The sequence below is a fragment of the Massilia sp. UBA6681 genome (assembly GCF_002454935.1).
Taxonomy (GTDB): Bacteria; Pseudomonadota; Gammaproteobacteria; order Burkholderiales; family Burkholderiaceae_D; genus Telluria; species Telluria varians.
This window is the reverse complement of sequence record NZ_DKJX01000052.1, coordinates 1-57,671: the sequence shown is the minus strand read 5'-3', so window position 1 is coordinate 57,671 and position 57,671 is coordinate 1. Positions and strand designations below refer to the sequence as shown.

General features: G+C 65.1%; 49 protein-coding genes and 1 tRNA gene (1 of these 50 running past the window's edge). 29 read left to right on the top strand and 21 right to left on the bottom strand.

Annotated elements, in window-relative coordinates; translation table 11 throughout:
* A protein-coding gene (locus tag B2R83_RS08070; protein ID WP_292039935.1) for a SapC family protein crosses the window boundary here: on the bottom strand, positions 1–276 show its start. It extends 438 nt beyond the left edge of the window; the window shows 276 of its 714 coding nt (coding positions 1–276); its start codon is at positions 274–276; the stop codon falls past the left edge of the window.
* Between the two features lie 113 nt (positions 277–389).
* Positions 390–3,416: a TonB-dependent receptor gene (locus tag B2R83_RS08065; RefSeq protein WP_292039933.1), complete on the bottom strand. Its 3,027-nt coding sequence runs from the start codon at positions 3,414–3,416 to the stop codon at positions 390–392.
* A 505-nt stretch (positions 3,417–3,921) separates the two neighbouring features.
* Here B2R83_RS08065 and B2R83_RS08060 point away from each other — a divergent pair.
* Positions 3,922–5,208, top strand: coding sequence for an ROK family transcriptional regulator (locus B2R83_RS08060; protein ID WP_292039931.1), 1,287 nt, complete (start codon positions 3,922–3,924; stop codon positions 5,206–5,208).
* Positions 5,209–5,230: 22 nt separating this feature from the next.
* Here B2R83_RS08060 and B2R83_RS08055 read toward each other — a convergent pair whose 3' ends face one another.
* Positions 5,231–5,944 (bottom strand): pseudouridine synthase, encoded by a 714-nt coding sequence (locus tag B2R83_RS08055; RefSeq protein WP_036214697.1) that lies wholly within the window; start codon positions 5,942–5,944, stop codon positions 5,231–5,233.
* Positions 5,945–6,186: 242 nt separating this feature from the next.
* Between B2R83_RS08055 and B2R83_RS08050 the strand changes: the two genes are divergently transcribed.
* Positions 6,187–6,510, top strand: a complete 324-nt coding sequence (locus B2R83_RS08050) for a hypothetical protein (protein WP_292039928.1) — start codon at positions 6,187–6,189, stop codon at positions 6,508–6,510.
* A 219-nt stretch (positions 6,511–6,729) separates the two neighbouring features.
* Here the strand turns inward: B2R83_RS08050 and B2R83_RS08045 are convergent, their stop codons facing one another.
* From B2R83_RS08045 to B2R83_RS08030, 4 genes are all read right to left on the bottom strand, one after another.
* On the bottom strand, positions 6,730–7,743 hold the full coding sequence (locus B2R83_RS08045; RefSeq protein WP_292039926.1) for a S49 family peptidase: 1,014 nt from the start codon (positions 7,741–7,743) through the stop codon (positions 6,730–6,732).
* A gap of 52 nt (positions 7,744–7,795) precedes the next feature.
* On the bottom strand, positions 7,796–8,170 hold the full coding sequence (locus B2R83_RS08040) for a Rieske (2Fe-2S) protein (protein ID WP_292039924.1): 375 nt from the start codon (positions 8,168–8,170) through the stop codon (positions 7,796–7,798).
* Positions 8,171–8,172: 2 nt separating this feature from the next.
* Positions 8,173–8,832, bottom strand: a complete 660-nt coding sequence (locus B2R83_RS08035) for an HAD-IIIA family hydrolase (RefSeq protein ID WP_281909926.1) — start codon at positions 8,830–8,832, stop codon at positions 8,173–8,175.
* Between the two features lie 73 nt (positions 8,833–8,905).
* Positions 8,906–9,895 carry an RluA family pseudouridine synthase gene (locus B2R83_RS08030; protein WP_292039919.1) on the bottom strand — a complete coding sequence of 330 codons (990 nt, stop codon included), beginning with the start codon at positions 9,893–9,895 and terminating at the stop codon, positions 8,906–8,908.
* A gap of 674 nt (positions 9,896–10,569) precedes the next feature.
* Between B2R83_RS08030 and B2R83_RS08025 the strand changes: the two genes are divergently transcribed.
* From B2R83_RS08025 to glp, 4 genes are all read left to right on the top strand, one after another.
* A complete protein-coding gene (locus B2R83_RS08025; protein ID WP_292039917.1) occupies positions 10,570–13,605 on the top strand; it encodes an Rne/Rng family ribonuclease in 3,036 nt (1,011 codons plus the stop codon).
* Positions 13,606–13,844: 239 nt separating this feature from the next.
* Positions 13,845–15,164 (top strand): chromate efflux transporter, encoded by a 1,320-nt coding sequence (gene chrA / locus B2R83_RS08020; RefSeq protein WP_292039915.1) that lies wholly within the window; start codon positions 13,845–13,847, stop codon positions 15,162–15,164.
* Positions 15,157–16,266: a GTP 3',8-cyclase MoaA gene (gene moaA, locus B2R83_RS08015; protein WP_292039913.1), complete on the top strand. Its 1,110-nt coding sequence runs from the start codon at positions 15,157–15,159 to the stop codon at positions 16,264–16,266. The genes chrA and moaA overlap by 8 nt, the downstream gene beginning before the upstream one ends.
* Before the next feature lie 12 nt (positions 16,267–16,278).
* Positions 16,279–18,150 carry a gephyrin-like molybdotransferase Glp gene (gene glp, locus B2R83_RS08010; protein ID WP_292039911.1) on the top strand — a complete coding sequence of 624 codons (1,872 nt, stop codon included), beginning with the start codon at positions 16,279–16,281 and terminating at the stop codon, positions 18,148–18,150.
* Between the two features lie 8 nt (positions 18,151–18,158).
* Here the strand turns inward: glp and B2R83_RS08005 are convergent, their stop codons facing one another.
* From B2R83_RS08005 to B2R83_RS07990, 4 genes are read right to left on the bottom strand one after another with little or no spacing between them, the layout of a single operon-like run.
* On the bottom strand, positions 18,159–19,478 hold the full coding sequence (locus tag B2R83_RS08005) for a DNA recombination protein RmuC (protein WP_292039908.1): 1,320 nt from the start codon (positions 19,476–19,478) through the stop codon (positions 18,159–18,161).
* Positions 19,479–19,481: 3 nt separating this feature from the next.
* Positions 19,482–19,886 carry a group II truncated hemoglobin gene (locus B2R83_RS08000; RefSeq protein ID WP_292039906.1) on the bottom strand — a complete coding sequence of 135 codons (405 nt, stop codon included), beginning with the start codon at positions 19,884–19,886 and terminating at the stop codon, positions 19,482–19,484.
* Between the two features lie 58 nt (positions 19,887–19,944).
* Positions 19,945–22,476 carry an ABC transporter permease gene (locus tag B2R83_RS07995; protein ID WP_292039904.1) on the bottom strand — a complete coding sequence of 844 codons (2,532 nt, stop codon included), beginning with the start codon at positions 22,474–22,476 and terminating at the stop codon, positions 19,945–19,947.
* A 9-nt stretch (positions 22,477–22,485) separates the two neighbouring features.
* Positions 22,486–23,511 carry an adenosine deaminase gene (locus B2R83_RS07990; RefSeq protein WP_292039902.1) on the bottom strand — a complete coding sequence of 342 codons (1,026 nt, stop codon included), beginning with the start codon at positions 23,509–23,511 and terminating at the stop codon, positions 22,486–22,488.
* A gap of 586 nt (positions 23,512–24,097) precedes the next feature.
* Here B2R83_RS07990 and B2R83_RS07985 point away from each other — a divergent pair.
* The 17 genes from B2R83_RS07985 (at position 24,098) to B2R83_RS07905 (ending at position 44,699) form a co-directional block, all read left to right on the top strand.
* Positions 24,098–26,020, top strand: a complete 1,923-nt coding sequence (locus B2R83_RS07985) for a PrkA family serine protein kinase (protein ID WP_292039900.1) — start codon at positions 24,098–24,100, stop codon at positions 26,018–26,020.
* 282 nt (positions 26,021–26,302) lie between these two features.
* Positions 26,303–27,574 carry a YeaH/YhbH family protein gene (locus tag B2R83_RS07980; RefSeq protein WP_036214664.1) on the top strand — a complete coding sequence of 424 codons (1,272 nt, stop codon included), beginning with the start codon at positions 26,303–26,305 and terminating at the stop codon, positions 27,572–27,574.
* 10 nt (positions 27,575–27,584) lie between these two features.
* Entirely contained in the window at positions 27,585–29,108 is a 1,524-nt protein-coding gene (locus B2R83_RS07975; RefSeq protein WP_292039898.1) for a SpoVR family protein, read from the top strand.
* A gap of 1,033 nt (positions 29,109–30,141) precedes the next feature.
* On the top strand, positions 30,142–30,807 hold the full coding sequence (locus tag B2R83_RS07970) for an energy transducer TonB (protein ID WP_027865244.1): 666 nt from the start codon (positions 30,142–30,144) through the stop codon (positions 30,805–30,807).
* An 86-nt stretch (positions 30,808–30,893) separates the two neighbouring features.
* Entirely contained in the window at positions 30,894–31,823 is a 930-nt protein-coding gene (locus B2R83_RS07965; protein ID WP_169728106.1) for a MotA/TolQ/ExbB proton channel family protein, read from the top strand.
* A gap of 2 nt (positions 31,824–31,825) precedes the next feature.
* Positions 31,826–32,254 carry an ExbD/TolR family protein gene (locus B2R83_RS07960; RefSeq protein ID WP_027865242.1) on the top strand — a complete coding sequence of 143 codons (429 nt, stop codon included), beginning with the start codon at positions 31,826–31,828 and terminating at the stop codon, positions 32,252–32,254.
* A gap of 79 nt (positions 32,255–32,333) precedes the next feature.
* Positions 32,334–32,768 carry an ExbD/TolR family protein gene (locus B2R83_RS07955; protein ID WP_027865241.1) on the top strand — a complete coding sequence of 145 codons (435 nt, stop codon included), beginning with the start codon at positions 32,334–32,336 and terminating at the stop codon, positions 32,766–32,768.
* A gap of 68 nt (positions 32,769–32,836) precedes the next feature.
* Positions 32,837–34,063: a tetratricopeptide repeat protein gene (locus B2R83_RS07950; RefSeq protein WP_292039892.1), complete on the top strand. Its 1,227-nt coding sequence runs from the start codon at positions 32,837–32,839 to the stop codon at positions 34,061–34,063.
* A gap of 177 nt (positions 34,064–34,240) precedes the next feature.
* Positions 34,241–35,212, top strand: a complete 972-nt coding sequence (locus B2R83_RS07945) for a bifunctional riboflavin kinase/FAD synthetase (RefSeq protein WP_292039891.1) — start codon at positions 34,241–34,243, stop codon at positions 35,210–35,212.
* A 93-nt stretch (positions 35,213–35,305) separates the two neighbouring features.
* The gene (ileS, locus tag B2R83_RS07940; RefSeq protein ID WP_292039890.1) at positions 35,306–38,194 is read left to right on the top strand and encodes an isoleucine--tRNA ligase; all 2,889 of its coding nucleotides are present in this window, start codon (positions 35,306–35,308) and stop codon (positions 38,192–38,194) included.
* A 69-nt stretch (positions 38,195–38,263) separates the two neighbouring features.
* Complete coding sequence (gene lspA, locus B2R83_RS07935) at positions 38,264–38,791, top strand: signal peptidase II (protein ID WP_036214649.1); 528 nt, start codon at positions 38,264–38,266, stop codon at positions 38,789–38,791.
* 43 nt (positions 38,792–38,834) lie between these two features.
* On the top strand, positions 38,835–40,055 hold the full coding sequence (coaBC, locus tag B2R83_RS07930; protein WP_036214780.1) for a bifunctional phosphopantothenoylcysteine decarboxylase/phosphopantothenate--cysteine ligase CoaBC: 1,221 nt from the start codon (positions 38,835–38,837) through the stop codon (positions 40,053–40,055).
* Between the two features lie 17 nt (positions 40,056–40,072).
* Complete coding sequence (gene dut, locus B2R83_RS07925) at positions 40,073–40,522, top strand: dUTP diphosphatase (protein ID WP_036214647.1); 450 nt, start codon at positions 40,073–40,075, stop codon at positions 40,520–40,522.
* 25 nt (positions 40,523–40,547) lie between these two features.
* A complete protein-coding gene (locus B2R83_RS07920; protein ID WP_292039888.1) occupies positions 40,548–41,630 on the top strand; it encodes a M48 family metallopeptidase in 1,083 nt (360 codons plus the stop codon).
* 142 nt (positions 41,631–41,772) lie between these two features.
* Positions 41,773–42,807 carry an XdhC family protein gene (locus B2R83_RS07915; RefSeq protein ID WP_036214642.1) on the top strand — a complete coding sequence of 345 codons (1,035 nt, stop codon included), beginning with the start codon at positions 41,773–41,775 and terminating at the stop codon, positions 42,805–42,807.
* 88 nt (positions 42,808–42,895) lie between these two features.
* On the top strand, positions 42,896–43,801 hold the full coding sequence (locus B2R83_RS07910) for a DMT family transporter (protein WP_036214777.1): 906 nt from the start codon (positions 42,896–42,898) through the stop codon (positions 43,799–43,801).
* Positions 43,802–43,811: 10 nt separating this feature from the next.
* On the top strand, positions 43,812–44,699 hold the full coding sequence (locus B2R83_RS07905) for a DNA-3-methyladenine glycosylase family protein (RefSeq protein WP_036214639.1): 888 nt from the start codon (positions 43,812–43,814) through the stop codon (positions 44,697–44,699).
* A 2-nt stretch (positions 44,700–44,701) separates the two neighbouring features.
* Here the strand turns inward: B2R83_RS07905 and B2R83_RS07900 are convergent, their stop codons facing one another.
* Entirely contained in the window at positions 44,702–45,115 is a 414-nt protein-coding gene (locus tag B2R83_RS07900; RefSeq protein ID WP_027865230.1) for a T6SS immunity protein Tdi1 domain-containing protein, read from the bottom strand.
* A 187-nt stretch (positions 45,116–45,302) separates the two neighbouring features.
* Positions 45,303–45,379: transfer RNA gene (locus B2R83_RS07895), tRNA-Met, on the bottom strand.
* Between the two features lie 173 nt (positions 45,380–45,552).
* Between B2R83_RS07895 and B2R83_RS07890 the strand changes: the two genes are divergently transcribed.
* From B2R83_RS07890 to B2R83_RS07870, 5 genes are all read left to right on the top strand, one after another.
* A complete protein-coding gene (locus tag B2R83_RS07890) occupies positions 45,553–46,134 on the top strand; it encodes an NUDIX hydrolase (protein WP_036214638.1) in 582 nt (193 codons plus the stop codon).
* Positions 46,135–46,148: 14 nt separating this feature from the next.
* Positions 46,149–46,877 (top strand): leucyl/phenylalanyl-tRNA--protein transferase, encoded by a 729-nt coding sequence (aat, locus tag B2R83_RS07885; protein WP_027865228.1) that lies wholly within the window; start codon positions 46,149–46,151, stop codon positions 46,875–46,877.
* Between the two features lie 84 nt (positions 46,878–46,961).
* The gene (locus B2R83_RS07880) at positions 46,962–47,690 is read left to right on the top strand and encodes an arginyltransferase (RefSeq protein WP_292039879.1); all 729 of its coding nucleotides are present in this window, start codon (positions 46,962–46,964) and stop codon (positions 47,688–47,690) included.
* A gap of 59 nt (positions 47,691–47,749) precedes the next feature.
* Positions 47,750–48,787 carry a quinone-dependent dihydroorotate dehydrogenase gene (locus B2R83_RS07875; protein ID WP_292039877.1) on the top strand — a complete coding sequence of 346 codons (1,038 nt, stop codon included), beginning with the start codon at positions 47,750–47,752 and terminating at the stop codon, positions 48,785–48,787.
* Positions 48,788–48,798: 11 nt separating this feature from the next.
* Positions 48,799–49,845, top strand: a complete 1,047-nt coding sequence (locus B2R83_RS07870; RefSeq protein ID WP_036214630.1) for an aldo/keto reductase — start codon at positions 48,799–48,801, stop codon at positions 49,843–49,845.
* Positions 49,846–49,855: 10 nt separating this feature from the next.
* Here the strand turns inward: B2R83_RS07870 and B2R83_RS07865 are convergent, their stop codons facing one another.
* The 7 genes from B2R83_RS07865 to B2R83_RS07835 form a co-directional block, all read right to left on the bottom strand.
* The gene (locus tag B2R83_RS07865; RefSeq protein ID WP_036214629.1) at positions 49,856–50,785 is read right to left on the bottom strand and encodes a CysB family HTH-type transcriptional regulator; all 930 of its coding nucleotides are present in this window, start codon (positions 50,783–50,785) and stop codon (positions 49,856–49,858) included.
* The gene (locus B2R83_RS07860; protein ID WP_036214627.1) at positions 50,782–51,855 is read right to left on the bottom strand and encodes a sulfate/molybdate ABC transporter ATP-binding protein; all 1,074 of its coding nucleotides are present in this window, start codon (positions 51,853–51,855) and stop codon (positions 50,782–50,784) included. The genes B2R83_RS07865 and B2R83_RS07860 overlap by 4 nt, the downstream gene beginning before the upstream one ends.
* Positions 51,856–51,857: 2 nt before the next feature.
* Positions 51,858–52,781 carry a sulfate ABC transporter permease subunit CysW gene (gene cysW, locus B2R83_RS07855; RefSeq protein WP_036214625.1) on the bottom strand — a complete coding sequence of 308 codons (924 nt, stop codon included), beginning with the start codon at positions 52,779–52,781 and terminating at the stop codon, positions 51,858–51,860.
* Complete coding sequence (cysT, locus tag B2R83_RS07850) at positions 52,778–53,629, bottom strand: sulfate ABC transporter permease subunit CysT (protein ID WP_036214623.1); 852 nt, start codon at positions 53,627–53,629, stop codon at positions 52,778–52,780. The genes cysW and cysT overlap by 4 nt, the downstream gene beginning before the upstream one ends.
* Before the next feature lie 103 nt (positions 53,630–53,732).
* Entirely contained in the window at positions 53,733–54,506 is a 774-nt protein-coding gene (locus B2R83_RS07845) for a sulfite exporter TauE/SafE family protein (protein ID WP_036214621.1), read from the bottom strand.
* A gap of 128 nt (positions 54,507–54,634) precedes the next feature.
* A complete protein-coding gene (locus B2R83_RS07840) occupies positions 54,635–55,273 on the bottom strand; it encodes a peroxiredoxin (protein WP_027865219.1) in 639 nt (212 codons plus the stop codon).
* A gap of 113 nt (positions 55,274–55,386) precedes the next feature.
* Positions 55,387–55,773 carry a diacylglycerol kinase gene (locus B2R83_RS07835; protein WP_027865218.1) on the bottom strand — a complete coding sequence of 129 codons (387 nt, stop codon included), beginning with the start codon at positions 55,771–55,773 and terminating at the stop codon, positions 55,387–55,389.
* Positions 55,774–55,909: 136 nt separating this feature from the next.
* Between B2R83_RS07835 and B2R83_RS07830 the strand changes: the two genes are divergently transcribed.
* The gene (locus B2R83_RS07830) at positions 55,910–56,719 is read left to right on the top strand and encodes an IclR family transcriptional regulator (protein ID WP_051996912.1); all 810 of its coding nucleotides are present in this window, start codon (positions 55,910–55,912) and stop codon (positions 56,717–56,719) included.
* On the opposite strand, the gene B2R83_RS07825 is transcribed toward B2R83_RS07830, so the two are convergent.
* The coding region (locus B2R83_RS07825; RefSeq protein WP_292039867.1) for a serine hydrolase at positions 56,720–57,671 on the bottom strand (952 nt) is incomplete at its 5' end.

Genomic DNA, 57,671 nt, shown 5'->3' with positions numbered 1-57,671 from the left:
CCGGCGTTCGATGTTCAGCGGGACGTAGTGGGCATCCCAGCCTTGCGGGCCGAGGAACAGGTTCTCGCCGCTTTCGAAGCCGAACAGCGCCAGCGCCTCGTAGCCGGCGGGGTCTCCGGTGGCGCGAAAGACGATCGGGTAATGGGCCTGGACCTGGCGGAACTCCTGCGGGAAGGTCAGGCTGAACATCACGTCGTCGCCCCAGGCGGCGCTGCGTTCGGGAATGACGCGCAGGTCCTTGTGTTCCAGGCTGTGCAGCAAAACGGATTGGCTCATAGTCTCCTCCGCCCTAAGTTTCGCATGGACAAAGCCATGCGTGTCAAAAAAACAGGCCGCACGAAGACGGCCTGTCGGAAAGGCGGCAGCGGGTGCCGCCCGGCACCAAGAACTTAGAACTTGTAGCGGGCGCCCACCATGTAGCGGCGGCCGCCGGTCGATACCTGCAGCACCTGCATCTCGGAGCGGCCATGGACACGCTGGGTCGCGTCGTTGACGTTGATCGCCTCGAGGGACAGGCTCAGGTTCTTGCTGAGGTTGTAGCCGATCGAGAGGTCCAGCTGGCCGTAGGGCTCGACATAGCTCGGATTGGGCTTGCCGTTGTCGGCGGTCGAGGACAGGAAGCGGTCGCGCCAGTTGTAGGCTGCGCGCACCGACCAGTTCGTGTCTTCGTAGATGCCGACGATGTTGGCCGAGTCCGACAGGCCGACCAGCGCGAACTGGTTGCCCACGCCCAGGTCGTCATAGGTCAGGCCCGACTTCACGTAGGTGTAGTTGGCCTGGAAGCCGAAACCGTTGGCGAACATGTGCTGCCAGTTGACCTCCGCGCCCTTCAGGGTGTCGCCCTGCGAGTTGACCAGGGTGGACACCTGGTAAGGCAGCGCCGGATTGCCCGCGACCCCGGTGATCGTGCCCTGGGCCACGCCGGCCGAGTTGTCGCCGGTGTAGGTCACGCCCGGCTGGCCGGCGTAATTGCGCAGGATGTAGTTGCGGATGCAGATCCGGTTCGAGACCGAGCAGCCGGAGGCCACCGCCGCATTCCAGTAGGCCCCGCCCACCGGCGTGGTCGCGCTCGGCGAACCCTCGGTGATCACGGTCGAACCCGTGTAGTCGGTCAGCTTCTTGTGGAACAGGCCCAGCGAGAGCATGCTCTGCTTGTTGTAGTACCACTCGGCCGACAGGTCCAGGTTCTTGGACTTGACCGGCTCCAGCGCCGGGTTGCCGCGGCTGACCGTCACGCCGGTGACGCTGGCGGTAGTGCCGTAGGTGCTGCCGCCGGCGATCTGGTCGTAGCGCGGACGGCCGATCGACACGCCATAGCTGGCGCGCACTTTCATGTCGGAGCGCGGCTCGATGTCCCAGTCAATGCTCGGCAGGAAGTTGTTGTACTTGCCTTCCAGCGTCTCGAAGGTCTGCGATCCGAAGTCGACCGGCAGCTCGTTTTCCGAGATCCAGCGGATGCCGGTCGGCACCTTGGTCAGGCCGGTCGACGAGACCCGGGTCTGCTCGTAGCGGAAACCGATCCCGGTGTGCATCGGCATCGCGGTGTCCCAGTCGGTGTTGAACTGCAAGTAGAGCGACTTGGTCTTCTCGATCGTGGTGCGGTCGTAGGCCGGGTTGGCCAGGCTCGGGGTGTAGCCGGCGCGGTCGCCGGTGATCGCAATGGCGGCGTTGCGCACGCCTTCGAAATCGAAGGGGTGGATCTGGGTGAACAGGGCCGGATTGTCCGCGCCGCCGAGCTTGCTGAAGTAGTTGCGCAGGTTATCCGCGTGCCACAAGCTCTGGTCATAAGCATTCGACGTGACCGGCACGGTGCCGCCCCAGGTATCGCGCTGCACCTGCTGGAAGATCGACTCGTTCTTGTTCTTGGTGAAGGCCACGCCGAAGTTCAGGCCCGAGCTTTCGAACAGTTTCAGCTTGCCGCCCAGCTGGGCCTGGTCGAGCGTCATTTCGTTGCGGCCATCCTGGAACCACGAGCCCGCGACCTGGTGCGGCCTGCCGACGAAGTCGGCGCCCTGGATCGACAGCACCGGCATCTCGCTGGTGAAATCGGCGCGCGTGATGCCGCGGCTGAAGCTGGCGGTGGCCAGGTCGTTGTTGAAGCCGTAGGGGCTGTCCGACTTCGCTTCGGCCACCGAGTGGTGGGCGTCGAAGCTCAGGGTCAGGTCCGGGGTGGCGCGCCACTGGGTGTTGAAGCCGAGCGAGTTCAGGGTCGACTTGCGGGCAGAGTCGCCGCCGTTCATCGAGATGTCCTGCGGGCTGGTGTAGCGCTCTTCGTAGTACAGCGGCGAGGACAGCGGACCGCCGCTGAACTGGGCGCCCTGGATGTCCATGTTGTGGCCGAACCAGGCCGACAGCTCGCTGTAGCGGTGCTGCAGCTTGTTCTCCGCGAAGGTGTAGTCCAGGGTGGTGGTCAGTTCCTTGACCGGACGGAACTGGAAGGTCAGCTGGCCGTTGGTGCGCTGGCGCTGGTAGCCGTTCATCTTGTACGACATGTTCTGTGGCGACAGGTACAGGTCGTTACCGCTTGGCGGGTTCTTGATGTTGACGAAGTTCGGGTTGTTCGGCTGCGGGATCGCGCCGTCGCTCGTATCGCCCATCTTGAACGGACCCAGCCAGCCGTTGATGACGGCGGCCGTGTTGATGCCCATGTTGCGTTCCTGGTAGCTGGCGCTGGCGGACAGGCCGAACATGCCGTCGTTCCAGGTATTGCTGTACAGGCCGGAGATTTCCGGGGTGGCCGAGCGCCTGGCCTTGTTCTGGTCGGGCAGGTTGTTATTCGACTCGTCGTACATCACCTTGGCGCCGAAGCTGGCCTGCTTGCCGAGGTCGAGCGGACGGCCGGTCATGACGTTCAGGGTGGCGCCGATGCCGCCCGGGGTGACGTCGGCGCGCACGCTCTTGTACACCTGGATCTGCGACACGGCTTCCGCCGCCAGGTTGCTGAAGTCGAAGGCGCGGCCGGACTGGTCGCCCAGGTTCGCGGTCGGCATCTGGCGGCCGTTGAGCAGCACCAGGTTCAGGTCCGGGCCGACGCCGCGCACGGTGACCAGGGCGCCTTCGCCGCGGTTGCGGTCGATCGACACGCCGCTGATGCGCTGCAGCGCTTCAGCGAGGTTGGTGTCGGGGAACTTGCCGATGTCGTCGGCCGCGATGCCATCGACGAAGCCGTCCGAATTGCGCTTCAGGTTCAGCGTCGACTGCATGCTGGCGCGGATGCCTGTCACGACCACGGTGTTGGCGGCGCTGGGGGCCGCGGTGTTGGCCGGGTCGGCCGCGTTGGCGACCGCGGCGGTGTTCGCTTCCTGCGCATGGGCCTGAGCGACCAGGGTGGCGCAGGCGCTCGCCACGGCGAGGGTGATCAAACGACGCTTGGTACCCGGGTAGCGCGAATTACCCTTTTTTGATGTGTGCAGCACTGTGTCTCCTCTCTTCTACAAATATGGCCGCGCCCGGGTGGGAACGTGCCGCTGGTGGTGTCCTCGAAAACACCTGATTGGAACTTTGTAGTGGGGCCGTGTCCGTTTGTGCCGCGTGCGATTGCTGCATCGCCTTGGCTTATAAATTGCCGCTCGGACTTTTTGTATTGACGAAAGAGTAAAGGCGATGTTTGAATTAGTCAATTCGTCGAACAAACGAACTTCGCGTTAAAACACCATGAGTCAATACAAAAAAATTCATTGTGGATACGATCTAACGCTCGCCGGGCTAGGTAATCGGCGCTGCCGACCGTGTGCTCGAGACGCCTTATGAAATCGATTTCACAGCAAAATCAAGGACTTCGCGTTTTTCCGGATCAGTGATATTTCTGCAAGGAGGTGGTTATACTTGCCATGCTCCGTCCGGCTGTGCATACGCGTAAAAATTTTTTTGTGTGACCGCTGGTGTTGCATAATCTTCACACTCACTTACCTTTATTGATCCATGCCCGTCACCGGTGACCACCAATTACTCAAGCAACTCAACCGGATGGCCCTGGTGCGGCAGGTCAGCACCCAGCCCGGACTGTCGCGTGCCTCGCTGGCCGAGGTGCTGGGGCTGACCAAGTCGACGATCAGCATGCTGGTGCGCGACCTGGTGGACGAAGGCTGGCTGACCGAGCGCGAGCTGATCGCCACCGGCGAAGTGGGCCGGCGCGCGACGCCGCTGCACCTCGACCCGGGCCGCCTGGCCCTGCTCGGCGCGGAGATCGGCGTGGACGAAGCGCGCGTGCTCGCCACCAACCTCCTCGGCGAAGTGCTCGATACGCGCGTGGTCAGCTACGACGACAGCGCCGACCCGGCGTCCTGCATCAAGCTGGTGGCTGGCGGGCTGGTACGGCTGGCGCGCCGGCTCGGGCGCTCGACCGGGACAAGCGGCGCACGCCAGGTGCTGGGCATCGGCGTCGGCCTGCATGGGGGGGTGGACGAGACGCTCGGCATGCTGCGCTATGCGCCCCACCTGGGCTGGCGCAACGTCGACGTGGACAGTCAGCTGCGCGCGCATTTCGCCGGCACGCCGCTGGACGGGCTGCCGCTGTACATGCAGAACGAGGCGAACGTCGCGGCGCTGGCCGAGTTCGAATTCACCGGGCAGTCGGGCACCGACCCGCTGGTCTACCTGTCGATCGGCTATGGCGTGGGCGCCGGCGTGATCGTCGGCGACAACCTGCTCACCGGCCTGAACGGTTTCGCGGGCGAAGTCGGGCACGCGATCCTGCAGGCCAACGGACCGCGCTGCTCGTGCGGGCGCCGCGGCTGCGCGGACGCGCTGATCGGGCTGGGCTCATTGCTGGGCGCCGAGAAGCCGAGCCGTGCGGCGCTCGAGCGGCTGTTCGAGAAGGTGGCGCAGGGACAGCAGCAGACCTGCGCGGCGGTCACCGCGGCCGGGGAACAGCTCGGGGTACTGCTGAACAACCTGTGGGCCGCGTTCGACCCGATGGCGATCGTCATCGGCGGGCCGGCGCTCAGCCTGGGCGACACCCTGATCGCGCCGGCACGCCGGGTGCTGGCCGGCTACGCCGATGCCGCGCTCTTGAATGCGCCGGAGATCCGCACTTCGCGCTTCGGCGCGGATGCGGTCGCGGTCGGCGCCGCGGCGCTGGCGCGCCACCGGCTCACCCGGCCGCTCGACCTGCAGAGCATGGCGCGGCGGGTGGAAAAGGCGGGGCGCCAGGTGCGGCCGGCAGGGCTGGAGTCCGTAGGGTGGGCGGCTCGTAACTCGGGCATCTAGCCCGAGTTACGAGCCGCCCACCCTACGGCACCAGCAGCGCCAGCTGTTCCGGCTCCAGGTAGCACCACTCCCCTTCCTTCAGCCCGAGCGATTCCAGCGTCAGCCCGCCGATTTGCGAACGGTGCAGCGCGCTGCAATGGTTGCCGGCGGCCGCCAGCATGCGCTTGACCTGGTGGTACTTGCCCTGCTCCAGCACGATCTCGAGCAGGTGCTCGCCGCGCTGCACGCAGGAGACCGCCTTGAGCGGCGCCGGCTCGTCGTGCAGCTGCACCCCGGCCAGCATCTGCTCGACCAGCGCCTCGGTGACCGGCTCGGCGGTGGTGGCCTGGTAAACCTTGGGCACGTGGCGCTTGGGCGAGGACTGGGCGTGGATGAAGGGGCCGTCGTCCGACATCAGGAGCAGTCCGGTGGTGTCGTGGTCGAGGCGGCCGACCGGCTGCACCTCGCGCCACCCGAATTGCTCGGGCAGCAGGGTCAATACGCCGGGGTGGTGGCTCGGCTTGCGCGAGCACTCGTAGTTGGCCGGCTTGTACAGCGCAAGATAAAGGTGTTCGCGGTAGCGCCATTCCTCGTCGAACACCGTCAGCACCAGGTCGGTCGTATCGAACGTGGCCTTGTAATTGTCTTCGACCGCGCCGTTGACCAGCACGTCGCCGTCCTCGATCAGCGCGCGGCAGTATTTGCGGGTGCCGAATCCCTGCGATTGCAGGATCCGGTCCAGGGATAGTTTGCTCATGGGGCGCCACTTTAACAGAAGGGGCTGTCCCGACAAAGCGCTGCCCGCGCCCGTTTCCCTGGCGCTGATTACCCATTTGAGGTAAGTAATATTCCGACAGGCCTTCGGATGCTTCCGCACATTTGATGCGCGTCAAGCCTAGGAAGATTCTGATTGATAGACTTCAACGCGTTAGGAATCCACCTAATGACACGAGGATATCTCTAGGCATACGTCCTCGCCCAGACTGATAGGACAAGACCGTGCATACCGACGCGCAACCGACCGATGGAGTTCTTCCGCAAGCAGCCGATCCTGCCGAGCGCCGCCAGATGGCCAGATTCCATGCAGCCCTGTTCCCCACCCGGCTGGCGCTGTCGCGCTGGCAGCATGGTGGCCACATTCCCCACCTGCACCATGGTGCTCCGGCGCTGCGTGCCGCCTGGTATGCCGCTGCCCGCCGCGATTTCCAGGCCTGGCTCGATCGCGGCGGCTTCAGCCAGTACGAGGAAGTCTCCCGTGCGCTGCCTGCCGGCTGCCAGCCGATGCGCGATGGCGATACCCAGCAGATCGGTACCTACATGTAGTTCCTGCCCGGTAAGTGAAAACGACGGCCGAGGCCGTCGTTTTCACTTCCTGAGAAGGATCACTACTGTGAGGAATTGAATTCTCTCGAAGCTGCACCTGGTGTGCAGTTGGGGGGCGGCTCTCGATCCGGGTGGCGAAGACGTTTGCTGTCGTGCCAGTCCGCCCTCGAGTCGCACCACCTCAATATAGAACATGTTCCGCAGGATGCAAGCAAAATATCAACGAAGCTGCGGAACAGCTCCCTTGTAGGCGGCCTTCACCGCGCCATTGCCCACCGCCGCGCCGAATTTCTTCAGCACGCGCTCCGGCAAGCCCTCGTGGGCGGTGTAGTCGACGATGTCCTCGGCCTTGACGATGTCGCGCGCCACGGTGTCGACGGTGCCGTAGCCGTCGGCCAGGCCCATCGCCACTGCGCGTTCCCCGGTCCAGTACAGACCGGAGAAGGTTTCCGGGGTTTCCTTCAGGCGCTTGCCGCGGCCGGCGCGCACCACCGAGATGAACTGCTGGTGGATTTCGTTCAGCATCGCCTGGGCGTGCGCCTTGTGCTTGTCGGACTGCGGGCTGAACGGGTCGAGGAAGCCCTTGTTCTCGCCGGCGGTGAGCAGGCGCCGCTCGACGCCCAGCTTTTCCATGGTGCCGACAAAGCCGAAGCTGTCCATCAGCACGCCCACCGAGCCGACGATCGAGGCCTTGTTCACATAGATGCGGTCGGCCGCCGAGGCGATGTAGTAGCCGCCCGAGGCGCAGATCTCGTCCACCACCACGTACAGGGGCTTGTCCGGGTAGCCGCGCTTGAGGCGCTGGATCTCGTCGACGATGATGCCGGCCTGCACCGGGCTGCCGCCCGGGCTGTCGATGCGCAGCACCACCGCGGCCGAACCGGCGTCGGAAAAGGCCTTGTTCAGCGAGGGGATTACGGTGTCGGCCGCGCCGCTGCCTTCGGCTTCAATCTCGCCGTTGATTTCGATCAAGGCCGTGTGGCGGCCCAGGTTTTCGTCGCCGCCGAAGCCGATGCTGGAATCGTAATAGGTCGCCAGCGCCAGGATCGCGACCAGCAGGAAGCTCAGCTTGAAGAAGATGCCCCAGCGGCGCGCGGCGCGGCGCTCCTGCACGGTGGCAAACACCAGTTTTTCGAGGGTCGCGCGTTCCCAGTTGCCGATGCTGGGATCGGCGGCAAGCCGCTTGTCGGCCTGGCTGGAGGGATCGTGGTCGTGACTCGCTTGCTCGCTCATTCGCTCAACATTCCGGTTTCGATATTGTTACACTGCGGAGCGTCCGCGCCATTCAAGGCGCGGGCGCGCATACCATCTCGTCGGGCTGCCACCAGATGCCGCCATCCCGTTCGCTCACGGCGATCGGCCGCAGCCGGCCGCCGCGGCACGGTCCGCCGGCGCACTTGCCGGTGTCCGGCTGGTACACCGCCCCGTGGGTCGCGCACATCAGGTACAGCCCGCTCGACTCGAAAAAATCGCCCTCCGACCAGTCGAGTTCGATGGGTACGTGCGCACAACGATTCAGGTAAGCAAATGGTTTACCTGCATAACGTACCACAAAGCCGGTCGTCGGATGCCCAAAGGCAATAACCGGGAAGCGCACACCCTTGCCGCCGTCGAGCAGCGCGGATGCTTCGCATACGAACAGGCTGTTATCGTCGGTCATCGTTACGCGTTTTCCAGCAGCCAGGTGTGCAGCTCAGGGATCGAGCGGGCCGAGAAGATCGGCTTGCAGGCCTGCAGCTGGTGCACCGGATGAGCGCCGAATTCGACCGCGATACCGGCGGCGCCGGCATTGTTCGCCATCATCAGGTCGTGGGTGGTGTCGCCGATCATCACGGTGCGGCGTAGAATCTGGCCCAGTTCGCGCGTCAGTTCCTGCAGCATGGCCGGGTGCGGCTTGGAGAAGGTCTCGTCGGCGCAGCGGGTGGCGTCGAACATGGCCAGCAGGCCGGCCGCGTTCATGGCGCGGTTCAGGCCCACGCGGCTCTTGCCCGTGGCCACCGCCAGGAAGTAGCCCTGCTGCGCAAGATCGGTCAACATCTCGCGAACGCCCTTGAACAGCACCAGTTCGTGGTCCTTGGTCAGGAAGTGGTAGCGGTAGCGCTCCACCATGCGCGGGTACAGCACCGGGTCGATGTCGGGCAGCACCGCCTGCATGGCTTCGGACAGGCCGAGGCCGATCACGTGCGAGGCCGAAGCGTCGCTCGGCACCGGCAGCCCGAGGTCGCGGGCCGCCGACTGGATACAGCGGACGATCGCCGCCGTGCTGTCCATCAGCGTGCCGTCCCAGTCGAAAACGATCAGGTCAAATTGCTTTCTTGGCATTGTTGTCGGCGCTCTACCGCCGGGTCCTATGGTTTTGTAGGGTGGGCGGAAGACCCGCCCACCCTACATTTATTTATATTAGTGGTTGCCCCAAGCTTACCAAGAATCGGTCGCACTCGGCCGGCAGCGGCGCGCGCAAGGTCAGCGGCTGGCCGGTGTCGGGGTGGGTGAAGGTGATCTGGTAAGCGTGCAGGAACATGCGCTTGAGCGCCCCGCGCTCGGCAGTTGCCTTCTGAAGCTGCTTGTTCAATGCAAAATCGCCGTATTTCTCGTCACCGAGGATCGGAAAGCCGCTCGAGGCCAGGTGCACGCGGATCTGGTGCGTGCGGCCGGTCTTGAGCTCGGCTTCGAGCAGGGCGAAGTCCTTCCACTTGCGCTTCAGGTTGAACACCGTGTGCGCTTCCTGGCCGCCGGCCTGCACCACCACGCGGCGCTCGCCGTCCGACGTCGTGAATTTATGTAAAGGGAGCTTTACATGCTGGCGCTTGTTGGTCCAGTCGCCAAGCACCGCGGTGAGGTAGCGCTTGTCGGTCACGCCGTCGCGCATCTGGTCGTGCAGGTTGGTCAGGGCCGACCTTTTTTTAGCGATGAGCAGCAGGCCCGAGGTCTCGCGGTCGAGCCGGTGCACCAGTTCCAGGAACTTGGCCTGCGGCCGCGCCGCGCGCAGCTGCTCGATGACGCCGTAGGACACGCCCGAGCCGCCGTGCACGGCGACGCCGGCCGGCTTGTCGATGACGAGCAGGTGCGTGTCCTCGAACACGATCGGGAATTCGACGCCGGGCGTGGCCTGCTGGCTGGCCTTCTCGGCGATGCGGATCGGCGGAATGCGCACCAGATCGCCTTCGACGAGGCGGTACAACTGGTCGATGCGGCCCTTGTTGACCCGGACTTCCCCCGAACGGAGGATGCGGTAGATGTGGCTTTTCGGGACGCCTTTGCAGACGCGCAACAGATAGTTATCGATGCGCTGGCCGGCCTCTTCCTCGGTGATTGTCACGAACTGCGCCTGGATTGTTGGCTGTGATGAAGGGGGAACAACATCGTTCTGTACCACTGTTCGCATTGTCTTCCCAGAAATTCTCTCTAAGTCCTTCATTTTGAATATATAATCGACAGGCGGCGGTCAAACCTCTGCTGGTGTAAGAATTAAAACGATATTTTACACAGGGGCGCGCTCCACCGGCCCCGCCATGAGCAAATTCGGTGGAAAAAAACGTGTACGCACATTCAGGCGCGAATCAGGGTTGCACCTGCAGTTGCAATCGGGTTGGGTGGCTGGATGCAGGATGGACTGTTTGGATTTGTATGGATAAGTACCGGCAAGCCGCGCCGTTCGCGGCTCGCCGGTTGATGGTGTCGATAACGCTTGTCGTTGTGGCCCGACCCGATGTCAGCCTCACCTGAAGGCTGAGCGTTACGGAAGGCTGATTGATCGCCTCGGTATCGAAGTCTTGGTTGTTCGCTGGCTACGGTTTGGCTCGTTGTTGCACACCGCCCCGCTGTCTCCGCCGTGCCCACCCCAACGTGGTGGCAGGCGGACCAGCTGCTGGTTGCGGCGTGCGTAGACAATGACGTTCGACTCCACTGCGCCCCGTGCGGCAGCGATGCATTGCGTCGCCCTGCCCCGTTCCGGGTATTCCCCCCTCCAGCATTCCTTCTCCGCGTACATTCCCTGTACTTTCGCCGCGCCTAACCAGCGCGGCATGACACGGCCTTCGGGTCGCGGAGTTAATAAAAATGAAACGCATGTTGTTTAATGCTACGCAGCAAGAGGAGCTGCGCGTAGCGATTGTCGATGGCCAGAAGCTGATCGACATCGATATCGAGACCGCCGGTCGCGAGCAACGCAAGTCCAATATCTACAAGGGTGTCATCACCCGCATCGAACCCTCCCTCGAAGCCTGCTTCGTTTCCTACGGCGAAGACCGCCACGGTTTCCTCCCCTTCAAAGAAGTTGCCCGTTCTTATTTCCGCGATGGCGTCGACGTGCGTAACTGCACGATCAAGGAAGCCCTCAAGGAAGGCCAGGAAATCATGGTCCAGGTCGAGAAAGAGGAACGCGGCAACAAGGGTGCCGCACTGACCTCCTTCATCTCGCTGGCCGGCCGCTACCTGGTCCTGATGCCGAACAACCCGCGCGGCGGCGGCGTGTCGCGCCGCGTCGAAGGTGAAGAGCGCCAGGAACTGCGCGAAACCATGGACAAGCTCGACCTGCCGCAGGGCATGTCGGTCATCGCCCGCACCGCCGGCATCGGCCGCACGGTCGAAGAACTGCAGTGGGACCTGAACTACCTGATGCAGCTGTGGCGCGCGATCGAAGGCGCCGGCAAGTCGGCCGCCGGTCCGTTCCTGATCTACCAGGAAAGCTCGCTGGTGATCCGCGCGATCCGCGACTACTTCCAGCCGGACATCGGCGAAGTCCTGATCGACACCGACGAGATTTTTGACCAGGCGCAGCAATTCATGTCGCACGTGATGCCGGACATGGCGCACCGCGTGAAGCGCTACAGCGACGACGTGCCGCTGTTCTCGCGCTTCCAGATCGAACACCAGATCGAGACCGCCTACGCGCGCACCGTGCCGCTGCCATCGGGCGGCGCGATCGTCATCGACCACACCGAAGCCCTGGTCTCCATCGACGTCAACTCGGCACGCGCCACGCGCGGCTCCGACATCGAAACGACCGCCTTCAACACCAACTGCGAAGCGGCCGACGAAGTGGCCCGCCAGCTGCGCCTGCGCGACCTGGGCGGCCTGATCGTGATCGACTTCATCGACATGGAAGTGGCCAAGAACCAGCGCGAGGTGGAAACTCGCCTGAAGGAAGCCCTGCACCATGACCGTGCACGCGTCCAGATGGGCAAGATCTCGCGCTTCGGCCTGATGGAGCTCTCGCGCCAGCGCCTGCGTCCTTCCCTGTCGGAAGGCTCGCACGTGACCTGCCCGCGCTGCTCGGGCACCGGCCACATCCGCGATACCGAATCCTCGGCCCTGCAAGTCCTGCGCATCATCCAGGAAGAGGCCATGAAGGAGAACTCGGCCGCGATCCACGTGCAGGTGCCGGTCGACGTCGCCGCCTTCCTGCTGAACGAAAAGCGCGGCGAAGTGCTCAAGATCGAGAACCGCCACCGCATCACCGTGATCCTGATCCCGAACAAGCATCTGGACACCCCGCACTACAAGCTCGAGCGCATCAAGCACGACGACCCGCGCCTGGAAGACGCCGCCGCCAGCTACACCATGGCGGAATCGGCCGAGACCGACATGGGCTTCGCCAAGCGCCAGAAGGAAGAAGCCAAGCCGCGCCAGGAAGCCGTGGTCAAGACCATCACCCCGGCCCAGCCGGCCCCGATGGTGGACCGCAGCGAAGCGGCCAAGCCGGCCAAGGCCGCTGCCCCGGCAGCCCCGGTCGCGGCTCCGGCGCCAGCCGCGCCGGCACCAAGCGAACTGGGCTTCTTTGCCCGCATCAAGAAATTCTTCATGGGCGAGCCGATCCCGCCGGCGCCGGCACCGGCACCCGTGGTGGCTGAAAAGCCGGCCGCGCCGGCCGCAGCAGCCGAGCGCGGCGAGCGCGCCGGCCGCAATGGCCAGCGCACCCGCAACGGTCGCGGCGCCAAGGGTGGCCGTGACCGCGACGAGCGCGACCTGACTGCCAAGACCGAGGAAGGCGTCAAGCCGGTGGAAGCCGACGCCAAGCCGGCCCGCCAGCCGCGCGAGAAGCGTGAGCCGCGTGAAGCACGTGCACCGCGCGAGCCGCGTGAGCAGCTCGACACCGCAGCGGCCGCGCCGCGCGCCGAGCGCGAGCCGGGCGAACGCAAGGAACGCGCACCGCGCCAGCCGCGTGGCGAGCGCACCGAGCGCGCCGTCCAGCAGCCGGTCGAAGCCAAGGCGGAAGAGCTGAAGCTGCAGGCCGTCCCGGCCCCGAGCGACGAAAGCGAACTGTCGACCACCACCCCGCACGGCGACGTGCTGGACCACGCGGTGAAAGTGGCGGCATCGGGCGCCAACGGCGAGGAACTGGACGCCGAAGGCGGCGACGAGCCGCGCCGCCGCCGCCGCCGCGGTGGCCGCAACCGCAACCGCCGCGACCGTGACCAGGTCGAAGGTATGGAATCGGCAGAAGGCATCGACGGCGCCCCGGCCTTCACGCCGGTCGCCGACGAGGAAGCCGCCAAGGTTGCGGCCGAGGCCAAATCTGCGCCGAAGGCGAAGGCTGCCGGCGAGCAGGGTCCGTGGCCCTTCCCGACCGCTGCATCGGTGGCTGCCAAGGCGAAGGCCGAAGCGGACGCCGTGGCCGCCGCGGCTGCACCGGCTCCGGTTGCCGCGCCGGCACCGGTTGCCGAAGCTGCTCCGGCCGTGGCTGCGGCAGTGGAACGTGGTCCGTGGGTCTTCCCGACCGCGGCTTCGATGGCCGCCCTGAAGGCCCCGGCCGCCCCGGCTGCAGAGCCGGCACCGGCGCCTGTGGCTGAAGCACCGGCTGCGCCGGTCGCTCCGGTTGCCCCGGTGGCTGCCGAGCCTGTGCAGACAGCCCCAGCCCCAGCGCCAGTCGCCGCTGCTCCGGCTCCGGCTCCTGCACCGAGCGCCGCGCCGATCGACATGAACGACCTGCTGTCCAAGGCTGGCCTGCAGCTCGCATCGACCGATCCGGAAAAGCTGCGCGCCGCCCAGGAAGCCGCCGCCCAGGCCAATCCCCCGCAACGCGTCGGCCGCGCCCGCAAGCCGGTCCAGGCGCCGGTGGACGAGCCGCTGATCCAGGTGGATACGCGCCAGTAAGCGCTAGCTTGCTGTCGTAGCGAAAAGGGAAGCCCACTGGGCTTCCCTTTTTTGTTTTGCGCATTGAAACATCGGAGTCAAACATCGGGGTCAGGTCTGACATTCGGACACGAACTCAAGCGTAAGTTGTTTGTATTGCCGAGCCCGTGTCCAAATGTCAGACCTGACCCTGCACCTACCGGATGAGCCGCCCACCCTACGACAGCATCGCCGTCATATTGCTGGGTTACGATAGCAAGATGCAATCGCCCGCCCCCATCACCTTCCGCGAAGCCCTGCTCTACTGGCTCAAGCTCGGCTTGATCAGCTTCGGCGGCCCCGCCGGCCAGATCGCCCTGATGCACGGCGAACTGGTCGAGCGACGCCGCTGGATTTCGGAGCAGCGCTTCCTGCACGCCCTGAACTACTGCATGCTGCTGCCCGGCCCCGAGGCGACCCAGCTGGCGGTCTACATCGGCTGGCTCCTGCACCGCACCTGGGGCGGCATCCTGGCCGGGCTGCTGTTCATCCTGCCCTCGCTGGTCCTCCTGACCGGCCTGTCCTGGATCTACCTCACCTGGGGCCACCTGCCGGTCATCGCCGGCATCATGGCCGGCATCAAGCCGGCCGTGGTGGCGATCGTCATCGCCGCCGCCTGGCGCATCGGCACGCGCACCCTGCGCAACGGCATGCTCGCCGCCATCGCCGCGCTGGCCTTCGTCGCCATCGCCCTGCTCGACATTCCCTTCCCGCTGATCGTGCTGGGCGCAGCAACGGCCGGCCTCATAGGCGGCCGTCTCTGGCCCCAGCGCTTCCAGCCCGGCGGCGGACACCCGGCCGACCGCAAGCACTACGGCCCCGCCCTGATCGACGACGATACCCCCAGCCCGGCGCACGCCCGCTTCTCGCTACGCGCCCTGGCCAAGGCCCTGCTCATCGGCATCGGCCTGGCGCTCGCCGCCTGGCTCGTGCTCGCCGCCGTGTATGGCGTGGATGGGACGCTGGCGCGCATGGGCTGGTTCTTCACCAAGGCCGCCCTGATGACCTTCGGCGGCGCCTATGCCGTGCTGCCCTACGTGGTGCAGGGCGCGGTCGAGAAGTACGGCTGGCTCAGCGCCACCCAGATGATCGACGGGCTGGCGCTGGGCGAGACCACGCCCGGGCCCCTGATCATGATCGTGGCCTTCGTCGGCTTCGTCGGCGGCTGGACCCATGCGCTGTTCGGCCCGGACGCGCTGGCCCTGGGCGGCATCGCCGGCGCACTGGTAGCAAGCCTGTTCACCTTCCTGCCCTCGTTCGTCTTCATCCTGGCAGGCGGACCGCTGGTCGAGTCGGGGCGCGGCAACGTGCGGCTGACGGCGCCGCTGACCGCAATCTCCGCCGCCGTGGTCGGGGTGGTCGCCAGCCTGGCCGTGTTCTTCGGCCAGCACGTGTTCCTTGCCGGCGGCCAGGTCCGGCCGGGGGCGATCGCCATCGGCGCCGCCGCCAGCATCGCCCTGCTGCGCTACAAGGTGGGGCCGATCAAGCTGATCGCCGCCTGTGCGCTGGCGGGGCTCGTGCTATCGTATTGGCATGCCTGACAAAATCATTCCGATTACCGACCTGCGTTCGCCCGCGATGGCGGTCCCGGGCGCGCCGGAAGCGCCAAGCGGCCTGCTCCTGGACGCCCTGGGCCGGCCGCTGCACGACCTGCGCATCTCGGTGACCGACCGCTGCAACTTCCGCTGCGTCTACTGCATGCCGAAAGAGGTCTTCGACAAGGACTACGCCTACCTGCCGCACGGCGAGCTGCTCTCCTTCGAAGAAATCACGCGCGTGGCGCGCCTGTTCATCGCCCACGGCGTCGAGAAGATCCGCCTGACCGGCGGCGAGCCGCTGCTGCGCAAGAACCTCGAAGGCCTGGTAGGCATGCTGCGTTCCCTGGGCACGCCCAGCGGGCGCCCGCTCGACCTCACGCTCACTACCAACGGCTCGCTGCTGGCGCGCAAGGCCCGGGCCCTGAAGGATGCCGGCCTGGACCGCGTCACGGTCTCGCTCGACGCGCTGGACGACACGGTGTTCCGGCGCATGAACGACGTCGACTTCGCAGTCAGCGACGTGCTGCACGGCCTGGACGCGGCGCACGCCGCCGGGCTGGGGCCGATCAAGGTCAACATGGTGGTCAAGCGCGGCACCAACGAGGACCAGATCCTGCCGATGGCGCGCCACTTCAAGGGTTCGCCCTTCATCCTGCGCTTCATCGAATACATGGACGTGGGCGCCTCGAACGGCTGGAACATGGACGAAGTCATCCCTTCCGCCGAGGTGGTGCGCCGGATCGGGCTTGAATTACCGCTCGCTCCGCTTGCCGCCAACTACAGCGGCGAGACCGCTGCCCGCTGGCGCTACCTGGACGGCAGCGGCGAAGTCGGCGTCATCTCCAGCGTCACGCAAGCCTTCTGCCACGACTGCACCCGCCTGCGCCTGTCCACCGAGGGCAAGCTCTACACCTGCCTGTTCGCCACCCGCGGCCACGACCTGCGCTCCCTGCTGCGCGGCGAACGCAGCGACGCGGACATCGCGGGTGCGATCGCCCAGCTGTGGCGCGGGCGCGCCGACCGCTATTCGGAAACGCGCACCGTGGAGTCGTCGGGGCTGGCGCGCGGCGGCAAGAAGGTCGAGATGTCGTACATCGGCGGTTAATTTCGGGCTCACATGGACAAGAAACTCATCACGGGACTCATCCTGGCGGGCGGCCGTGGCTCGCGCATGGGCAATGTGGACAAGGGCCTGCAGCCCTTCCGCGGCAAACCGATGGCGCAGCACGCGATCGAGCGCCTGCTGCCGCAGGTCGGCTCGGTCATGGTCAACGCCAACCGCAACATCGATAGCTGGCTGGAGCTGGCCGCGCCGGTGTGGGCAGACGAAACGCCCGGCTTCGCGGGACCGCTGGCGGGCCTGGAAGCCGGCCTGCGCCACTGCGTCACGCCCTGGCTGCTGGCGGCGCCCTGCGATTCGCCCTTCCTGCCGCTGAACCTGGCCGAGCGATTGGCCGCCGCGGTCGAAGAAAACGATGCGGACCTCGCCTTTGCCGTCACCCAGGAACCGGGCATGCGGCCCCAACCCCATCCGGTGTTCTGCCTGGTGAGGGCGAGCCGGCTGCCGGTGCTGTCGCAATACCTGCTCGAGGGCGGACGCCGCATGGACGGCTGGTACAAGGACCTGAAGGCGGTCGAGGTGCTGTTCGAGGATGCCGACGCTTTCCGCAACATCAACACGCTGGAAGAACTGCAAGGCTTCGACGACACCTTGCCCCTGAGCCTGGCGAAGGTGACCAGCTGCCTGTCCGGCTACGATCCCGACGCCCTGCCCGTGCGCGACGCCCAGCGCATCATCCGCGAGTTCGTGCAGCCGGTGCGCGCGGTGGAAAAAGTCGCGCTGCGCGCCGCGCTCGGCCGCGTGCTCGCCGAGGACGTGATCTCGCCGATCAACGTGCCGGCCCACGACAATTCGGCCATGGACGGTTTCGCGCTGCGCGGCGAGGACCTGCGCGCCGACGCGCCGGTGACGCTGCGGGTGATCGGCACGACCTACGCCGGCAATGCTTCCGGCCTGGTTCCCGCCGCGGGCGAGTGCGTACGCATCATGACGGGCGGTGTCATGCCGGAAGGCTGCGACAGCGTCGTGCCGCAGGAATTCGTCACCCAGGAAGGCAAGACCGTCACCCTGCCTGCCGGCGTGATCCGCGCGGGAGACAACCGCCGCTTCGCCGGCGAAGACCTGAAGGCCGGCAGCGCAGCCTTGAAAGCGGGCCGCGTGGTGCGCCCCGCCGATCTCGGCATGATCGCCTCGCTCGGCATCGCCGAAGTCGCGGTGCAACGCCGCCTGCGCGTGGCCTTCTTCTCGACCGGCGACGAACTGCGCTCGGTCGGCGAGCCGCTGGGTGAAGGCTGCGTCTACGACAGCAACCGCTACACCATCTACGGCATGCTGCAGCGCCTGGGCTGCGACATCATCGACATGGGCGTGGTGCGCGACGACCCGCTGGCGCTGGAAGAGGCGCTGCGCAGCGCCTGCGAGAACGCGGACGCCATCATCACCTCGGGCGGCGTGTCGGTCGGCGCGGCCGACTACACCAAGCAGATCATGGCCAGGCTCGGCGACGTGACCTTCTGGAAGATCGGCATGCGTCCCGGACGCCCGCTGGCCTTCGGACGCGTCCATTCGAACGGCCGCAGCGCCTTCCTGTTCGGGCTGCCGGGCAATCCGGTGGCGGTGATGGTGTCCTTCTATTTCTTCGCGCGCGAGGCCCTGTTGCGCATGATGGGCGCCGAAGCTCCGCTGCCGCTGCTGCGCGCGCGTTCAAGCGGCGCAATCCGCAAGAAGCCCGGCCGCACCGAATACCAGCGCGGCATTCTGGCGCCCGGCGCGGATGGCCAGCCGGAAGTGCGCATCACCGGCTCGCAGGGCTCGGGCATCCTGCGCTCGATGTCCGAGGCGAACTGCATGGTGGTGCTGCACGACGAGCAGGGCAATGTCGCGGCGGGCGACATGGTGGACATCATCCCGTTCGAAGGTTTGATGTAAACGCCGGATCAATCCTCGGCGTCGACGCGTTCGCCGCCGAGCATCAGCTGCGCCGCCTCGCTCGGCAGCGCTTCCACCGACTTCAGCTTGCGCGCCATCTGGCGGCTGCGCACCTCGGCGCTTTCGATGTTCTTGGCGGCCTTCTCCAGCGTCGCCTTGGTGGTGGCCAGCACGTCGCCGAACTTGGTGAATTCGGTCTTCACCGCACCCAGCACCTGCCACACCTCGGACGAGCGCTTCTCCAGCGCCAGCGTACGGAAACCCATCTGCAGGCTGTTGAGCAGCGCGCTCAGGGTCGACGGGCCGGCGATCGTCACGCGCAAGCTGCGCTGCAGGTCGTCGGCCAGGCCGGGACGGCGCATCACCTCGGCGTACAGGCCTTCGGTCGGCAGGAACAGGATCGCGAAATCGGTGGTCGCCGGCGGCGACACGTACTTTTCGCAGATCGTCTTCGCCTCCACCCGCACCGCGCGTTCCAGCTCGGCGCCGGCGCGCGCCACGCCCTCGGCATCGGCCAGCTCGGCCGCTTCCAGCAGGCGTTCGTACTGCTCCTTCGGGAACTTGGCGTCGATCGGCAGCCACAAGGGCGGGCCGCCATCGACCACGCCAGGCAGCTTGATCGCGAACTCGACCCGTGCGCCGCTGCCCGCGATGGTCTCGACGTTCTTGGCATACTGGTCGACGGTGAGGACCTGCTCGAGCAGCATCTCGAGCTGCACTTCGCCCCAGGTGCCGCGGGTCTTGACGTTGGTGAGCACTCGCTTGAGGTCGCCCACGCCGATCGCCAGCTGCTGCATCTCGCCCAGGCCCTGGTGCACCTTTTCCAGGCGCTCGCTGACCTGTTTGAAGCTCTCCGTCAGGCGCGTCTCCAGGGTCGCGTGCAGCTTTTCGTCGACGGTCTGGCGCATCTCCTCGAGGCGCTTGGCGTTATCGTTCTGCAGGTCGCGGATCTTGGTTTCCAGCGTGCCGCGCACTTCCAGCATGCGCTGGGCGTTCGATTCGGTGAGGTTCGACAGGGTCAGCTGCAGGGTATCGGCGAAGCGCTTCAGGGCGCGCGCCTGCTCTTCGCGGCCGGCGCTCGATTGCAGCTGCATCTGCTGGCGCATGCCGTCGAACTGCTGCACGCTAGCGGCATGGTACTGGCCCATGTGCCCCGCCACCTCCTGGCGCGTGGCCTGGGCGGTGGATTGCATCTCGAGCCGCAGCTCGCGCTCCAGGCGTTCGATGTGGCGGCCGTCGCCGTTGGCGCGTGCGCGCAACAGCAGCACCAGCTGCAGGGCGATGATCACGAGCGCAGCAAGGAGGATCAGGAGTTCGGCGATACCCATGCGTCAGTCGGCCTTGTTCCGCATCCAGTCGGCGGTGTTGTAGAAGGACTGCATCAGGCGCATGCGCAGGTCTTCGTCGTAGCCCAGGTCTTCCATCGCCCAGGCCATGGCGCGCAGCCACTGGTCGCGCTCCTTGGTGCCGATGGCGAACCCCAGGTGTCGCGCGCGCAGGCGCGGGTGGCCGTAGCGTTCGACGAAGAGATCGGGACCGCCCATCCAGCCGGACAGGAACATGAACAGCTTTTCGCGCGAGCTGTCGTTGGGTTGCGGGTGCATGGCGTGGATGCCGGCGAATTCGGGTTCCAGCTGCATCAGGTCGTAGAAGCGGTCGACCAGTTCGCGCAGGCGCTCGGCGCCACCCATCACCTCGTAGAGGGTTTGTGTGTCAAGGGTATTCGGTTCGGACATGCCGCCATGATAGCGCGCCGGGATGGCCACTGGCCACCCCGGCAATGCGTTGTTGCAATCAGGCTTCGCGCAAGGTCTGCAATGGGGGCTGACGCAGCACGCTGCGCAGCCCCAGCCAGCCGCCGACCAGCGCGCAGACGGCGCCCACGACCACGCCGGCCAGCCACACCTGCGGCTCGAACTTCCAGGGGAACTTGAACACGTACTCGGCCAGCACCCAGCCCATGTCCGCCGCGCCGGTCGCCGCCAGCACGCCGGACAGGCCGCCGACCAGCACGAACTCGATCCGCTGCGCCGTCGCCAGTTGGCCGCGGGTGGCGCCGAGCGCGCGCAGCAGGCCCGCTTCGCGGGTGCGTTCCGACTGCGATCCCATCAGGGCCGCGTACAGCACCAGCACGCCGGAGGCGAGCGTGAACATGAACAGGAACTCGACCGCCACCACCACCTGGTCGAGCACTTCCTGCAGCTGGCGGATGATGCCGGAGACGTCGATCACGGTCAGGTTCGGATAGGCGCGGGTCAGGCTGTTGGTGAGGTTTCCCGCGCTGCCGGGCAGATGGAAGGCCGTCATGAAGCTCTTCGGCGCATTCGCCATCGCCTGCGGATTGATGATGACGAAGAAGTTGGCGCGCATCGAGCCCCACTCGAGCTTGCGCAGGCTGGTCACCTTCGCCTCCACCGGCATCCCGGCCATGTCGAAGCGCATGACGTCGCCCAGCTTCAGGCCCAGCCGGGTGGCCAGGCTCTGCTCCACCGAGGCCTCGGCCACGCCCGGGCCATCCTTGTACCAGCTGCCGGCGACGATCTCGTTGGTCTCGGGCAGGCTTGCTACCGTCGACAGGTTGAACTCGCGCTCAGCCAGGCGGCGCGCTTCGCCGTTCTGGAAGCTGTCGCGGGTGAGCAGGTCGCCGTTGATGTGGGTCAGGCGGCCGCGGATCATCGGGTACAGGAACACGTTCTGTACTCCGGCCCCGCGCAGCTGCTGCTCGACGCCCTGCGCCTGCTCGGGCTGGATGTTGATGATGAAACGGTTCGGCGCATCCGGCGGCGTGGCCGTGCGCCAGGCAGACATCAGGTCGCCGCGCACCACGGTAAGCAGCAGCAGCGCCATCAGGCCGAGCGACAGCGACACCACCTGCACCACGGTGGCGCCGGGGCGGCGCTGCAGCGAGGTGATGGCGAAGCGCCAGCTCTGGTTTTTCGAGGCGCCGCGCAGCTGGCGCAGCAGGCGCAGGCCGAGCCAGGCGACCAGGGCGAACAGGCCCAGGCCGCCGAGGAAGCCGCCGGCCGTCATCAATGCCAGCTTGGTGTCGCCGGCCTGCCACAGCAGCAGCGCCAGGAACACGCCGACGCCCAGGCCATAGGTGGCCAGCGCCAGCGGCTGCGGGCTTGCCGCTTCGCGCCGGATGACGCGATTGTGCGGCACGTTGCGCAGCTGAAGCACCGGCGGCAGCGCGAAGCCGACCAGCAGCAGCAGGCCGGTGGCGATGCCCTGCAGCGCAGGCAGGGGCGAGACCGGCGGCAGGTCCGGCGGCAGCAGGTTGCCGATCATCTGGATCAGGACGAAGTGGGCGCCGAAGCCGACCGCCACACCCAGTATGCTCCCAGCCAGGCCGACGATGGCGAATTCGATCAGGTAGAGCGCGCCGACCTGGTTCTGGGTCATGCCGAGACAGCGCAACATGGCGCAGGCGTCCAGGTGGCGCTGCATGAAGCGGCGCGCCGCCATCGCGACCGCCACCGCGGCCAGCATCGCCGAGAGCAGGCCGACCAGCGACAGGAAGCTGTCGGCGCGGTCGAGCGTGGCGCGCATCTCGGGGCGGCCGTTCTCGAGCGTTTCGATGCGCACGCCGCGCACGTTGCGCGTGGCGATGTCGGCGCGCAGCCATTTTTCGAAGGCGGCCACGCCGGACATGTCGTTCTTGGAGGTCGAGGCCACCTGCAGCCGGTAGGTGACGCGCGAGAACGCGTCCACCAGCCCGGTGGCCGGCAGGTCCTGCAGCGACAGCATCACGCGCGGCGCGAAGTTGGAGAAGCCCGCGCCCTTGTCGGGTTCGGTAGCGATCAGCTGGGCGATGCGGAACTGCTTGTCGCCCAGCTGGATGCTGCCGCCCACCCCGGTGCGCAGCGCCGGCAGCAGGTTGGCGTCGACCCAGACGGTGCCGGGCGCCGGCGTGTCCCGGGTTTTCTGTCCGATGGCGCGGCTGGCGTCGTCGGGATTGGTGCTGATGCTGAGCTGGCCGCGCAGCGGGTAGCCGTTCGACACCGCCTTTACCGCGGACAGCTGCGCCATCGAGGCTTCGCCCTCGCCGGCCTGTGCCATGCTCTGGAAGGCGGCCGTTTCGGCGACCAGCAGGCCGCGCCGCTTCGCCTCGTCCTTCCAACGCTGCTGGATCGGATCGTCGGCATTTACCAGGAGGTCGGCGCCCAGCAGCTGGTGCGCGTCGCGGTTCAGCCCGGCGCGCATGCGGTCGATGAAGAAGCCGACCGAGGACAGCGCCGACACCGCCACGATCAGGGCCACCAGCAGGAAACGCAGCTCGCCCGCACGCCAGTCGCGCGCGGTCATGCGGAGGGATTGGATGAACATGGTGTCCCCTTATGCCGCGGCAGCAGGACTGGCCTTCGCGAAGAACTCGTCTACCTCGGCGAGGAAGGCGCGCTTGCGCTCGGGGTCGAGGAAGGAGGCGGCGAAGCTGTTGCGGGCCAGCTGGCGCGCATGGCCGGCATCGAGCGGCAGCGCCTCGAAGGCGGCGATGAAGTTGTCGTTCATGTAGCCGCCGAAATAGGCCGGGTCGTCCGAATTGACGGTGGCGGCCAGGCCGGCGTCGAGCAGCTCGCGCAGGTTGTGGCTGCCCATCACGTCGAACACGCGCAGCTTGATGTTCGACAGCGGGCAGACGGTCAGCGCCATGCCCTCGCGCGCCAGGCGCTCGGTCAGTTCCCTGCTTTCGAGGGTGCGCACGCCATGGTCGATGCGCTCGACCTTGAGCACGTCCAGTGCGCTCTCGATGTAGGCCGGGGGGCCCTCCTCGCCCGCATGCGCCACCAGGCGCAGGCCGAGCTGGCGCGCGCGCTCGAACACGCGCGCGAATTTCTCGGGCGGGTGGCCGACCTCGGACGAGTCCAGGCCGACGCCGATGAATTTGTCGCGGTAAGGCAGCGCCTCGTCCAGCGTGGCCAGCGCTTCTTCCTCGGACAGGTGGCGCAGGAAGCACATGATCAGGGTCGCGCTGATGGGACTGTCCTGGCAGGCGCGCCAGATGCCGTTGATGACGGTCTCGAAGGGCACGCCGCGCGCGGTATGGGTCTGGGGATCGAAGAAGATCTCGGTGTGTCGAACATTGTCGGCATGCGCGCGCGCCAGGTAGGCGGCGGTCATGTCGTAGAAATCCTGCTCGGTCAGCAGCACGCTGGCGCCAGCGTAATAGATGTCGAGGAAGGACTGCAGGTCGCTGAAAGCGTAGGCCTGGCGCAACGCCTCGACCGAGGGGTAAGGCAGCGATACACCATTTCTTTGTGCCAGCGCAAAGATCAGCTCAGGTTCCAGCGAACCCTCGATGTGGATGTGTAATTCTGCCTTCGGCATGTTCTGCAGGATATTACGTAGTTGGGGATGCAGCATGATGTTCTCCGGCGCTGGTCTTTGTTCGATGGGACGTGGCCGACAAGTGTAACGCATGCTCGTCCGCCCTCTGTGCCATAGGCGAAAACAGGCATCCGTATTGACGGTTTGCGTGCGCCACAGCTTGAGCATATCGTGCACTATCGGCTGACAAAATTGATATTTAAGCAGCCTGGAGCGGGCCGAATCGAACCGCTTCGGAACCGTGAAAAAGGGAGGTTTCGGGGAGCATTTTCAGTGCTCGCCAAGCCCTTCAAAAACGGTCTTTTCTTATACGGTTCAAGCACTTGTATATGCAGTACCTGCGCGCACGACACTGCTTTGACTTCGGGAACTAATAGGCACATAATAAATTTCACAAACGCAAAAAAGACGCTCTCCAACCGACGGGAGACCGGACCTGCCACATTCGGCTCGGTCCGGGAAGACAACAAGAAAATCGCAGCATCCACGGCCCCGGCGATCCCGGTGCCAGGTGCGGGCGACCGACAAGGAGTACGCCAGATAAAGACCGGGGCCTGAGGCAGCCCTTGCACAGTCGGCTGCCATGACGTGATCGTTGTTCGTAACCTTGAGGACATTCGAAATGAGCATCTTTGACAACTACACCGCCCGCTACGAGCGTACCCGCGAAGAGGAATACTCCATGTCGGAGTTCCTCACACTGTGCAAGAAAGACCCCCTGACCTATGCCAGCGCGCCCGAGCGCATGCTCGCGGCCATCGGCGATCCGACCCTGATCGACACCCGCCTCGACCCACGCCTGTCGCGCATCTTCGCCAACAAGGTGATCAAGGTCTATCCGGCCTTCCGCGATTTCTACGGCATGGAAGAAGTGATCGAACAGGTCGTTTCCTACTTCCGCCATGCGGCCCAGGGCCTGGAAGAACGCAAGCAGATCCTCTACCTGCTCGGCCCGGTGGGCGGCGGCAAGTCCTCGATCGCGGAAAAGCTCAAGAGCCTGATGGAACACGTGCCCTTCTACGCCATCAAGGGTTCGCCGGTGAACGAATCGCCGCTCGGCCTGTTCAACGAGGAAGAAGACGGCACCATCCTCGAAGAAGACTACGGCATCCCGCGCCGCTACCTGCGCGCCATTCCGAGCCCATGGGCCGTCAAGCGGCTGCACGAGTTCGGCGGCGACATCAACAAGTTCCGCGTGGTCAAGCGCTACCCGTCGATCCTGAAGCAGATTGCGGTCTCCAAGACCGAGCCGGGCGACGAGAACAACCAGGACATTTCCTCGCTGGTCGGCAAGGTCGACATCCGCAAGCTCGAAGACTACGCCCAGGACGATCCGGACGCCTACAGCTACTCGGGCGGCCTGTGCCTGGCCAACCAGGGCCTGATGGAATTCGTCGAGATGTTCAAGGCGCCGATCAAGGTGCTGCACCCGCTGCTGACGGCCACCCAGGAAGGCAACTACAAGGGCACCGAAGGCTTCGGCGCGATTCCCTTCGAAGGCATCGTGCTGGCGCACTCGAACGAATCCGAGTGGAAGACTTTCCGCAACAACCGCAACAACGAGGCCTTCCTCGACCGTATCTACATCGTCAAGGTGCCCTACTGCCTGCGCGTGTCCGACGAGATCAAGATCTACGACAAGCTGCTGTACAACTCCTCGCTCGACAAGGCGCCCTGCGCACCGGGCACGCTGCGCATGATGGCGCAGTTCGCGATCCTGTCGCGCCTGAAGGATCCGGAGAACTCGAGCATCTATTCCAAGATGCTGGTGTACGACGGCGAGAACCTGAAGGACACCGATCCCAAGGCCAAGTCGATGCACGAGTACGTCGACTATGCCGGCGTGGACGAAGGCATGAACGGCCTGTCGACCCGCTTCGCCTTCAAGATCCTGTCCAAGGTCTTCAACTTCGACAACACCGAAGTGGCGGCCAATCCGGTGCACCTGCTCTACGTGCTCGAACAGCAGATCGAGCGCGAGCAGTTCCCGCCGGAGACCGAGCAGCGCTACATGTCCTATATCAAGGAGCACCTGGCGCAGCGCTACGTCGATTTCATCGGCAAGGAAATCCAGACCGCCTATCTCGAAAGCTATTCGGAATACGGCCAGAACATCTTCGACCGTTACGTGACCTTCGCCGACTTCTGGATCCAGGACCAGGAATTCCGCGACCCGGACACCGGCGAGAGCTTCGACCGCGAATCGCTCAACGCCGAGCTCGAGAAGATCGAGAAGCCGGCCGGCATTTCGAATCCGAAGGATTTCCGCAACGAGATCGTCAACTTCAGCCTGCGTGCGCGGGCCACCAATGCCGGCAAGAACCCGGCCTGGACCAGCTACGAGAAATTCCGTAGCGTGATCGAGAAGAAGATGTTCTCGAACACCGAAGAACTCCTGCCTGTCATTTCCTTCAATGCGAAAGCGAGTGCCGAGGATGCCAACAAGCATGCCGACTTCGTGGCCCGCATGGTCGAGAAAGGCTACACGCCGAAGCAGGTACGCCTGCTGTGCGAATGGTACCTGCGCGTAAGGAAATCCTCCTGACAGGGCGCTGGCGCACGCCACAAATGGCGTGCGCCGCACACGCGATTGCGCTGCGTATTAAGATAGGCCTATCGAGATTTCGCAGCCCGCCCGCATAGCATCGGCGGCCGTGAACCCAGCAGGTTCTTTTAGCCGCCCGCAACGTATCGGCGGCGCGAAGAACCGTCGCGAGCGGCAGCAGTTGCGGTAGAGAAGCGCAACCGTACAAACGTACGGTGAGCATCGCAGACCGCAAATGCAACGCGCAGCAGGTTCCTCGCGCCGCCACCACAGGAGGTTAGTTTGACTTATCTCATCGACCGTCGCTTGCAGGGCAAGAACAAGTCCGCGGTCAACCGCGAACGCTTCCTGCGCCGCTACAAGGCGCAAATCAAGGACGCGGTCGGCCGCGCCATCAAAGGCCGTTCGATCACCGATATCGAGAACGGCGAGAAAGTCACGATCCCCGTCAAGGACGTGAACGAACCCCATTTCGGCCATGCCCATGGGGGCGTCTGGGAAACCGTCAACCCGGGCAATACCGAATACCAGAAAGGCGACCAGTTCAACCGTCCGCGCAGCGGCGGCGGTGGCGCCGGGCGCGGGCGCGCCGGCAACAGCGACCAGACCACCGAGGACGATTTCATCTTCGAGCTGTCGCGCGAAGAATTCATGAACTATTTCTTCGAGGATCTTGAGCTGCCGAACATGATCAAGACGCAGCTCACCCAGACCATCGAGTACAAGAACCAGCGCGCCGGCTACAACGTGTCCGGTACGCCCTCGAACATCCACGTGCTGCGCTCGCTGCGCGGCGCGCTCGGGCGCCGCATCGCCGTCGGCGGCCCTGCCAAGCGCCAGCTGCGGGAAGCCGAGGAAGCGCTGCAGGCCCTGTTCGACGAAGGCGCGCCTTCCGATGACGAGCAGGTGATCGAACTGAAGGACAAGATCCACCACCTGCACATCCGCCTCAACGCGATCCCCTTCATCGATCCCTTCGACCTGCGCTACTCGAACCGGATCAAGGTGCCCAAGCCGAGCACCTCGGCCGTGATGTTCTGCATCATGGACGTCTCCGGCTCGATGGACGAAACGCGCAAGGACACCGCCAAGCGCTTCTTCATCCTGCTCTACCTGTTCCTCAAGCGCGTCTACGAGAAGATCGAGGTCGTCTTCATCCGTCACCATACGGCCGCGGCCGAGGTCGACGAGAACGAGTTCTTCCATTCGCGCGAGTCGGGCGGCACCGTGGTGTCCTCGGCCCTGCACCTGCTGCAGAAAGTGCTCACCGAGCGCTACGGCAGCGCGGACTGGAACGCCTACGTGGCCCAGGCCTCGGACGGCGACAACTGGGACAACGACTCGGTGCTGTGCAAGCAGATCTTGAACAACGCCATCATGCCGCGGGTCCAGTACTACACCTACGTCGAGATCACCGACGGCCCGCCGCAGAACCTGTGGGAGCAGTATTGCGAGGTGGCCGACCACCACAAGAATTTCGCGATGCAGAAGATCGTCACCCCGGCCGACATCTACCCGGTCTTCCGCGAGCTGTTCAAGAAGCAGCCAAAGTAAGAGGCCCGCCATGCCAAGAGACCCCAACAATCCGCGCGCCCTGCCCGACCAGTCGGAGTGGACCTTCGACCTGATCGAACAGGCGCACGAGGAAATCAAGCGGGTGGCCAAGCGCTACGGCCTGGACACCTACCCCAACCAGCTCGAGATCATCACCGCCGAGCAGATGATGGACGCCTACACGTCCGTCGGCATGCCGGTGTCGTACAACCACTGGTCGTTCGGCAAGCACTTCCTGACGACCGAAAAAAGCTACAAGCGCGGCCAGATGGGCCTGGCCTACGAGATCGTCATCAACTCGAATCCCTGCATCGCCTACCTGATGGAGGAGAACAGCCTGACGATGCAGGCCCTGGTGATCGCTCATGCTGCCTACGGGCACAATTCCTTCTTCAAAGGCAACTACCTGTTCCGCACCTGGACCGATGCCGACGCCATCGTCGACTACATGGTCTTTGCGAAGAACTATATTGCCGAGTGCGAACAGCGTTACGGCATCGACGCGGTCGAGGAGCTGCTCGACTCCTGTCATGCCCTACAGAACTATGGCGTCGACCGCTACAAGCGGCCGGCCAAGCTGTCGGTCGCGCAGGAAACCGCGCGCCAGAAGGAGCGCGAGGAATACGCCCAGTCGCAGGTCAACGCGATCTGGCGCACCCTGCCGCTGCGCGAGGAACAGGTGACGAGTACGGCGCCGAGCCGCTTCCCGCCCGAGCCGGAAGAAAACCTGCTCTACTTCATCGAGAAATACGCGCCGCTGCTGGAACCCTGGCAGCGCGAGCTGGTGCGTATCACGCGCAAGATCTCGCAGTACTTTTATCCACAGCGCCAGACCCAGGTGATGAACGAAGGCTGGGCCACCTTCTGGCACTACACCATCCTGCAGGACCTGTACAAGGAAGGCATCGTCGGCGACGGCTTCATGCTGGAGTTCCTGCAGAGCCATACGAACGTCGTCTACCAGCCGCCGGCAACCAGTCCCTATTACAGCGGGATCAACCCGTATGCGCTTGGTTTCGCGATGATGACCGACATTCGCCGCATTTGCGAAGACCCCACCGATGAAGACCGCGCCTGGTTCCCGGACATCGCGGGCAGCGACTGGATCAAGACCCTGGACTTCGCGATGCGCAACTTCAAGGACGAGAGCTTCATCGCCCAGTACCTGTCGCCCAAGCTGATCCGCGAATTCCACTTCTTCGCCGTGCTCGACGACGACCGCAGCGACAAGTTGACGATCTCGGCGATCCACGACGAGCAGGGCTACCGCTACGTGCGCCACAAGCTGGCCGAGCAGTACAACATCGGCAGCCGCGAGCCGAACATCCAGGTCTGGCAGGTGAATACCCGCGACGACCGCGCCCTGACCCTGCGCCACACGCAGTTCAACCGCCGGCCGCTGAACCAGCAGGCGCAGGAAGTGCTCAAGCACGTCGCGCGCCTGTGGGGATTCGATGTCAGGCTGGAAACAGTGGACCCGAGCGGCCACGTGATCAGCTTCCTCGAGTGCCGCCGCGAGAAGCGCGGCCGCTGAAGCTGAAGCTTCATCCTTGCTGAAGGCGCGGCAGCGGCCACCCGGCGGCTGCCCTTTCCTCCTGGCCAGGCGGCCTGTGGGTTGGAACGGCGGCGGCCGCGCCAGGCTTTTCCAGCGCAAGGTGCCGGCACCGATTCCTGGCGCCGGGCGGCGCTACGGCAAGCCGAGCCATCCCTCTAAAATTTTTACGTACTCAGCCGCGCCGCCCAAGCAATTTTCCTGTAATAATGCCTGCGCTGACCATTTCGGCTGGACCAATTTGTATCAAGCATGCGTTTGATGTCCTTGCAAGCGCCGGCCGGGCGTCTCGAGCGGCCATTTGGCGTCGATATTGACGATGCATGTGGCTTCTGCACGGAGAACAAGTCTACCTGTGCAACCTAGCAGCGCCTTCTATCGCCCCGCGCCTCGTTTTACTACCCCCTCCCCAACAAAATGACCACCTCGACGTAATTTTTTTGCGCTTGAGTGCGCGAACACACTGTTCAAAACGCCGAATTCCATGTAGTTTTGCTATGCATGAGAAGCAGATATCCGCAAAGCGGTTATCAAACGCACAACTGAAGCATATCAAGACGCGCTTTGCCCATGACTTTTAGCTATGAGTTTCGTGGGGCAAAAGCGGGTTCCAGGGCTGCTCAACAGTACGCGCCGCTTCCGCAAAACTGGCTATAGTTTTCGTAAATACCAAGATGTCATCATATGAAATTTGTTATGTGACCGCTTTGGCATGGAAAATTCGGCAAAACCGGGTTGGGCGCCTCACGATCCACAGATGGAGGAGAACTGCTACATAAAATTACAATTCACCCCTGCTTTCTGGACCACGCACGACCGGCCGCGGGACTTGTATAGATGGGCTTCTTTGCCTGTTTTTACAGGCAGTTAGCATCCCTTCGGGGGTGTAAAAATGTCTCCTCAAAAAAGAATTCGTAGGTATAATTCTTTGATGTCCCGGATGCGGCCCTAGATTTTTGTCGTGTTTAGTGGGTTTAGTGGCAACAAAAAAGAGTTGGTATTGGAGAAAGATGGCATGAATTTTACGCATGATAAGAACCCGGGCAGGAATTACACCGGTCTCGCCATTGTTATCCTGTTGCACGTGGTGGTGGCTTGGGCATTTATCAATGGCCTGGGCACCCGGATCGTCACCAAGGTAACCGAGGCTGTTGAAACAAAACTGATTGAAGAGGTGAAGCCGCCGCCGCCGCCGGAAACGCCGCCGCCGCCGCCGCCGCCGGAAATGAAGGCTCCGCCACCGCCGTTCATCCCGCCGGTCGAAGTCCAGGTGCAGCAGCCGCCGCCGCCGCAGAACGCGATCACGACGGCGACCAATACGCCGCCGCCGACCACGACTCTGGCACCCCCGGCTCCGCCAGCGCCGCCAGCTCCACCGGCGCCGCCGCGTGCTGCAGGTCCGAGCCGTACCGAAGCAGTCGCCGACTTTAACACTTGCGCACGTCCGGAATATCCGCGTTCGTCGCAGCGTAACGAAGAAACCGGTACCACGACCCTGCAGTTCCTGATCGGGGCCGATGGTCGAGTGATGGAATCCAAGCTGCAGAAGTCGTCGGGCTTCCGCGATCTGGATCGGGCCGCACAATCGGCCCTGAGCAAATGCCGATTCAAGCCGGCCACTGTAGATGGTCAGCCGCAACAGGCGTGGACAGCGGTGCAGTACGTCTGGACGCTGGAATAAAACCGAGACGGAACATCGTCTCAACTCAATGATTTTCGTTGTCAATAGTTCAGCGAACTGTCTATTTTTATATTTTTGGAGGAAGCATGTTTAAGAATACCCGTTTGTCCGCTATGCTGGCGGCTGTCCTGTTCTCGGTAACGGCGGCATCGGCCCTGGTTTCCGCACCGGCCTTCGCTGACGCTCCTGCTGCAGGCGCCACCGCTCCGGCGGCTGACGCGGCTGCCCCGGCTGCCGACGCAGCAGCACCGGCTGCCGACGCTGCAGCTGCTCCGGCTGACGCAGCTGCACCGGCTGCCGCCGAAGGCGCTACCGAAGAAGTCCACAACCCGTACGGCATCGAAGCCATGTGGGAAGAAGGCGACTTCGTCAACAAGGGCACCATCATCATCCTGGCACTGATGTCGATCGGTTCGTGGTACATCATCATCACCAAACTGATCGACCAGCAGAAGATCATGCGCCAGTCGAAGGAAGCTTCGGCCAAGTTCTGGAAAGCACCGTCGATCGCCGCTGGCTCGGCTCAGCTGAAAGAAGGCTCGCCGTTCCGCTTCATCGCTGAAACCGGCACCAAGGCAACCCAGCACCACGACGGCGCCCTGCTCGAGCAGATCGACCTGTCGACCTGGGTGACCATGCAGATCCAGCGCGCCGTGGACCGCGTCCAGTCGCGCCTGCAGGATGGCCTGTCGTTCCTGGCAACCGTCGGTTCGACCTCGCCGTTCATCGGTCTGTTCGGTACCGTCTGGGGCATCTACAACGCGTTGACCGCCATCGGTATGTCGGGTAACGCGTCGATCGACAAAGTGGCAGGCCCGGTGGGTGAAGCACTGATCATGACCGCATTCGGTCTGTTCGTTGCAGTCCCGGCGGTTCTGGGTTACAACTGGCTGGTTCGTCGTAACAAGTCGGTCATGGAAGACGTCCGTTCGTTCTCGGCTGACGTGCACTCGGTCCTGATCTCGGGCGCCATGTCGACCTCGAACGCTGCTGCTGGCGCCAAGAAGGCTGGTTAATCATGTCGATGAGTGTCGGCTCCGATTCCGGAGATGATGATGCCGTGATGTCAGAGATCAACACGACGCCGCTAGTCGACATCATGTTGGTTCTTCTGATCATCTTCCTGATCACCAGCCCGGTGGTTCTGAACCTGCAGAAAGTGAACCTGCCTGCAGAAACGAACCAGGTCACCAAGACCAAGCCGGAAGACGTCAACATCACCATCAACAAAGATGGCGAGATGTACTACAACCAGACCCGCATCGCGAACACGGACGAGCTGTTCAAGTTCCTCGCGGAGCAGTCGGTGAAAGTGCCGCAGCCGGCAGTGAAAGTTCGTGGCGACCAGGAATCCCGCTACGAATCGATCGGCCGGGTGATTTACACGGCACAACGTGCTGGGATTCAGAAGGTCGGTTTCGTTATCGAACCGCCTGACAAGGGCTAACACCCTGTCCGCGATATCGAGGTTTCTCAGGAGACCTTGATATCGCGTCCGAGACCCCAACATTTGAAAAGGAAACACCATGGGCATGAACGTAGGTTCGGGCTCCGCTAAAGGAGCCGATCCGGAACCGATGATGGAAATGAACATGACGCCGCTGATCGACGTCCTGCTCGTTCTCATCATTATGATGATTATCACGATTCCGAAACAAAACCACTCGGTCAATCTGAACATGCCGGTCGGCACCCCGCCACCGCAGACGAATGAGAAACCGGTGGTCGTGACGATCGACGTGGACTTCGACGGCACCATCCTGTGGGATGGCCAGGTAGTCTCGGATCGCGCGGAACTGGAAGCCAAGATGAACGGCGTCGCTGCGATGCCGAACCAGCCGGAAGTGCACCTGCGTCCGAACAAGCTGGTCGAGTACAAGGTGGTGGCCGGTGTCATGGCAACCGCTCAGCGTCTCGGCGTCACCAAGATCGGCATGGTCGGTAACGAGCAGTTCCAGTAATCGATCCATGTTTGACCAACACGGCAGGGTTTCCCTGCCGTGTCCATTTTGAAGAAGGATGTTTTCAGATGATTAAATTCCGTCTCGCACACCTTGGCCTCGCACTGGCCGCCCTCGGTTTCACTGCAACCATCCCTGTCGTTGGCCTGGCTCCTGTGCACGCTGCGGTCACCCTGCGTCCGGAAGTCGGCAAGCCAATGCAACAGGCACAGTCGCTGCTGAAACAGGGCAACGCCAAGGGCGCACTGGCCGCCCTGCGCGACGCGGACAAGGCAGCAAAGACCGATGACGAACGCTTCCTGATCGAGCGCGTGCGCGCCTCGGCAGCCTCGTCGGCCGGCGATTGGGGCCTTGCAGCCACCTCGTTCGAAAAGCTGCTCGACTCGGGCAAGCTGAGCGCCTCCGAGCGCTCGCAGTTCTCGGAAGGCCTGGTCGGCATCTACATGCGCGCCGGCGACCTGAACAAGGCAAACGCCACCATCCTGAAGCTGCTGCAGAAGGGCAACGATCCGAAGCTGCGCGCCTACCTGCTGCAGAACTACTACAAGCAGGGCAATGTCGCCGCGCTGGAGCAGGAATTGCGCAAAGCCGAACAGAGCGGCCGCCTGAGCGAAGACGAGCTCGGCATGCTGGCCAACATCCAGCTGAAGAAGAACGACAAGGCCGGCTACGTGCAGACCATCGAGAAGCTGGCCGCCAGCTACCCGAAGGCCCAGTACTGGAACGACCTGCTGAACCGCGTCCAGGGCAAGCCTGGCTTCTCGGGCCGCCTGGCAGTGGACGTGTACCGTCTGAAGCTGGCCAACAACCTGATGAAGAAGCCGAGCGAGTTCATGGAAATGGCCCAGCTGGTGCTGCAGGCGAAAGCCCCGGCCGAAGCGCTGAAGGTCATCGACAAGGGCTACAAGGCCGGCGCCCTGGGCACCGGTGCGGACGCCGAGCGTCACAAGCGCCTGAAGGACCTGGCCGAGAAGAACCTGGCCGAGCAGAACAAGGGCGTCGCCGCCCTGGAAGCCGAATACACCGCCGCCAAGGACAACGACGCGCTGGTGGGCCTCGGCTACGCGCTGGTGCAGGCTGGCCAGGCCGACAAGGGCCTGAAGATGATGGAAACCGCCATCAAGGCCGGCAACCTGCGTTACGCCGACGAAGCCAAGCTGCGCCTGGGCGAAGCCTACGCCGCAGCCGGCAAGAAGCAGCAAGCCATCAGCACGCTCAAGACCGTCGGCGGCAAGGACGGCAGCGCCGACCTGGCCCGCTACTGGATCATGGCGATCAACCGTCCGATCGCCTGATCAAGCGAGCGAGCGCTCCCGGTCGAGCGATCCGAAACGCCGCCTGTTCGCAGGCGGCGTTTTTTATTGCGCCAACGCATCCCCCTCTCCGGGGGCTTCGTTGCTGTGCAACATGCGAGTTACCGTATAATCAGGTATTTCGCGCCGGACCGGCCGGCTGCGCCACTGGAAGCATTGATGAAGGTATTTCGCGGACTACCCAACGACAGGGCGCGCGCACCCTGCGCCCTCACGATCGGCAACTTTGACGGTGTCCACCGCGGCCACCAGGCATTGTTGGCGCACGTGCGCGGCGCCGCCATGGCGCTCGGGATCGAAGCCGCCGTGATGACCTTCGAACCGCACCCGCGCGAATACTTCGCCCGCAAGATGGCCGACCTGTCGAAAGCCCCCGCCCGCATCGCCAACCTGCGCGACAAGCTGGAAGACCTGTCCGCCGCCGGCATCGATCGCGTCATCGTCGAACATTTCAACGAACACTTCGCCGCCCAGTCGCCGCGCGATTTCATCGAGCGCGTGCTGGTCGACGGCCTGCACGTCAAATGGCTGATGGTGGGCGACGACTTCCGCTTCGGCGCCCGGCGCGCGGGCGACATCGCGATGCTGCAGGAAGCCGGCCGCGAATACGGCTTCCAGGTCGCGACCCTGGATGCCGTGATGCTGGGCGAGCGCCGCATCTCGTCCTCGGCCGTGCGCGAAGCGCTGGCCGCCGGCGACTTCGGCGCCACCCAGCAGCTGCTCGGCCACCCCTACGCCATGTCGGGCCACGTGATCCATGGGCAGAAGCTCGGACGCACGCTGGGCTTTCCGACCCTGAACCTGCGGGTGGCGCACCGCCCTGCCCTGGCCGGCATCTTCGTGGTGCAGGTGCACGGCCTGGCGGAGCAGCCCTTGCCGGGCGTTGCCAGCCTCGGCGTTCGCCCTACCGTCGAGGACGCTGGCCGTATGCTGCTGGAAGTGCACGTGTTCGACTACGACCAGAGCGCCTACGGCAAACTGGTGCGCGTCGAATTCCTCGCCAAGCTGCGCGACGAGGAGAAGTACGTCGACCTGCCCACGCTCACCGCCGCGATCGAGCGCGACGCCGTCCAGGCGCGCACCTTCTTCGCGCACCGTAACGGCGCGCTCACCGCGACCGATCGAATTTGACGCCTCGCATTTGACACCTGCAGGCATGCCTGCCGAAAGCGGCGCGCGCGGCCCCGCCGCGAGACCGAACCGAATCCCCTAGAGAAAAACCTTATGTCCGATACCAAACCCGTCCAGAACAAGGCCCCGAAGGGTGCCAAGCCAGAGAGCAAATACCCGGTCAACATGACCGACACCCCCTTCCCGATGCGCGGCGACCTCGCCAAGCGCGAGCCGGGCTGGGTCAAGCAGTGGCAGGACAAGAAGATCTACCAGCGCATCCGCAAGGCGGCGGCCGGCCGTCCGAAGTTCATCCTGCACGATGGCCCGCCGTATGCGAACGGCGACATCCACCTCGGCCACGCCGTCAACAAGATCCTGAAGGACATGGTCGTCAAATCGCGCACCATGGCCGGCTTCGACGCGCCCTACGTGCCGGGCTGGGACTGCCATGGCATGCCGATCGAGATCCAGATCGAAAAGCAGTTCGGCAAGAACCTGCCGACCGCCGAGGTGCTGCAGAAGGCGCGCGCCTATGCGCTCGAGCAGATCGACCGCCAGCGCGCCGGCTTCATCCGCCTGGGCGTGCTGGGCGAATGGGAAAACCCCTACATGACCATGGCCTACGGTAACGAGGCGGACGAGCTGCGCGCCCTCGGCAAGCTGCTGGAAAAAGGTTACGTGTACCGCGGCCTCAAACCCGTCAACTGGTGCTTCGACTGCGGTTCGGCGCTGGCCGAGGCGGAAGTCGAATACCAGGACAAGCGCGACCCGGCGATCGACGTCGGCTTCCCGTTCGCGGAACCGGAAAAAGTCGCCGCGGCCTTCGGCCTGCCGCAGCTGCCGACCACGAATGGCTTCATCGTGATCTGGACCACCACCCCGTGGACCATCCCGTCGAACCAGGCCCTGAACGCCAACCCGGAAGTGACGTACGCGCTGGTGCAGGCCGAACGTGACGGCCAGCCGCTGCTGCTGATTCTGGCCCAGGACCTGGTCGAAGCGACCCTGCAGCGCTACAAGCTGGAAGGGAGCGTCATCGCCACCACCCCGGGCGCCAAGCTTGAAGGCATCCGCTTCAAGCATCCGCTGCACGCGCAGGACCCGTTCTACGACCGCACTTCCCCGGTCTACCTGGCCGACTACGTCACGACCGACAGCGGCACCGGCGTGGTCCACTCGGCGCCGGCCTATGGCCTGGAAGACTTCCAGTCCTGCAAGGCGCACGGCATGAAGGACGACGAAATCCTGAAACCGGTGATGGGCGACGGCCGCTTCGCCTCGACCCTGCCGCTGTTCGGCGGACTCACCATCTGGGAAGCCAGCAAGCCGATCTGCGAAGCCCTGCGCGGCGCCGGCGCCCTGTTCGAACTGAAGATGTTCGACCACAGCTACATGCACTGCTGGCGCCACAAGACCCCGATCGTCTACCGCGCCACCAGCCAGTGGTTCGCCGGCATGGACGTCACCCCGAAGGACGGCGGCCCCTCCCTGCGCGAAACCGCGCTGGCCGGCATCGCCGAGACCCAATTCTTCCCGGACTGGGGCCAGGCGCGCCTGCAGGGCATGATCGCCAACCGTCCGGACTGGACCCTGTCGCGCCAGCGCCAGTGGGGCGTGCCGATGGCCTTCTTCCTGCACAAGGAAACCGGCGAGCTGCATCCGCGCACCCCGGAGCTGCTGGAGCAGGTCGCCAAGCTGATCGAAGCGAAAGGCATCGAAGCCTGGCAGCAGCTCGACCCAAGCGAACTGCTGGGCGAGGACGCCGCCAACTACGAGAAGAACAAGGACACGCTGGACGTGTGGTTCGACTCGGGTTCGACCCACCAGACCGTACTGCGCGGCTCGCACAAGGAACAATCCGCCTTCCCGGCCGACCTCTACCTGGAAGGCTCGGACCAGCACCGCGGCTGGTTCCACTCCTCGCTCTTGACCTCCTCGATGCTCAACGGCCGCCCGCCGTACAAGGCGCTGCTGACCCACGGCTTCACCGTCGACGAGAACGGCAAGAAGATGTCGAAGTCGCTCGGCAATACGCTGGCGCCGCAGAAGATCTCCGATACCCTCGGCGCCGACATCCTGCGCCTGTGGGTGGCCTCGACCGACTACACGGGCGAGCTGTCGATCGGCGACGAAATCCTCAAGCGCGTCACCGAATCCTACCGCCGCATCCGCAACACGCTGCGCTTCCTGCTGGCGAACACCTCGGACTTCGATCCAGGCAAGGACGCGGTGCCGGTGGCCGAGCTGCTCGAGATCGACCGCTACGCGATCGCCGCGATGGCCCAGCTGCAGGCCGACATTGCCGGCCACTTCGAGCGCTACGAGTTCCACCCGGTGGTCGCCCGCCTGCAGAACTACTGCTCGGAAGACCTGGGCGGCTTCTACCTCGACATCCTGAAGGATCGCCTGTACACCACCGGCGTCGAGTCGACGGCGCGCCGCTCGGCCCAGACCGCGCTGTGGCACATCGCCCATGCGCTGCTGCGCGTGATGGCGCCGATCCTGTCCTTCACCGCCGAGGAAGCCTGGGCCGTGTTCGCGGGCCAGCAGGCCTATGCGCAGAGCGACGAGACCATCTTCACGCAAACGCTGTGGACCTTCCCGGACATCGCGGACGGCGAAGCCCTGCTGGCCAAGTACGCCGCGCTGCGCGAAGTACGTGCCGGCGTGACCAAGCAGCTGGAAGAAGTGCGCGCCTCGGGCGCCATCGGCTCCTCGCTGCAGGCGGAACTGGCGATCAAGGCTGCGGGCGAGAAATTCCAGCTGCTGGCCAGCCTCGAGGATGACCTGAAGTTCGTGTTCATCACCTCGCAGGCCAGCGTGGAACAGGTGGCCGACGCCGCCAACGAAGCGGTGACCGTGACCCCGTCGGAAGCGGAAAAGTGCGAGCGCTGCTGGCACTACCGCCGCGACGTCGGCCACGACCACGCGCACGCCGGCCTGTGCGGCCGCTGCACCAGCAACCTGTTCGGCAGCGGCGAAGCCCGCCGCTACGCCTGACCTTCCCCTCACGGGGTTCCACCGCCATGCCGCCCCTGGGGCCGGCATGGCGGGCACCGACCTGACACCATGGCCACCAAAACCAAAAAAGCTTCTCCGGGCGCCAAGCCCCTCTACAAGCCTTCCGCCAGCCTGTTCCCATGGCTCGGCCTGGCGGCGATCATCGTCCTGCTCGACCAGGTGACCAAGCTTACCGTCGAGCGCACCTTCGCCTATGCCGAGACGCTGCCGATCACCAGCTTCTTCAACCTGATCAAGGTCTACAACCCGGGCGCGGCGTTCAGCTTCCTCGGCGACGCCAGCGGCTGGCAGCGCTACCTGTTCCTGGCGATCGCCATCGGCGCGGTGGGCTTCTGCCTGTACATGATGAAGAAGAACGCCAGCCAGCGCCTGTTCTGCTTCGCGCTGGCCCTGATCATGGCGGGCGCCATCGGCAACGGCATCGACCGCGTCGTGCACGGCCACGTGATCGACTTCCTCGACTTCTACTGGCGGGGCATCGGCCACTTCCCGGCCTTTAATATCGCCGACATCGGCATTTCGGTCGGCGCCTTCCTGTTCGTCCTGGACGAACTGCGGCGCGTGAACAAGTCGTAAGCACCAACGCATCAACTGAGCTGAATCCGGAGTCATCATGAGCATGGACCTCAAGGGCAAGAAGATCGTCCTCGGCCTGAGCGGCGGCGTGGCCTGCTACAAGGCGGCGGAACTGTGCCGTTCCCTCGTCAAGGAAGGCGCCAGCGTGCAGGTGGTCATGACCGAGGCCGCCACCCACTTCATCGGCACGGTGACCATGCAGGCCCTGTCCGGCCAGACGGTCTATACCGACCAGTGGGACCCGCGCATGGCCAACAACATGGCCCACATCGACCTCACGCGCGACGCCGACGCCATCCTGGTCGCGCCCTGCTCGGCCGACTTCATCCGCAAGCTGGCGCACGGCGCCTGCGACGACCTGCTGTCGACCCTGTGCGTGGCCCGTCCGCGGCGCGTGCCGCTGCTGGTGGCGCCGGCGATGAACGTCGAGATGTGGGAGAACCCGGCGACCCAGCGCAATGTGAAACAGCTGGTCGAAGATGGGATTTGCCTGTTCGGCCCGGCGGCCGGCTCCCAGGCCTGCGGCGAGACCGGCCTGGGCCGCATGCTCGAGCCGGAAGAACTGGTCGAGGAACTGATCGCCTCCTTCCAGCACAAGGTGCTGGCGGGGCGCCGCGTCCTGATCACGGCCGGGCCCACGTTCGAGCCGATCGACCCGGTGCGCGGCATCACCAACCTCTCCTCGGGCAAGATGGGCTATGCGGTGGCGCGCGCGGCGCGCGAAGCCGGCGCCGAGGTCACCCTGGTCAGCGGCCCGACCTCCCTGAGCACGCCTCACGGCGTGCGCCGCATCGACGTGCTCACCGCCCAGCAAATGCACGACGCCGTGATGGCCGGGGTAACGGGCCAGCACGTCTTCATCGGCGTGGCGGCGGTGGCCGACTGGCGGGTGGCGAATGCCAGCGGCCAGAAGATAAAGAAGCAGGAAGGCGGCGGTGCGCCGCAGCTGGAGTTCGTGCAGAACGCCGACATCCTGGCCTCGGTCGCTGCCACCACCTCGCTGTCCGGCTGGCCCTACTGCGTCGGCTTCGCCGCCGAGTCCGAGAACCTGATGGAATTCGGCGCCGCCAAGCGCGAGAGAAAAGGCATTCCCCTGTTGGTGGGCAATATCGGCCCCCAGACCTTCGGGCAGGATGAGAACACCATCATCCTGTTCGACGAGAGCGGCCATACCGTGCTGCCGCGCGCCGACAAGCTGAGCCTGGCGCGCCAGCTCGTTTCCGAAATCGCGAAACGCCTCGAACAGCGATCGCTCCTGACCTAAGCAAAGCAAGTACAAGAATGAAGAATATCGACCTCAAGATCCTCGACCCACGCATGAAAGAGCTGCTGCCGGCCTACGGCACGCCCGGCAGCGCGGGGCTGGACCTGCGCGCCTGCATCGACGCCCCGCTCGTCATCGAGCCGGGCCAGACGACCCTGGTGCCGACCGGCCTGGCGATCCACATCGGCGACCCGGGCTATGCGGCCATGATCCTGCCGCGCAGTGGACTCGGCCATAAGAACGGCATCGTTCTCGGCAATCTGGTAGGCTTGATCGACTCCGATTACCAGGGACAGCTGATGGTCTCCACCTGGAACCGCGGCCACGCGAGCTTCACGCTGCAGCCGCTCGACCGGCTGGCCCAGCTCGTGATCGTGCCCGTGCTGCAGGTGGGCTTCAACGTGGTGGAGGAGTTCGCATCGAGCGAACGGGGCGCCGGAGGGTTCGGCAGCACCGGCAAGCAATGACAAAGAAGATTCGATAAGGAGGACCATGTTCCGCATTAATCGTTTGCGCCAGACTGCGCTGGGAATCGCCGCCGCAGTATTGCTCTCGGCCTGCGCCACGCAGGCACCGATGCAACCGGGCCAGCCGCTCCCGCCGGGGCAGACGGCGCCCGAGATTCCGCAAGTGACACCGGAGATGGCGGCGGCAGCCGAGACCCTCACCAGGATGGCAAGCCTGCAGGACCGCCTGTACAAGGTGGCCGCGCCCCTCCTCATCGACAATGCCGAACTGTGCACGCGCCACGCGCGCAACCTGCTCGGTTTCACCGCCAAGAACCGCTACACCTACCCCGGCAGCTACAACGACGCCGCGCACGCCGTGCTCGGCATGGGCGAGCGCCTGCAGGTCACCAATGTGCTGGCCGGCAGCGGCGCCGCCAAGGCCGGCCTGCGCAACGGCGACGAGCTGGTGGCCGCCGGCGGCAAGCCCTTGCCCACCGGCCCGAACGCGCTGTCGCAGGCCGGCGCCGTGTTCGGCCCCATCGTCGCGAAGCAGGCCAGCCTGCCGCTGACCATCGAGCGCCGCGGTTCGCAGCGCGACGTGACGGTTCCCGTGACCCGCGCCTGCGCCTTCGGCATCGAGCTGGGCAACGCGGACAACGTCAACGCCTATGCCGACGGCCAGCGCGTGATGGTCACGCGCGGCATGATGGGCTTCGTGCAGAACGACGACGAGCTGGCCTACGTGGTGGCGCACACGATGGCACACAACATGCTGAACCACGCGGCCAGCCAGCGCAATGCCGCCACCATCGGCAGCATCATCGACAACCTCACCCGGATCGCGCCGGACACTTCGATGCTGATCGGCAGCGGCGGCATCAAGTCCATGCCGTCCACGCTCGACAGCGCGGCCGACCGCCTCGCGGTCTACCTGCTGGCGCGCGCCGACTACCGTGTCGAGGGCATCTCCGGGTTCTGGAAGCGCTTCGCGGAAACCTATCCGGCAACGGTGCTGAACGGCCATACCGCCAACCACCCGGCGCTGGCCCAGCGCATGGCCGCGATCGACAAGGCGGTGGCCGAAGTCAAGGCCAAGAAGTCGGCCAACAAGCCGCTGACACCCTGAGCTGCCAATCCTTCCCACCGAACGCGGACGCCTGGTGCGTCCGCGTTTGTTTCGGCTGTCTGCAGGCACCCGACTAACCCGCCGTCCGGCAGGCTTGCCGCGTTTTTTGTATCATTGCCCTTCCCGACCACAAAGCACAGCCATGGACAGCATCGACCTCGACGTATTGAAGACCTGCGACGCCTGGCTCGCCGGCGGCCGCCGCTGCCAGCTGGTGACGGTCATCAAGACCTGGGGCTCGAGCCCGCGCCCGATCGGCGCGCTGCTGGCCATCTGCGACGACGGCAGCGTGGTCGGATCGGTCTCGGGCGGCTGCATCGAGGACGACCTGATCGAGAAGGTGCGCCGCAACGGCATCGAGCTGACGCGTCCCGAGATCGTCAGCTACGGCATCAGCGCCGACGAGGCGCACCGCTTCGGCCTGCCCTGCGGCGGCACCATCGAGCTGGCCATCGAGCCGCTATCCCAAAGCAGCCGCATCCGCGAACTGCTGGCGCGCCTGCACGAAGGCGAGCTGGTCGAACGCCGCGTGGAGCTGGCGACCGGCGCCGTCACCCTGGCGCGCGCCGAGGCCGGCGCCATCCAGCGCGTGGAGGATGGCGTGCTGGCCACCATCCATGGCCCGCGCTGGCGCCTGTACATCATCGGCGCCGGCCCGCTGTCGCGCTTCCTGGCGCAGATCGCCAGCGGCATGGACTACCGCGTGGTCGTGTGCGACCCGCGCGAGGAATACCGCAGCGGCTGGAACCTGGCGGGCGTGGAACTGGTGCACGCCATGCCCGACGACCTGGTGATCGAGGCGCGCCTGGATGCGCGCAGCGCGGTCGTCGCCCTGACCCACGACCCCAAGCTGGACGACCTGGCCCTGATGGAGGCGCTCAAGTCCGAGGCCTTCTATGTCGGCGCGATCGGCTCGCGCCTGAACAACGACAAGCGCCGCGAGCGCCTCAAGCTGTTCGACCTCAGCGAAGCCCAGCTGGCGCGCCTGCACGGCCCGATCGGCATCTACATCGGCAGCAAGACTCCGAGCGAGATCGCGGTCTCGATCATGGCCGAAATGACCGCCGTGAAGAACGGCGTACCTGCCGCCCTGCTGGTGCCGCACGCCACTGCGGCGGCGGCGCTCCAGCCGGCGGGCACGGCGGCCTGCAGCGTGCTGCGCAGCGCAGCCGCGTGAGCCGGTCCGGCCCGCATTCGACAGCAAGAAGCGGATGGCGCGGCATGCGCCCCGCCGCCACAATCCACCCTTTGTCCCGCTCGTCCCGATGAATACCGTGAACATGCTGCGCCTGGTGGCGCTGGCCGCCATCTGGGGCGGTTCCTTCCTCTTCATGCGCATCGCCGCGCCTGTGCTCGGCCCCGCCGTGCTGATCGAGTACCGGGTGCTGTTCGCGGCCCTTTTCCTGCTAGGGGTGGCCTGGGTGATGCGCCGGCGCGGCAAGGGAACCCCGCTCGACCTGCGCCAGCACTGGAAGCACTACCTGATGCTGGGCTTCTTCAACTCGGCCCTGCCCTTCCTGCTGTTCGCCTTCGCCGCGCGCACGCTGTCCGCTTCGGTGCTGTCGGTGCTGAACGCCACCGCGCCGATGTTCGGCGCGCTGGTCGGCGCCGTCTGGGCACGCCAGGGCGTGTCGGCACGCACCGGCCTCGGCCTGGTGCTGGGCACGGTCGGCGTAGGCCTGCTGGTCGGTTTCGACCATGTGTCGGAGCGCCCCGGCGCCGCGGTCGCGATCGCGGCAGCGCTGGTGGCGGCCTTCTGCTACAGCATCGCCAGCCAGTACGCCAAGTCGGCCAAGGCGGTGCCGCCCTTCGCCAATGCGCACGGCTCGATGTGGGCCGCGACCCTGTTCGTGATCCCGGCCCTGCCCTTCTTCCCGTCGCCGGGCATACCCACGGCCGGCATCTGGGCCGCGGTGCTCGCGCTGGGCGTGGTCTGTAGCGGGATCGCCTACATCCTCTACTTCAAGCTGATCGAGGAAGTCGGCACCACCTCGGCGCTCACGGTGACCTTCCTGAACCCGATGTTCGGCATCCTGTGGGGGGCGATCTTCCTGCACGAGGTGATCGGCTGGCACACGCTGCTCGGCTCAGGCATCGTGCTGGTGGGCACGGCGCTGGTGACCGGCTTCGTGCCCTCCTTCCTGCGCGCGCCTGCCGCGCAAGCCAAGTAGGGACATCGCGATGCGCACCGAGATCATGCTCGACCTGCCGGCCGGCTACCGCAGCGAGGACGTGCTGGCCTTTCACAGCCGGGATGCGGAAGCCATTGCGGAACAAGTGTCGCCCGAAGGCCTGCGCAAGGGTGTGCTGTTGGGCGGCACGCCCGTGGTGCTGGAAGTGCGCTTCGGTCGCGACACGGCCGCTTGCTGCATCGATGCCGATGGCGATGTGACGCCGGCACTGCTGGCACAGGCGCGCGAGGCCTTGCTGAGTATCCTTGGCCTGCGCATCGACCCGGCCGCGTTTGCCGCGTTCGCGCGCAATGATCCGGCGCTGGGCCCGGTCGTGGCGCGCCAGCCGGGCCTGCGCATCGTCCAGTCGGCAAGCGTGTTCGAGGCCCTGACCTGGGCCATCATCGGCCAGCAGATCAATCTGCCGTTTGCCATCTCGCTGCGCCGCACCTTGATCCAGCTCGCGGGCCGGGTCCATGCGAGCGGCCTGTGCTGCTATCCGGAAGCGGCCGGCGTTGCCGGCCTCGCCCTGGAAGACCTGACCAGCCGCAAGTTCTCGCGCTCGAAAGCCGAGACCCTGCTGCGCCTGGCCCGGCTCGTCGTCGACGGCCAGCTCGTGCTCGACCGCGGACGCCCCGTCGACGAGCTCGTGCAGGAATTGTTGGCCGTCAAAGGCATCGGGCCCTGGACCGTGAACTACGCCCTGCTGCGCGGCTATGGCTACCCGGACTGTTCGCTGGAAGGCGACGTGGCCATCCGCACCGCCTTCCACCGCCTGCTGGGTGGGGAGGCGCGTCCGGACATCCCGACCACGCAGCGCCTGCTGGAACGCTATGCGCCGCACCGCACGATGGCGGCGGCCTACCTGTGGGCCAGCCTCAGCGACACCACCGCTTAGGTTCAATTCCAGCGCGGCAAGTCGTCGAACTGCTGCGCACTCTCCCCCGAAAAACGGATCAGTTCCGGCAGCGGCACCGTGGCCAGATTGTCGCGTCCGTAGTGGCCGCCGAGCGCGCTCGGGATCTTGAGGCAGTATTTGCGGTCCTCGACCAGGGGGCCGAGCGTGGATTCGGCCAGGTGCACGACTTCCGGCATGTACCAGTCGTTCAGGAAATCCTGGTTATACGCCAGCGCGTCGAGCGCGGCGCGGCTGTCGGCGACCGGCTCGCAGCACAGGTCTTGCGGACGCAGGCGCCAGTAGCGCCCTTCGTCGTCGCGGATGATGAGGTTGCCGAATGCATTGGACCCAAGGACCTCGACAGCGGTCAAGCCGACCCAGCCCCAGGCGTCGTTGATGTCGTCTACGTTGATCATGTGGTCTGCCCCATTGGTTCGCAGGCCCGCGCCGAGTGCCGGCGCCGGCTGTTTCGCCTGTTGGACAAGACAGGCTCGACAACATTCCGGACGCTTGCGTCCGGTTTGACATGGCTCTTGTATGAGCCCGTATGACGAGCGAAAAACAAAAGGCCGTTGATCCTTGCGAATCAACGGCCCTGAATTCTGGTTGCGGGGACAGGATTTGAACCTGTGACCTTCGGGTTATGAGCCCGACGAGCTGCCAGACTGCTCCACCCCGCGTCTGATGAAATGAATTATACGCCGAAACGGTCTTTTAGGCAAATGCAATCCTGCCCTGATAGGCGATTGCAGCACGACGGCGCTCGGCCGTGAGCACTTTTGCACGCGCCGGCAGCGGCCCAGGGTCGGCAATTCAGTGTAAAGTAAGCACAATCTCAACCTGCCGCTGACCTATGAAATTCTGTTCCGAGTGCGCCCATCCTGTCGCCCTGGCAATCCCCGAAGGCGACAACCGGCCGCGCTACGTCTGCCCCAACTGCCACGCGATCCACTACCAGAATCCCAAGCTGGTCATCGGCTCGATCCCCGTCTGGGAACAGGACGGCAAGCTACAGATCCTGCTGTGCAAGCGCGCGATCGAACCGCGCTACGGCTACTGGACCTTGCCGGCCGGCTTCATGGAAAACGAGGAAACCACCGAGCAGGCGGCCGTGCGCGAAACCGAAGAGGAAGCCGGCGCCGACGTCGAACTCGGCAAGCTGTTCACCCTGCTGAATGTGGCCCATGTGCACCAGGTCCACCTGTTCTACCTGGCGCGCCTGCGCAATCTCGATTTCGCGCCGGGCGAGGAAAGCCTGGAAGTGCAGCTGTTCACCCAGGACGAGATCCCCTGGGACGAGCTGGCTTTCCCGACGGTGCGCAGCACGCTGGAACTCTTCTTTGCCGACCGCGTCAAAGTGCGCGAGGGCGGCAGCTACGGTTTTCATAGCCGGGACATCGTTCGCCCGATGCTGGCTCCCCGCGAACCCGACTGATCCACGAGCCCGCCATGATCCCCTGGCTCGAGCCGACATCGCCGTTTCCCGACGTATCCGAGGCGCTGACGATCGACGCCCCCGGCCTGCTCGCGGCCGGCGCCGACCTGTCGCCGCAGCGCCTGCTGCTGGCCTACCAGAACGGCATCTTTCCCTGGTTCTCGGAAGGCCAGCCCATCCTGTGGTGGAGCACCGACCCGCGCATGGTGCTGCGCACGGAGCGCTTCAAGCTCAGCGACAGCCTGAAGAAAACCCTGAGACGCGTCGAGCGCAGCCGGCTCGAGGGCGGCCCGTGGGACGTGCGCTTCGACACGGCCTTCGAGGACGTGATGCGTGCCTGCGCCGCCCCGCGCAAGGACGGGCCCGGCACCTGGATCTCGGAAGACATCATCGACGGCTACACCGGCCTGCATGCCATGGGCTATGCCCATTCGTCCGAGGTCCGCTACGAGGGCGAGCTGGTCGGCGGCGCCTACGGCGTCTGCATCGGCCGCATGTTCTACGGAGAATCGATGTTCGCCCGGGTGTCGGACGCGTCCAAGGTGGCCCTGGCCTACCTGGTGGCTTTCCTGCGCAGCCAGGGCGTCTCGATGATCGACTGCCAGCAGGAGACCGGGCACCTGGCTTCGCTGGGGGCCGCGCCGATTCCGCGCAGCGCCTTCCTGGCGCACCTGCGCCAGGCCATCCGCGAGCCGGCCATCACCCGCTGGGAGATTGTGCCGCCTCTGGGCGCGGCGCCCTGAAGGCGGCACCGTTGACTGGCTAACAGTGACACCGGCCTGATTTCGTTAAAATAGGATCATCACGTCGTCTCGAGAGCTTTTTGCATGACGCACCTAAATGACCTGCCTTTCGCTACGCTGCAGTTCTACACGACGGCGCCCTATCCCTGCAGTTACCTCGATGCGCGCCAGGCCCGCTCGCAAGTTGCGACGCCATCGCACCTGATCAATGCCGACGTCTATTCCGAACTGGTGCGCAACGGATTCCGCCGCAGCGGCATCTTCACCTACCGCCCCTACTGCGACGGCTGCCAGGCCTGCATCCCGGTGCGCGTGAAATGCGAGGATTTCACGCCCAACCGTACCCAGCGCCGCTCCTGGAAGCGCCACGGCGACCTGGTCGCGATGGTGGCCAACCTGGCGTTCTCGGACGAGCACTACGCGCTCTACCTGCGCTACCAGACCACCCGCCACGTCGGCGGCGGCATGGACCAGGACAGCCGCGACCAGTACGCCCAGTTCCTGCTGCAGAGCCGGGTGAATACCCGCCTGGTCGAGTTCCGCGAGCCCGACGGCCTGCTGCGCATGGTGTCCATCATCGACGTGCTGTCCGATGGCCTGTCGTCGGTGTATACCTTCTTCGACCCGGACGTGCCGGGCGCGTCCTTCGGCACCTACAACGTCATGTGGCAGGTCAACCAGGCGCGCGAGCTCGGCCTCCAGTACGTCTACCTGGGCTACTGGATCGAGCAAAGTCCGAAGATGGCCTACAAGATCAACTTCCGTCCGCTCGAAGCACGCGTCAAGGGCGTATGGGGCGTGCTGGAACGCTGAGGGACTTGCGCGCCTCCGGGCGCTGTAAAATGGCGGGAGTCACTTACGATGAGTCCTCCATGTCCGACAAGCTTCTGTACTCCCTCGCCCGCCCGCTGCTGTTCTCGCTCGACGCCGAGCAAGCCCACAACCTGACCCTGCCGCTGCTGCGCCGCGCCGCCGCGCTCGGCCTCACCAAGTTGTCCGGCCGCCCGGCGCCGGACCCGCGCACGGTCATGGGCATCACCTTCCCGAACCCGGTCGGCCTGGCCGCCGGCCTCGACAAGGACGGGGCCTACATCGACGGCCTGGCCTCGCTCGGCTTCGGCTCGATCGAGATCGGCACCGTGACGCCGCGCCCCCAGGGCGGCAACCCGAAGCCGCGCATCTTCCGCCTGCCGCAGGCGCAGGGCATCATTAACCGCATGGGCTTCAACAACGGCGGCGTGGATGCTTTTGTATCCAACGTGCAGGCATCAACCTTCTACCAGGACAAGCAGGGCGTGCTGGGCCTGAACATCGGCAAGAACGCCGACACGCCGATCGAGCGCGCCGCCGACGATTACCTGCATTGCTTGCGCAAGGTCTACCCTTACGCCAGCTACGTGACGGTCAACATCTCCTCGCCGAATACCAAGAACCTGCGCCAGCTCCAGGGCGAATCCGAGCTCGACGCCCTGCTCTCCCAACTCAAGGAAGAGCAGCTGCGCCTGGCCGACCAGCACAAGCGCTATGTGCCGGTGGCGCTGAAGATCGCGCCGGACATCGACGGCGATCAGGTGCGCAACATTGCCGGCGCTCTGCTGCGCCACAAGATCGACGGCGTCATCGCCACCAACACCACGCTCAGCCGCACTGCGGTGCAGGGCATGCAGCATGGGGAGGAAGCAGGCGGCCTGTCGGGCGCGCCGGTGTTCGAATTGTCGAACACGGTGATCCGCCTGTTGAAAGCCGAGCTGGGCGACGCGCTGCCGATCATCGGCGTGGGCGGCATCATGCGCGGCGAGGATGCGCGCGCCAAGATCGCCGCCGGCGCGCAGCTGGTGCAGCTCTACACCGGTTTTATCTACGCGGGCCCGGCACTGATCCGCGACGCCGCGGCCGCGCTGCGCCGCTAAGGGGAGATAGCATGGAACGCAGGCAGCTGGGACAAACCGATCTGATGGTGTCGAAGGTCTGCCTCGGCACCATGACCTTCGGCGAACAGAACACCGAGCTCGATGCACACAGCCAGCTCGACTACGCACTGGAACGCGGCATCAACTTCATCGATACCGCCGAGATGTATCCGGTGATGGCGCGTCCCGACACGCAAGGCTCGACCGAGCGTTATATCGGCAGCTGGCTCAGGAAGACGGGCCGGCGTGCCGACGTGGTGCTGGCGACCAAGATCGCCGGGCCGAACAAGATGATGCCCTGGATCCGCGGGGCCAACCACAACCTCGACGCAACCAACATCCGCGCTGCCGTCGAGGACAGCCTGCGCCGCCTGCACACCGACTACATCGACCTGTACCAGATCCACTGGCCGAGCCGGAACCTGCCGATCTTCGGGGCCAACAGCTTCGATCCGGAAGGCGAACGGCCGGCAGTGCCGATCCATGAGACGCTCGAGGCGCTGGACGACATGGTGCGGGCGGGGATGATCCGCCACGTCGGCGTATCGAACGAAAGCACCTGGGGCGTGTGCCAGTACATCAAGCGCTCGGAGCAGCGCGGCTTGCCGCGCATCGCCACGGTGCAGAACCTGTACAACCTCACCGCGCGCCACTTCGAGACCAGCCTGATGGACGAGGCCTGCTACCGCGAAGGCGTGAGCCTGCTGGCCTACAGCCCGCTGGCCTTCGGGCAGCTCACAAGCAAGTATCTCGACGATCCGAACGCGCATGGCCGCCTGACGATCTTCCCGAAGGGTTGGAGCCCGCGTTATGTGCGCCCGAGCGTGCTGGCAGCGACCGCCGAGTACGCGGCGCTGGCGCGCGCGAACGGCATGCTGCCTGCGCAGATGGCGCTGGCGTGGTGCTACTCGCGCTGGTTCGTGGGGTCGACCATCATCGGGGCCACCAGTATCGCGCAGCTGAAGGAGAACATCGACGCGGCCGACCTGGTGCTGTCAGCGGACGTGCTCAAGGGGATCGACGAGATCCACGCGCGCTACATGAACGTGGGGCAGTGAGCGCGGCTGCTCACAGCTCCGCCTGCAAGGCCTTCTCGATATCCGAGCGCGTATACCCCTGCGCAAAGCGCTCGATGAAGTGATACGCGTAGGCCCGCAGATACGAGCCCTTGCGCACGGCGAGGCGCGTCACGTTCGGCGCGAACAGGTGCGAGGCCTCGATCGCGCGCATCCCCTTGTCGCGGCCATGGTCGAAGGCCATCGAGGCCACGATGCCGACGCCCATCCCCAGCGACACGTACTGCTTGATGACGTCCGAGTCCATCGCGGTCAGCACGATATCCGGCGCCAGCCCGGCTTCCACGAAAGCGGCGTCGATGTGGCTGCGGCCCGTGAAGCCGACGTCGTAGGTAATCAGGGGATACTCGGCCAGGTCCTCCAGCCGCAGCGGCTGGCTGGAGCTGAAGATCGGATGTCCTTCCGGCGCCACGATCAGGTGGCTCCAGCGGTAGCACGGGAAGGAGACCAGGTCCGGGAAGGCCGACAGGCCTTCGGTCGCGATGCCGATGTCGGCCTTTCCCGACAGGACCCATTCGGCGATGTGTTCCGGCGCGCTTTGCTGCAGGGCGATGCGCACGCCCGGGAAGGCGTTGCGGAAGGACTGCACCACCTGCGGCAGCGCGTAGCGCGCCTGGGTGTGGGTCACGGCGACGGTGAGCGTGCCGCTGTCCTGGGCCGCGAACTCGGCGCTGGCCTGCTGCAGGTTCTCGGCCTCGACCAGCAGGCGCTCGACGATCTTGAGGATGCCCTTGCCAGGCGGGGTCAGCCCGGTCAGGCGCTTGCCGTTGCGCTCGAAGATCACGACGCCGAGTTCTTCCTCGAGTTCGCGGATCTGGCGCGACACGCCCGGCTGCGAGGTGAACAGCGCATTGGCGACTTCGGTCAGGTTGAAGTCGCGGCGTGCGGCCTCGCGCACGGAACGCAGCTGCTGGAAGTTCATATTCCCTCTCCTGCATCGACGAAGACTTCGATGCGGCGCGGCTTGACCACCAGGGTATCCCCTTCCTTGAAGCCCTGGCTCGAGAACAGCTCGTTCGGGATCACCGCCTCGATCAGCTGCTGGTTGTCGGCGCGCTCGAGGTCGAGCTGGGCCAGCGGGCCGATCGCATGCGCGCGGCGCAGCTTGGCCACCACGCCGTCGGCGCCGGGCGTATAGCGCGCGACGTCGAGCTCGTGCGGACGCACGTAGCCGATGCCTTCGCCGTTACGGACGCTCGCATGCTCGGGCGCCTGGAACTGCGCTTCGCCACTGGCCAGCACGCCTTCGTGCACGCGGCCGTGGAACAGGTTGACGTTGCCGAGGAAGCCGTAGACGAAGGGCGAAGCCGGCTTGTTGTACACCTCGCTTGGCGCACCGAGCTGTTCGACGCGGCCCTTGTTCATCAGGACCACCTGGTCGGCCACTTCCAGCGCTTCTTCCTGGTCGTGCGTCACGAAGATCGAGGTGACGTGCAGCTCGTCGTGCAGGCGGCGCAGCCAGCGGCGCAGTTCCTTGCGCACCTTGGCGTCCAGCGCGCCGAAGGGTTCGTCGAGCAGCAGCACGCGCGGCTCCACCGCCAGGGCACGCGCCAGGGCGATACGCTGGCGCTGGCCGCCCGAGAGCTGCGGCGGATAGCGGTCGGCGATCCAGTCGAGCTGCACGAGTTCGAGCAGCTGGCGCACCTTGTCGCGGATCTGCTGTTCCGACGGACGCTCCTTGCGCGGCTTGACGCGCAAACCGAAGGCGACGTTCTCGAACACGGTCATGTGCTTGAACAGCGCGTAGTGCTGGAACACGAAGCCGACCTGGCGCTCGCGCACGTGGCGGTGCGAGGCGTCCTGGCCGTCGAGCAGCACGGCGCCCGAATCGGGATGTTCGAGGCCGGCGATGACGCGCAACAGGGTCGTCTTGCCGCAGCCGGATGGGCCCAGCAAGGCGGTCAGCTGGCCGTCCGGGAACTGCAGCGAGACGTCGTCGAGCGCGGTGAACTGGCCGAACTGCTTGCGGATGTGTTGGACTTCGATCGTCATGTTCAGGCTTCCTTCTGTCGTTCTTCGGCGGCCGCTTTGCGTACCTGGTGCAGGCGCCATTCGATAAAGCTCTTCACCGCCAGGGTGACCAGCGCGAGCAGCGCCAGCAGCGATGCGATCGCGAACGCGGCCGTGAAGTTGTATTCGTTGTAGAGGATCTCGACCTGCAGCGGCATGGTGTTGGTCTCGCCGCGGATGTGGCCCGAGACCACCGACACCGCGCCGAACTCGCCCATGGCACGGGCGTTACACAGGATGACGCCGTACAGCAGGCCCCATTTGATGTTCGGCAGCGTCACGCGCCAGAAGGTCGACCAGCCCGAGGCGCCCAGCACCAGCGCGGCTTCCTCCTCCTCCGTGCCCTGCTGCTGCATCAGCGGGATCAGCTCGCGCGCCACGAACGGGAAGGTGATGAACACCGTCGCCAGCACGATGCCCGGCACCGCGAACAGGATCTTGATGTCGTGCTCGGCCAGCCACTCGCCGAACCAGCCCTGGGCGCCGAACAGCAGCACGTAGATCAGGCCCGCGATCACCGGCGACACCGAGAACGGCAGGTCGATCAGCGTCAGCAGGACGCTCTTGCCGCGGAACTCGAACTTGGCGATGGCCCAGGCCGCGGCCACGCCGAACACCAGGTTCAGCGGCACCGAGATGCCGGCCGCGATCAGCGTGAGCTTGATGGCGGAGATCGCATCCGGGTCGCGGATCGATTCGAGGTAGACGTCCCAGCCGCGCTTGAGCGCTTCGGTGAACACGGCGGCCAGCGGCACGAACAGGAACAGGGTCAGGAAAGCCAGCGCCACCGCGATCAGGAGGTAGCGCACCCAGTCCGGCTCCAGCACGTTGGTCTTGCGGCGGCGCACCGGGGTGCCGGCGCTTTTGCTGTCCTGCGCCGCATGGAGATTGTCGAACACTGCGCTCATTTCTTGCCTGCCCGTTTGCGGGTCCATGCCTGCAGCAGGTTAATCGTCAGCAGCAGGATGAAGGAGATGATCAGCATGACCACCGCGATCGCCGTGGCGCCCGCGTAGTCGTACTGCTCGAGTTTGGTGATGATGAACAGCGGCGTGATCTCGGAGACCATCGGCAGGTTGCCCGCGATGAAGATCACCGAGCCGTATTCGCCGGTGGCGCGGGCAAAAGCCAGCGCGAAGCCGGTCAGCAGCGCCGGCACGATCGACGGCAGCACCACGCGCCAGAAAGTCTGCAGCGGCGAGGCGCCCAGGCTGGCGGCGGCTTCTTCCAGTTCGCGCTCGGCCTCTTCCAGCACCGGCTGCACCGTGCGCACCACGAAGGGCAGGCCGATGAAGGTCAGCGCCACCAGCACGCCCAGCGGCGTGAAGGCGACCTTGATGCCGAACTTGGCCAGCTGTTCGCCGATGAGGCCATTGTGCGAGTACAGGGCGGTGAGCGTGATGCCGGCCACCGCGGTGGGCAGCGCGAACGGCAGGTCGACCAGGGCATCGATGATGCGCTTGCCCGGGAAGGTGTAGCGCACCAGCACCCAGGCGACGATGCCGCCGAAGATGACGTTGATGAAGGCGGCCAGCAACGAGGCGCCGAAGGTGAGGCGGTACGAGGCCATCACGCGCTCGGAGGTGACGGCGCTCCAGAAGGCCTCCCAGCTCATCGTGAAGGTCTTCAGGAAGACCGCCGACAGCGGGATCAGGACGATCAGCGCGAGGTAGAAAATCGTGAAGCCAAGCGAGATGCCGAATCCGGGGATGACCCGGCCGGGAGATCGTCGCGCTGGCAATGCGAGCGTGGTCATGGAAGCCCTTCACAAATTCTTAAGGGAACGCATAATCTCATGCGGCCCTTATATTACAAACGAAACTTTCCTCATTTGCATAGACGGAAACAGCTATTACGGATCAGAAAACCAGCTTCGCCGCCACACCGGTCAGCGTGGTCGCCAGCAGGGCGCGCAGGAAGCGCTCCGGCACCTTGCGCGCAGCCATGGCGCCCAGCGTAATACCCGGCACCGAACCGATGAGCAGGGTCAGCAGCAGCATCCAGTCGATCGAGCCCAGCCACCAGTGGCCGACGGCGGCGATCGCGGTCAGCGGCACGGCATAGGCGATGTCGGTGCCGGCCACTTCGGCCGGTGTCAGGCGCGGATATAGCATGACCAGCAGCGTGGCGCCGATGGCGCCCGCGCCGATCGAGGACACGGTGACGAGCACGCCCAGCACCGCGCCGGAAACGACGGTGGCGGTGGTCAGCGCCCTGCCCTGCAGCTGGCGCCCCGGTTTGGCGTTGACCCAGGCCAGCATGCGCGCGCGGAACAGCAGCGCGATCACGGTCAGCATCACGGAGCCGGCGATCGAATAACGGATGAGCTGCCCGATCTCTTCATCGAGCCCGCCGAAGTGCTTCAGCGCCAGGGTTGCCACCAGCGCGGCCGGCAAGGCGCCCAGGCACAGGCGGCCGACGATCTGCCACTGGACGGTGCGGTTGAAACGGTGGGTGACGGTGCCGACACCCTTGGTGATGGAAGCAAAGGCGAGGTCGGTGCCGACAGCAACCGAGGGCGAGACACCGAACAGCAGCGTCAGCAGCGGCGTCATGAGCGAACCTCCGCCCACGCCGGTCATACCGACCAGCAGCCCTACTGCAAAACCCGCGATGATATACGTCGTCGACATGCCATTACCCCTAAGTTAATGCTCAGGGTAAGGGGACTCGGCAGTTCGGCAAACAACAGGTTTCTTATTTGCTTATGCGGTGAAGGATGAGCACGCCGGACGGACAAGCCGTCCGGCGCGGGGAAGCATTACTTGTTCGGCTGCGGGGTCAGGCGCAGGTAAGGACGCGGCGAGGTGTAGCCTTTCGGATACTTCTGCTCGATGACGGCCGGATCCTGCACGGTCAGCGGAATGATGACGTCGTCGCCGTCCTTCCAGTTGCCCGGAGTGGCCACGGTGTAGCCGTCGGTCAGCTGCAGGGCGTCGATCACGCGCAGGACTTCGTCGAAGTTGCGGCCGGTGCTCATCGGGTAGGTAATGATCAGGCGCACCTTCTTGGCTGGGTCGATCACGAACAGCGAGCGCACGGTGGCGGTGGCCGAGGCTTCCGGGTGGATCATGTCGTACAGGGTGGACACCGATTTGTCGGCGTCGGCGATGATCGGGAAGCCGACCACGGTCTGCTGGGTTTCCTCGATGTCCTTGATCCATGCACGATGCTGGTCGGCCGGGTCGACCGACAGCGCGATCGCCTTGACGTTGCGCTTGTCGAATTCCGGCTTCAGCTTGGCGGTCAGGCCCAGTTCGGTGGTGCAGACCGGGGTGAAGTCGGCCGGATGCGAGAACAGCACCACCCAGGAATCGCCCGCCCACTCGTGGAAGCGGATCTTGCCGATGCTGGAATCCTGCTCGAAATCGGGGGCGGTATCGCCGAGGCGTAAGGTCATCGTCATTTCTCCATGTGATTGGACTACGGGGTTACTTCTGCAACGCATAGTCTAAGAGCACTTGGCGGTTTGGCAAACGACAGCTTTGTAATTTGCTTGTTCCGCATTCTTCCTTAGAAAAACCGGCTGTACAGCACCACCGCCCAGGTGGCCGTCGCCAGCAGCAAGGCCAGGGCGACGGCGGCGCTGCCCATGTCCTTCGCCACTTTCGACAGCGGATGGCGCTCGAGCGAAATGCGGTCGACCACGGCCTCGATGGCCGAGTTGATGATCTCCACGATCAGCACCAGGATCAGCACGCCGATCAGGACCAGTTTCTGGAAAGCCGACACCGGCAGCAGCAGGGCCGCCACGCTCGCGATGGCGATCACCACGATCTCCTGGCGGAAGGCGGCCTCGCTGCGCCAGGCCCAGGCCAGGCCGTCCCGGGTGTTGCGGCAGGCGGCAAGGATGCGGGCGATGCCGCGCTTGGTCTTGAACTCGCTGATCGGGTGTTCCATTGGTTTTTCGAAATTAAATGCAGGACTGTCATTATGCCGCCCTTGCTCTGGCTTGCACACTGCACCCCATCGGTTTGCATCGGCGTTTCACATCATGGTATAAAGGGACACAATACTGCACTGCACCAACCACATCATGAAAATGGAAACCCCTCAGTTGGACACGTCGGCAGCCGCGGCACCGGGCAAGACCTCGATCCAGGTGATCGAGCGCATGATGGCGCTGCTCGATGCGCTGGCCAATTATTCCGACCCGGTGAGCTTGAAGGAATTGTCGAAAGTCTCCGGCCTGCATCCCTCAACCGCACACCGCATCCTGAACGACATGGTGGTAACGCGCTTCGTCGACCGCGTCGAGCCGGGCACCTATCGCCTCGGCATGCGCCTGCTGGAACTGGGCAATGTGGTGAAAAGCCGCCTGTCGGTGCGCGAAGCGGCGCTCGACTTCATGCGCGCCCTGCACAAGAAAACCCAGCAGACCGTGAACCTGTCGGTGCGCCAGGGCGACGAGATCGTCTACATCGACCGTGCCTATTCCGAGCGTTCCGGGATGCAGGTGGTGCGCGCGATCGGCGGCCGGGCGCCGCTGCACCTGACCTCGACCGGCAAGCTGTTCCTGTCGATCGACGATGCCAAGACCATCCGCGCCTATGCCACCCGCACCGGTCTCGCGGGCCACAACAAGAATTCGATCACCGACCTGGCCCGCTTCGAACGCGAGCTGAGCCTGGTGCGCGCGCGCGGCTATGCGCGCGACAACGAGGAACTGGAACTGGGGGTGCGCTGCATGGCCGCCGGCATCCACGACGACAGCGGCAAGCTGGTGGCCGGCCTGTCGATCTCGGCCCCGGCCGACCGCCTGCAGGAAGAATGGCTGGAAGACCTGGTGCAGACCGCGTCCAGCATCTCGGCAACCTTGGGCTACCGCCCTACCCCGGCGATCTGATCAGTGCAGTGCCGGCGCCGCGCTTGTGGCGGCGCTCATCACCGGCACATCGCTGGCATTGCTCAGCGTACCCGGCGCCAGCTCCTCGAGCTTGCCGGGCGCCAGCGCCTCGAGGAAGCGGCGCACGCGGCCCGCGTCGGCGGTGCGCGACATCTTTCCCTTCGAATCCAGGAACACCATGATCACGTTGCGGCCGTGGATGGCCGCCTGCATCACCAGGCAGCGCCCCGCTTCGTTGATGAAGCCGGTCTTCTGCAGGCCGATGTTCCAGTCCGGCAGCGCCACCAGGTAGTTGGTGTTTGCATAGCGCATCGGCCGGCCGCTCGCCTTCACGACCGAATTCGGCGTGGTGGAAAATTCGCGCAGCAGCGATTCGCCGTGGGCAGTGGCGACCAGGCGCGCCAGGTCGCGCGCGCTGGAGACGTTGCGGCTCGACAGGCCGCTCGAATCGACGAAGCGCGTGTCCTTCATGCCCAGTTTGCGCGCCTTGGCGTTCATGGCGGCCACGAAGGCGTTGATGCCGCCCGGGTAGTGGCGCCCGAGTGCGGAAGCGGCGCGGTTTTCCGAACTCATCAGGGAAATGTGCAGCATCTCGCGGCGCGTCATGCGCGTGCCCACCGGCAGGCGCGAACTGGAATACTTGTGGCGGTCGACGTCGGCGTCGGCAATGCGCAGCACCTCGTCGAGGTCCTGTCCGGCCTGCACCACGACCAGGCCGGTCATGAGCTTGGTGATCGAGGCGATCGGCAGGGCGACATGGGCGTTCTTTTCGAACAGGACTTCGGAGCTGTTCTGGTCGAGCACGAAGGCGACGTTCGAACGCAGGGACAATGAATCCGGGGTGCCGCGCAGGCCGGCGGCATCGCCGAAGGTGCGCGGATCGACCACGGCCGCGGCGCCGGCGGCGGCGCCGGCGCGGCGCACCACATGATAGGTGACCTTGCGCTTGCCG

Excerpts from the sequence above, each read along its gene's own strand:
- B2R83_RS08060 (WP_292039931.1), top strand. The coding sequence starts at position 3,922 with ATGCCCGTCACCGGTGACCACCAATTACTCAAGCAACTCAACCGGATG.
- B2R83_RS08055 (WP_036214697.1), bottom strand. The coding sequence starts at position 5,944 with ATGAGCAAACTATCCCTGGACCGGATCCTGCAATCGCAGGGATTCGGC.
- B2R83_RS08045 (WP_292039926.1), bottom strand. The coding sequence starts at position 7,743 with ATGAGCGAGCAAGCGAGTCACGACCACGATCCCTCCAGCCAGGCCGAC.
- B2R83_RS08040 (WP_292039924.1), bottom strand. The coding sequence starts at position 8,170 with ATGACCGACGATAACAGCCTGTTCGTATGCGAAGCATCCGCGCTGCTC.
- B2R83_RS08035 (WP_281909926.1), bottom strand. The coding sequence starts at position 8,832 with ATGCCAAGAAAGCAATTTGACCTGATCGTTTTCGACTGGGACGGCACG.
- B2R83_RS08030 (WP_292039919.1), bottom strand. The coding sequence starts at position 9,895 with ATGCGAACAGTGGTACAGAACGATGTTGTTCCCCCTTCATCACAGCCA.
- B2R83_RS08025 (WP_292039917.1), top strand. The coding sequence starts at position 10,570 with ATGAAACGCATGTTGTTTAATGCTACGCAGCAAGAGGAGCTGCGCGTA.
- chrA (WP_292039915.1), top strand. The coding sequence starts at position 13,845 with ATGCAATCGCCCGCCCCCATCACCTTCCGCGAAGCCCTGCTCTACTGG.
- moaA (WP_292039913.1), top strand. The coding sequence starts at position 15,157 with ATGCCTGACAAAATCATTCCGATTACCGACCTGCGTTCGCCCGCGATG.
- glp (WP_292039911.1), top strand. The coding sequence starts at position 16,279 with ATGGACAAGAAACTCATCACGGGACTCATCCTGGCGGGCGGCCGTGGC.
- B2R83_RS08005 (WP_292039908.1), bottom strand. The coding sequence starts at position 19,478 with ATGGGTATCGCCGAACTCCTGATCCTCCTTGCTGCGCTCGTGATCATC.
- B2R83_RS08000 (WP_292039906.1), bottom strand. The coding sequence starts at position 19,886 with ATGTCCGAACCGAATACCCTTGACACACAAACCCTCTACGAGGTGATG.
- B2R83_RS07995 (WP_292039904.1), bottom strand. The coding sequence starts at position 22,476 with ATGTTCATCCAATCCCTCCGCATGACCGCGCGCGACTGGCGTGCGGGC.
- B2R83_RS07990 (WP_292039902.1), bottom strand. The coding sequence starts at position 23,511 with ATGCTGCATCCCCAACTACGTAATATCCTGCAGAACATGCCGAAGGCA.
- B2R83_RS07985 (WP_292039900.1), top strand. The coding sequence starts at position 24,098 with ATGAGCATCTTTGACAACTACACCGCCCGCTACGAGCGTACCCGCGAA.
- B2R83_RS07975 (WP_292039898.1), top strand. The coding sequence starts at position 27,585 with ATGCCAAGAGACCCCAACAATCCGCGCGCCCTGCCCGACCAGTCGGAG.
- B2R83_RS07970 (WP_027865244.1), top strand. The coding sequence starts at position 30,142 with ATGAATTTTACGCATGATAAGAACCCGGGCAGGAATTACACCGGTCTC.
- B2R83_RS07965 (WP_169728106.1), top strand. The coding sequence starts at position 30,894 with ATGTTTAAGAATACCCGTTTGTCCGCTATGCTGGCGGCTGTCCTGTTC.
- B2R83_RS07960 (WP_027865242.1), top strand. The coding sequence starts at position 31,826 with ATGTCGATGAGTGTCGGCTCCGATTCCGGAGATGATGATGCCGTGATG.
- B2R83_RS07955 (WP_027865241.1), top strand. The coding sequence starts at position 32,334 with ATGGGCATGAACGTAGGTTCGGGCTCCGCTAAAGGAGCCGATCCGGAA.
- B2R83_RS07950 (WP_292039892.1), top strand. The coding sequence starts at position 32,837 with ATGATTAAATTCCGTCTCGCACACCTTGGCCTCGCACTGGCCGCCCTC.
- B2R83_RS07945 (WP_292039891.1), top strand. The coding sequence starts at position 34,241 with ATGAAGGTATTTCGCGGACTACCCAACGACAGGGCGCGCGCACCCTGC.
- ileS (WP_292039890.1), top strand. The coding sequence starts at position 35,306 with ATGTCCGATACCAAACCCGTCCAGAACAAGGCCCCGAAGGGTGCCAAG.
- lspA (WP_036214649.1), top strand. The coding sequence starts at position 38,264 with ATGGCCACCAAAACCAAAAAAGCTTCTCCGGGCGCCAAGCCCCTCTAC.
- coaBC (WP_036214780.1), top strand. The coding sequence starts at position 38,835 with ATGGACCTCAAGGGCAAGAAGATCGTCCTCGGCCTGAGCGGCGGCGTG.
- dut (WP_036214647.1), top strand. The coding sequence starts at position 40,073 with ATGAAGAATATCGACCTCAAGATCCTCGACCCACGCATGAAAGAGCTG.
- B2R83_RS07920 (WP_292039888.1), top strand. The coding sequence starts at position 40,548 with ATGTTCCGCATTAATCGTTTGCGCCAGACTGCGCTGGGAATCGCCGCC.
- B2R83_RS07915 (WP_036214642.1), top strand. The coding sequence starts at position 41,773 with ATGGACAGCATCGACCTCGACGTATTGAAGACCTGCGACGCCTGGCTC.
- B2R83_RS07910 (WP_036214777.1), top strand. The coding sequence starts at position 42,896 with ATGAATACCGTGAACATGCTGCGCCTGGTGGCGCTGGCCGCCATCTGG.
- B2R83_RS07905 (WP_036214639.1), top strand. The coding sequence starts at position 43,812 with ATGCGCACCGAGATCATGCTCGACCTGCCGGCCGGCTACCGCAGCGAG.
- B2R83_RS07900 (WP_027865230.1), bottom strand. The coding sequence starts at position 45,115 with ATGATCAACGTAGACGACATCAACGACGCCTGGGGCTGGGTCGGCTTG.
- B2R83_RS07890 (WP_036214638.1), top strand. The coding sequence starts at position 45,553 with ATGAAATTCTGTTCCGAGTGCGCCCATCCTGTCGCCCTGGCAATCCCC.
- aat (WP_027865228.1), top strand. The coding sequence starts at position 46,149 with ATGATCCCCTGGCTCGAGCCGACATCGCCGTTTCCCGACGTATCCGAG.
- B2R83_RS07880 (WP_292039879.1), top strand. The coding sequence starts at position 46,962 with ATGACGCACCTAAATGACCTGCCTTTCGCTACGCTGCAGTTCTACACG.
- B2R83_RS07875 (WP_292039877.1), top strand. The coding sequence starts at position 47,750 with ATGTCCGACAAGCTTCTGTACTCCCTCGCCCGCCCGCTGCTGTTCTCG.
- B2R83_RS07870 (WP_036214630.1), top strand. The coding sequence starts at position 48,799 with ATGGAACGCAGGCAGCTGGGACAAACCGATCTGATGGTGTCGAAGGTC.
- B2R83_RS07865 (WP_036214629.1), bottom strand. The coding sequence starts at position 50,785 with ATGAACTTCCAGCAGCTGCGTTCCGTGCGCGAGGCCGCACGCCGCGAC.
- B2R83_RS07860 (WP_036214627.1), bottom strand. The coding sequence starts at position 51,855 with ATGACGATCGAAGTCCAACACATCCGCAAGCAGTTCGGCCAGTTCACC.
- cysW (WP_036214625.1), bottom strand. The coding sequence starts at position 52,781 with ATGAGCGCAGTGTTCGACAATCTCCATGCGGCGCAGGACAGCAAAAGC.
- cysT (WP_036214623.1), bottom strand. The coding sequence starts at position 53,629 with ATGACCACGCTCGCATTGCCAGCGCGACGATCTCCCGGCCGGGTCATC.
- B2R83_RS07845 (WP_036214621.1), bottom strand. The coding sequence starts at position 54,506 with ATGTCGACGACGTATATCATCGCGGGTTTTGCAGTAGGGCTGCTGGTC.
- B2R83_RS07840 (WP_027865219.1), bottom strand. The coding sequence starts at position 55,273 with ATGACCTTACGCCTCGGCGATACCGCCCCCGATTTCGAGCAGGATTCC.
- B2R83_RS07835 (WP_027865218.1), bottom strand. The coding sequence starts at position 55,773 with ATGGAACACCCGATCAGCGAGTTCAAGACCAAGCGCGGCATCGCCCGC.
- B2R83_RS07830 (WP_051996912.1), top strand. The coding sequence starts at position 55,910 with ATGAAAATGGAAACCCCTCAGTTGGACACGTCGGCAGCCGCGGCACCG.